Annotated in this window: 46 protein-coding genes, 1 tRNA gene, 1 other RNA gene and 1 pseudogene (2 of these 49 cut by a window edge); 31 read left to right on the top strand and 18 right to left on the bottom strand. The window is 56.1% G+C overall.

The features are described from left to right. A protein-coding gene (locus CQ018_RS15675; protein ID WP_219844071.1) for an NAD(P)-dependent alcohol dehydrogenase crosses the window boundary here: on the bottom strand, positions 1-689 show its 5' portion. 352 nt of this gene lie to the left of the window's left edge; 689 of the gene's 1,041 nt are visible here — the first part of the coding sequence; the start codon lies at positions 687-689; the stop codon falls past the left edge of the window. Positions 690-863: 174 nt separating this feature from the next. On the opposite strand from CQ018_RS15675, the gene CQ018_RS15670 reads away from it, so the two are divergent. From CQ018_RS15670 to CQ018_RS15660, 3 genes are read left to right on the top strand one after another with little or no spacing between them, the layout of a single operon-like run. Next, entirely contained in the window at positions 864-1,808 is a 945-nt protein-coding gene (locus CQ018_RS15670) for a sugar-binding transcriptional regulator (protein ID WP_181149924.1), read from the top strand. Continuing rightward, entirely contained in the window at positions 1,805-3,193 is a 1,389-nt protein-coding gene (gene xylB, locus CQ018_RS15665) for a xylulokinase (RefSeq protein WP_105550947.1), read from the top strand. The genes CQ018_RS15670 and xylB overlap by 4 nt, the downstream gene beginning before the upstream one ends. A 19-nt stretch (positions 3,194-3,212) precedes the next feature. Beyond that, positions 3,213-3,905 carry an HAD-IA family hydrolase gene (locus CQ018_RS15660; RefSeq protein ID WP_105550946.1) on the top strand — a complete coding sequence of 231 codons (693 nt, stop codon included), beginning with the start codon at positions 3,213-3,215 and terminating at the stop codon, positions 3,903-3,905. A gap of 223 nt (positions 3,906-4,128) precedes the next feature. On the opposite strand, the gene CQ018_RS15655 is transcribed toward CQ018_RS15660, so the two are convergent. After that, the gene (locus CQ018_RS15655; protein WP_258142651.1) at positions 4,129-5,625 is read right to left on the bottom strand and encodes a helix-turn-helix transcriptional regulator; all 1,497 of its coding nucleotides are present in this window, start codon (positions 5,623-5,625) and stop codon (positions 4,129-4,131) included. A 230-nt stretch (positions 5,626-5,855) separates the two neighbouring features. Between CQ018_RS15655 and CQ018_RS15650 the strand changes: the two genes are divergently transcribed. The 7 genes from CQ018_RS15650 to CQ018_RS15625 all read left to right on the top strand — a co-directional run bounded on the left by CQ018_RS15650 (position 5,856) and on the right by CQ018_RS15625 (position 13,222). Beyond that, entirely contained in the window at positions 5,856-7,139 is a 1,284-nt protein-coding gene (locus CQ018_RS15650) for a CynX/NimT family MFS transporter (protein ID WP_258142650.1), read from the top strand. A gap of 52 nt (positions 7,140-7,191) precedes the next feature. Further along, a complete protein-coding gene (locus CQ018_RS20605; RefSeq protein WP_258142649.1) occupies positions 7,192-7,356 on the top strand; it encodes a PH domain-containing protein in 165 nt (54 codons plus the stop codon). Beyond that, positions 7,347-7,565 (top strand): PH domain-containing protein, encoded by a 219-nt coding sequence (locus tag CQ018_RS20600; protein WP_258142648.1) that lies wholly within the window; start codon positions 7,347-7,349, stop codon positions 7,563-7,565. The genes CQ018_RS20605 and CQ018_RS20600 overlap by 10 nt, the downstream gene beginning before the upstream one ends. 197 nt (positions 7,566-7,762) lie before the next feature. Then, positions 7,763-8,371 carry a thymidylate kinase gene (locus CQ018_RS15640; RefSeq protein WP_105550975.1) on the top strand — a complete coding sequence of 203 codons (609 nt, stop codon included), beginning with the start codon at positions 7,763-7,765 and terminating at the stop codon, positions 8,369-8,371. A gap of 308 nt (positions 8,372-8,679) precedes the next feature. Further along, positions 8,680-9,981, top strand: a complete 1,302-nt coding sequence (gene aceA, locus CQ018_RS15635) for an isocitrate lyase (RefSeq protein WP_105550944.1) — start codon at positions 8,680-8,682, stop codon at positions 9,979-9,981. A gap of 133 nt (positions 9,982-10,114) precedes the next feature. Further along, entirely contained in the window at positions 10,115-11,752 is a 1,638-nt protein-coding gene (gene aceB / locus CQ018_RS15630) for a malate synthase A (protein WP_105550943.1), read from the top strand. A 258-nt stretch (positions 11,753-12,010) separates the two neighbouring features. Further along, on the top strand, positions 12,011-13,222 hold the full coding sequence (locus tag CQ018_RS15625; protein WP_258142647.1) for an MFS transporter: 1,212 nt from the start codon (positions 12,011-12,013) through the stop codon (positions 13,220-13,222). On the opposite strand, the gene CQ018_RS15620 is transcribed toward CQ018_RS15625, so the two are convergent. Beyond that, positions 13,219-13,887 (bottom strand): YoaK family protein, encoded by a 669-nt coding sequence (locus CQ018_RS15620; protein WP_105550942.1) that lies wholly within the window; start codon positions 13,885-13,887, stop codon positions 13,219-13,221. The two genes, CQ018_RS15625 and CQ018_RS15620, sit on opposite strands and share 4 nt — an antisense overlap. Before the next feature lie 358 nt (positions 13,888-14,245). Here CQ018_RS15620 and CQ018_RS15615 point away from each other — a divergent pair, with 358 nt between their 5' ends. Then, positions 14,246-15,610 (top strand): amino acid permease, encoded by a 1,365-nt coding sequence (locus CQ018_RS15615; RefSeq protein WP_374954213.1) that lies wholly within the window; start codon positions 14,246-14,248, stop codon positions 15,608-15,610. Positions 15,611-15,802: 192 nt separating this feature from the next. After that, on the top strand, positions 15,803-16,525 hold the full coding sequence (locus CQ018_RS15610; protein WP_105550973.1) for a DsbA family protein: 723 nt from the start codon (positions 15,803-15,805) through the stop codon (positions 16,523-16,525). Here CQ018_RS15610 and CQ018_RS15605 read toward each other — a convergent pair. Next, positions 16,522-17,253, bottom strand: a complete 732-nt coding sequence (locus CQ018_RS15605) for a LytR C-terminal domain-containing protein (RefSeq protein WP_105550940.1) — start codon at positions 17,251-17,253, stop codon at positions 16,522-16,524. The genes CQ018_RS15610 and CQ018_RS15605 overlap by 4 nt on opposite strands. Before the next feature lie 6 nt (positions 17,254-17,259). After that, positions 17,260-17,559, bottom strand: coding sequence for a type II toxin-antitoxin system VapB family antitoxin (locus CQ018_RS15600; protein WP_105550939.1), 300 nt, complete (start codon positions 17,557-17,559; stop codon positions 17,260-17,262). A 180-nt stretch (positions 17,560-17,739) separates the two neighbouring features. On the opposite strand from CQ018_RS15600, the gene CQ018_RS15595 reads away from it, so the two are divergent. The 3 genes from CQ018_RS15595 (at position 17,740) to CQ018_RS15585 (ending at position 21,306) form a co-directional block, all read left to right on the top strand. Next, complete coding sequence (locus CQ018_RS15595; protein WP_105550938.1) at positions 17,740-18,762, top strand: isopenicillin N synthase family oxygenase; 1,023 nt, start codon at positions 17,740-17,742, stop codon at positions 18,760-18,762. Between the two features lie 134 nt (positions 18,763-18,896). Next, positions 18,897-20,615, top strand: a complete 1,719-nt coding sequence (locus CQ018_RS15590) for a cell wall metabolism sensor histidine kinase WalK (protein ID WP_105550937.1) — start codon at positions 18,897-18,899, stop codon at positions 20,613-20,615. A gap of 172 nt (positions 20,616-20,787) precedes the next feature. Beyond that, a complete protein-coding gene (locus CQ018_RS15585; protein WP_146111929.1) occupies positions 20,788-21,306 on the top strand; it encodes an Hpt domain-containing protein in 519 nt (172 codons plus the stop codon). 22 nt (positions 21,307-21,328) lie between these two features. Here CQ018_RS15585 and CQ018_RS15580 read toward each other — a convergent pair whose 3' ends face one another. After that, positions 21,329-22,093: a response regulator transcription factor gene (locus CQ018_RS15580; RefSeq protein WP_181149922.1), complete on the bottom strand. Its 765-nt coding sequence runs from the start codon at positions 22,091-22,093 to the stop codon at positions 21,329-21,331. Positions 22,094-22,369: 276 nt separating this feature from the next. After that, positions 22,370-22,454 (bottom strand) — tRNA-Ser (locus CQ018_RS15575). 188 nt (positions 22,455-22,642) lie between these two features. Between CQ018_RS15575 and CQ018_RS15570 the strand changes: the two genes are divergently transcribed. From CQ018_RS15570 to recR, 5 genes and pseudogenes are all read left to right on the top strand, one after another. Beyond that, complete coding sequence (locus CQ018_RS15570) at positions 22,643-24,211, top strand: HNH endonuclease signature motif containing protein (protein WP_105550935.1); 1,569 nt, start codon at positions 22,643-22,645, stop codon at positions 24,209-24,211. Between the two features lie 49 nt (positions 24,212-24,260). Next, positions 24,261-24,357: signal recognition particle sRNA small type (gene ffs, locus CQ018_RS15565), an RNA gene on the top strand. 49 nt (positions 24,358-24,406) lie between these two features. Further along, positions 24,407-25,327 carry a tRNA glutamyl-Q(34) synthetase GluQRS gene (gene gluQRS, locus CQ018_RS15560; RefSeq protein WP_105550934.1) on the top strand — a complete coding sequence of 307 codons (921 nt, stop codon included), beginning with the start codon at positions 24,407-24,409 and terminating at the stop codon, positions 25,325-25,327. 10 nt (positions 25,328-25,337) lie between these two features. Beyond that, complete coding sequence (locus CQ018_RS15555) at positions 25,338-28,922, top strand: DNA polymerase III subunit gamma and tau (protein WP_105550971.1); 3,585 nt, start codon at positions 25,338-25,340, stop codon at positions 28,920-28,922. Positions 28,923-29,021: 99 nt separating this feature from the next. Beyond that, positions 29,022-29,609 (top strand): annotated as a pseudogene (gene recR, locus CQ018_RS15550) (recombination mediator RecR); the annotation flags it as partial. Positions 29,610-29,801: 192 nt separating this feature from the next. Here the strand turns inward: recR and CQ018_RS15545 are convergent. Next, positions 29,802-30,896, bottom strand: coding sequence for an ABC transporter permease (locus tag CQ018_RS15545; RefSeq protein ID WP_105550932.1), 1,095 nt, complete (start codon positions 30,894-30,896; stop codon positions 29,802-29,804). Further along, entirely contained in the window at positions 30,893-31,873 is a 981-nt protein-coding gene (locus CQ018_RS15540) for an ABC transporter ATP-binding protein (RefSeq protein ID WP_105550931.1), read from the bottom strand. The genes CQ018_RS15545 and CQ018_RS15540 overlap by 4 nt, the downstream gene beginning before the upstream one ends. Before the next feature lie 319 nt (positions 31,874-32,192). Here CQ018_RS15540 and CQ018_RS15535 point away from each other — a divergent pair, with 319 nt between their 5' ends. From CQ018_RS15535 to CQ018_RS15525, 3 genes are all read left to right on the top strand, one after another. Next, the gene (locus tag CQ018_RS15535) at positions 32,193-33,479 is read left to right on the top strand and encodes an aspartate kinase (protein ID WP_105550930.1); all 1,287 of its coding nucleotides are present in this window, start codon (positions 32,193-32,195) and stop codon (positions 33,477-33,479) included. A gap of 103 nt (positions 33,480-33,582) precedes the next feature. Further along, positions 33,583-34,488 carry a 3-methyladenine DNA glycosylase gene (locus tag CQ018_RS15530; RefSeq protein WP_105550929.1) on the top strand — a complete coding sequence of 302 codons (906 nt, stop codon included), beginning with the start codon at positions 33,583-33,585 and terminating at the stop codon, positions 34,486-34,488. 67 nt (positions 34,489-34,555) lie between these two features. Then, positions 34,556-35,014: a hypothetical protein gene (locus CQ018_RS15525; protein ID WP_105550928.1), complete on the top strand. Its 459-nt coding sequence runs from the start codon at positions 34,556-34,558 to the stop codon at positions 35,012-35,014. Between the two features lie 27 nt (positions 35,015-35,041). On the opposite strand, the gene CQ018_RS15520 is transcribed toward CQ018_RS15525, so the two are convergent. Then, complete coding sequence (locus tag CQ018_RS15520) at positions 35,042-35,707, bottom strand: response regulator (RefSeq protein WP_105550970.1); 666 nt, start codon at positions 35,705-35,707, stop codon at positions 35,042-35,044. A gap of 5 nt (positions 35,708-35,712) precedes the next feature. Beyond that, a complete protein-coding gene (locus CQ018_RS15515) occupies positions 35,713-37,407 on the bottom strand; it encodes a sensor histidine kinase (RefSeq protein WP_105550927.1) in 1,695 nt (564 codons plus the stop codon). A 196-nt stretch (positions 37,408-37,603) separates the two neighbouring features. Between CQ018_RS15515 and CQ018_RS15510 the strand changes: the two genes are divergently transcribed. Then, positions 37,604-39,031 carry a CitMHS family transporter gene (locus CQ018_RS15510; RefSeq protein ID WP_105550926.1) on the top strand — a complete coding sequence of 476 codons (1,428 nt, stop codon included), beginning with the start codon at positions 37,604-37,606 and terminating at the stop codon, positions 39,029-39,031. Between the two features lie 114 nt (positions 39,032-39,145). On the opposite strand, the gene CQ018_RS15505 is transcribed toward CQ018_RS15510, so the two are convergent. Next, on the bottom strand, positions 39,146-40,816 hold the full coding sequence (locus CQ018_RS15505) for an amidohydrolase (RefSeq protein ID WP_105550925.1): 1,671 nt from the start codon (positions 40,814-40,816) through the stop codon (positions 39,146-39,148). Between the two features lie 318 nt (positions 40,817-41,134). Between CQ018_RS15505 and CQ018_RS15500 the strand changes: the two genes are divergently transcribed. Then, the gene (locus CQ018_RS15500; protein WP_105550924.1) at positions 41,135-42,706 is read left to right on the top strand and encodes a Na+/H+ antiporter; all 1,572 of its coding nucleotides are present in this window, start codon (positions 41,135-41,137) and stop codon (positions 42,704-42,706) included. Between the two features lie 38 nt (positions 42,707-42,744). Here the strand turns inward: CQ018_RS15500 and CQ018_RS15495 are convergent, their stop codons facing one another. Continuing rightward, a complete protein-coding gene (locus CQ018_RS15495) occupies positions 42,745-43,686 on the bottom strand; it encodes an NADP-dependent oxidoreductase (RefSeq protein WP_105550923.1) in 942 nt (313 codons plus the stop codon). Between the two features lie 233 nt (positions 43,687-43,919). Between CQ018_RS15495 and ald the strand changes: the two genes are divergently transcribed. Next, complete coding sequence (gene ald, locus CQ018_RS15490; protein WP_105550922.1) at positions 43,920-45,038, top strand: alanine dehydrogenase; 1,119 nt, start codon at positions 43,920-43,922, stop codon at positions 45,036-45,038. Between the two features lie 1,265 nt (positions 45,039-46,303). Next, on the top strand, positions 46,304-48,970 hold the full coding sequence (locus tag CQ018_RS15485; RefSeq protein ID WP_105550921.1) for a M14 family zinc carboxypeptidase: 2,667 nt from the start codon (positions 46,304-46,306) through the stop codon (positions 48,968-48,970). Between the two features lie 84 nt (positions 48,971-49,054). Here CQ018_RS15485 and CQ018_RS15480 read toward each other — a convergent pair whose 3' ends face one another. After that, positions 49,055-49,456, bottom strand: a complete 402-nt coding sequence (locus CQ018_RS15480) for a YchJ family protein (RefSeq protein ID WP_105550920.1) — start codon at positions 49,454-49,456, stop codon at positions 49,055-49,057. Positions 49,457-49,657: 201 nt separating this feature from the next. Here CQ018_RS15480 and purS point away from each other — a divergent pair, with 201 nt between their 5' ends. The 3 genes from purS to purL are packed head-to-tail and all read left to right on the top strand — an operon-like array spanning position 49,658 to position 52,976. Next, the gene (gene purS / locus CQ018_RS15475) at positions 49,658-49,909 is read left to right on the top strand and encodes a phosphoribosylformylglycinamidine synthase subunit PurS (RefSeq protein WP_105550919.1); all 252 of its coding nucleotides are present in this window, start codon (positions 49,658-49,660) and stop codon (positions 49,907-49,909) included. Further along, a complete protein-coding gene (gene purQ, locus CQ018_RS15470; protein WP_105550918.1) occupies positions 49,909-50,664 on the top strand; it encodes a phosphoribosylformylglycinamidine synthase subunit PurQ in 756 nt (251 codons plus the stop codon). Before purS ends, purQ begins: the two co-directional genes overlap by 1 nt. Positions 50,665-50,690: 26 nt before the next feature. Further along, positions 50,691-52,976, top strand: coding sequence for a phosphoribosylformylglycinamidine synthase subunit PurL (purL, locus tag CQ018_RS15465; protein ID WP_105550969.1), 2,286 nt, complete (start codon positions 50,691-50,693; stop codon positions 52,974-52,976). Positions 52,977-53,051: 75 nt separating this feature from the next. Here purL and CQ018_RS15460 read toward each other — a convergent pair whose 3' ends face one another. The 3 genes from CQ018_RS15460 to CQ018_RS20740 form a co-directional block, all read right to left on the bottom strand. Further along, positions 53,052-54,227 carry an ATP-binding protein gene (locus CQ018_RS15460; protein ID WP_105550917.1) on the bottom strand — a complete coding sequence of 392 codons (1,176 nt, stop codon included), beginning with the start codon at positions 54,225-54,227 and terminating at the stop codon, positions 53,052-53,054. Between the two features lie 353 nt (positions 54,228-54,580). After that, entirely contained in the window at positions 54,581-54,736 is a 156-nt protein-coding gene (locus CQ018_RS20745) for a VOC family protein (RefSeq protein WP_374954212.1), read from the bottom strand. 59 nt (positions 54,737-54,795) lie between these two features. Further along, positions 54,796-54,972, bottom strand: coding sequence for a hypothetical protein (locus CQ018_RS20740; protein WP_308729214.1), 177 nt, complete (start codon positions 54,970-54,972; stop codon positions 54,796-54,798). A gap of 191 nt (positions 54,973-55,163) precedes the next feature. Here CQ018_RS20740 and CQ018_RS15450 point away from each other — a divergent pair, with 191 nt between their 5' ends. Continuing rightward, entirely contained in the window at positions 55,164-57,056 is a 1,893-nt protein-coding gene (locus tag CQ018_RS15450) for an FAD-binding monooxygenase (protein WP_105550916.1), read from the top strand. 60 nt (positions 57,057-57,116) lie between these two features. On the opposite strand, the gene CQ018_RS15445 is transcribed toward CQ018_RS15450, so the two are convergent. Beyond that, on the bottom strand, positions 57,117-57,671 hold the 3' portion of the coding sequence (locus CQ018_RS15445; RefSeq protein WP_258142646.1) for an HD domain-containing phosphohydrolase. Its footprint extends 1,107 nt past the window's final position; the window shows 555 of its 1,662 coding nt (coding positions 1,108-1,662); the start codon falls outside the window, past its right edge; it ends in the stop codon at positions 57,117-57,119.

The raw sequence follows: 57,671 nt of genomic DNA, 5'->3' as shown, positions 1-57,671 counted from the left end.
TGAGCATCATCCGCAATCGCGTCCAAGGCACTGTCGGCACCAAACTTCACTGCTTGGGCCCGACGATCGGCGTCAATGTCGCTGACGATAATTTCAGTTGCACCGAATGCTCGCGCAACTTGGACGGCAATGATGCCAATGGGGCCGGCACCCGTAATGAGTACACGTGAGCCCGCGGTGATCCCTGCCTTGCGTGCCGCGGCTATGCCCACCGAGAGCGGCTCCATGAGGGCTGCCGCATCATCGCTGATGCTCTCCGGAACTTCGAATGCGAAATGCGACTGAATGGTTACATATTCGGCGAAGGCTCCATCAATGGGCGGAGTTGCGTAGAACTCCATATGTGGGCAGAGGTTGTAGGCACCTGCCAGGCTTTGCTTGCTGGTCGGCGAGGGTCGCTGAGGTTCGATGGAAACGCGTTCACCGATACGTGCCGGGTCGACACTGGCGCCGACGGCAACGATGGTGCCCCCGGCTTCATGGCCCAGCACCATGGGGGATTCAACAATGAAATCGCCAATGCGGCCTTCGTGGAAGTAATGAACATCGGAACCGCAAATTCCTACCGAACCGACCTGCACGAGGACCTCATCGTGGGCCGGAACCGGTACCGGGCGACTCTCTACGACTACCTCGCCAGCGCGGCGTAAGACGCTTGCACGCATCTGTGTTGGCAATGGTTCGCGCATGTTTGTGCTTCCTTTGTGTGGTTACTTCAACGGCGCCTCGCCCGCGACAGTGCGGCATTGGACCGTGACGACAGCAACAGTATGTCGCACTTTTGCGCAGATGTGCAACTGCGGTGCTCATGTGAGCGGGATACGATAGGCTGGGAATCAGAAACCCCACTAGGAGACCCCACCTTGACACCTATCGGCCCCGATGAGCTCGTTCGGCTAGCTCATATTGCTCGTGAGCATTACATCCTCGGGAAAACCCGTGTTGAAATCGCCGAAGAGCTCGGACTGAGCAGATTCAAGGTGGGCCGCTTACTCGATGATGCGGTGAAGTCCGGGATCGTCACCTTTGAGATCTCGGTTCCCGGCCCCATCGATGTTGAAAGATCACTTGAACTGCAAAAACGCTTTGGGCTCAAACGTGCTGTAGTGGTTCGCACTCCCACCGACTCCCCCGAAGCGGTTCAGGAAGAGCTCGGAAGGGTCGGGGCCCAATTGCTTTCAGAGATTTCAACCCCAGAGCATGTTCTTGGGATGACGGCTGGCCGCACCTTGGGGCAGTTGGCCCGCTCTTTGGAAAGTCTTGCGGTTTCCGAAGTCGTGCAACTGGCAGGCGTCGCTGGCCCCATGCAAGCCACAGGCGTTGAAGTCATTCGACGCGTGGGAGAGGCCGCAAAATCTCGAGGCTGGACGCTTTATGCTCCACTCGTGGCTTCCGACCCGGAAGCTGCTGCGGCAATTCGCCGGCAGCACGATGTCCAGCAGACCATGAGCCAGTTCGACAGGGTAAATTTAGCCCTAGTGGCCATCGGAAGCTGGTCCCCGGCCGACTCGCAATTCCACGATAATCCTGCGCTGAGCGCAGCTGATCACGCAATGTTGCTCGAACGCGGCGTGCAAGCCGATATCGGTTCAATCCTTATCGATCGAGACGGCCAGCTGGTCGATGCCATTCAGGAACGTTGCATCGCCATCGATGCCACTGGTTTACGAGCCATTCGCGAGGTTATCGGTGTCGCCGGCGGTGCCTTGAAATCCGACGCTGTCCGCGCCGCACTTGCCTCGGGACTTATCGATTCATTGGTCACAGACTTTTCTCTCGCCAGCCGACTATTGGAGAACCACGCATGAGCCGCACCGTCGTCGCCGGGATAGATTCCTCGACTCAAAGCACCAAAGTGGTGCGAGTAGATGCCGAAACCGGTGAAATCCTCAGCAAGACCTCGGCGCCGCACCCGGACGGAACCAGCATCCGCCCGGAACGCTGGTGGGAGGCCTTGGAATCTCAGGGAACACTCGATGATGTTGCTGCTCTCTCCGTCAGTGCTCAACAGCATGGAATGGTGGCCCTCGACGCTTCCGGAGCGCCGGTCCACGACGCCCTCTTGTGGAACGACACTCGCTCTGCACCGCAGGCCAAGGCCCTGCGTGAACGCTTGGGCTCCGAATACTGGGCCAAAGAAATCGGCATTGTTCCAGTTCCATCTTTTACCGTCACCAAACTGGCATGGCTTGCAGAAAATCACCCGGAACTGGCCGATCGTGTCCACCAAGTCCTCTTGCCACACGACTGGTTGACGTGGCAACTTGCCGGGCGCCCTGCGATCGCAACCACAGATCGAAGCGACGCTTCGGGCACCGGATATTATTCAGTTCCGGAGGGCCGCTACCGCGAAGACATCCTGGAACTCGCCTTCGGCCGAACTCCCCAGTTGCCCAAGGTTCTAGGGCCTTCCGAGGTTGCCGGGACCACTCCTTCGGGCGCGTTGATCGCCGCCGGCTGCGGAGATAATGCGGGAGCCGCCTTAGGACTCGGACTGGTTCCCGGCGAAGTAGTTGTCAGCATCGGCACCAGCGGAACAGTATTTGCCCCTTCCGCCGCCCGTATCCAGGACCCCAGCGGCGCAGTTGCGGGCTTCGCGGATGCAACTGGGAACAATCTTCCGCTCTTGGCTACGATCAACGCGGCCCGCACATTATCGGCCAGCGCCACCATGCTCAATGTTGATCTCAACGAATTTGACCGCCTGGCCTCGGCCGGAGCACCGGATGCTGACGGCCTGACTCTAATCCCTTACTTTGACGGGGAACGCACACCTGATTTACCACACGCTACGGGCACCATGACCGGGCTGACTCGGGCGAACTTCACACCGGAAAACATGGCCAGGGCCTCGGTCCTCGGCTTGCTATGCACACTTTCCGATGCGCTAGATAGGCTGCGTGCCCAAGGGGTTAGCGCCCAACGTATCGTACTTATCGGCGGAGGATCGCTCTCCCGCTCGGTGCGCCGAGCCGCAGCCGATATCTTCGGGGTTGAAGTGGTCGTTCCGGTTTCGGCCGAATACGTTGCCCTCGGTGCTGCCCGGCAAGCAGCCTGGGCGCTCAGTGGTGAAAGTGAGCCTCCCACGTGGTCGCGTACTACCGATGAAATATTTGAGCCGCAGGGTTCCACCTGGGCCGCCGAGGTACGCGGCAGGTTTACCGCCGCACGCATCGCTACCTATGGCATCTGACATTTCCGAAAGGAATACCATGACTCACCACACCGCTTCCCCCCACGGAATCGAAAGCTTGGCAGGTCTCGAATTTGAGGCTATTCTCTTTGACCTGGACGGCACCCTCATTGATTCCACGATCGCCACCGAACGTGCATGGACTCATTGGGGAACCCTCATGGGCCTTTCCAATTACACACACACATTGCACGGACTCACCGCTCAAAGCCTTGTCAATACGCTTATAGATGAGCCTCGGCACGCCGAAGCACTGGAACTGATCACCCGTTTAGAAATTGAGGACACCGAAGGAATCCATCTCAAAGATGGGGTGGGAGCACTCTTGGCCTCGCTACCTGCCGAACGTTGGACCATTGTTACTTCATGCACGAGTGCCTTAGCCTCGGCTCGGATGGGCGCAGCATCACTGGCACGCCCCCTCCACATGGTTACCGCGGATCAGGTAGCGACGGGTAAACCTTCACCCGAAGGATTCTTACTATCCGCGCAACGACTGGGCGTAGATATTTCTCGCTGTTTGGTAGTAGAGGACGCACCTGCTGGTTTGAGCGCTGGGAACGCTGCGGGTGCCTACACGCTGGCCGTCACAGGAACGTACGGTGCCGATGCTCTCGAAGCCAACGCGATCGTGAACTCGCTGGCACAAATCGAGTTCAGCACCGTTCCCAACGGGTCCCTACGGCTCACAATCGCCGCAGACCGCAGGTAGTTTTCACGGAAATTTGTGCTAAGGATCGCCTAGCACCTGCCAGCCTCATGTGTGCCGGGACCCGAACGGCGAAGCGCTCAATGACGACCATGAGAACCGCTCACACACGCTACAGCGAGGGCGTCCGTGCGTGGCGGCCGCCAATAATATTGGCCAAAATAATGACATCCGCCGCAGAGCGCGGGTGCTCACTGAGCCTCGAACGTGGCCGACGCCCCCGTGCCTAACCTTGTGCATGGTGGGATAGGAATGAATACACTTCGGTCTCATCCACGCCAGGGAAGGCGCCCTGCGGCATAGCTGCCAACAGGTGGGTTTGTGCCCTGGCGCTTGGCCAGGCAAATCCCGACCATTCTTGGCGTAACGCTAGGGGTGGCCGGCGGCAACACGAGTCGTCCGGGCAGGTGGACTTTGATCGTTCCGTGGTGTCCCGGCCGCGGAACCACTTCACGTGAACATAGGGAACACCAATACTCAGCGAAAACTTTCCAGTATTTGACCGTTCGGTACGTGCTGTGCACCAGAAGGTCCCGGCGGTGGTGTCGGTGTATTGGTTATAGGCACTGAACTGATCGGGAACGTCAAAGACCTCACGACTGGTCCAATATTTGCAGACCGCTTGTCCTTCGATGGCACCCATGTGGTCCATGGGGAAATTTACGCCATCGTTTTCATAGGCCTTGTGGATGATTCCAGACTCATGGACCTTTTGGAAGTGCACGGTAATGCCCAAATGCTCCGTGGCCAGGTTGGTGAAACGGTGAGCAGCTGTTTCATAGGAGACTGCAAAGGCATCACGGATATCTTCGACGGCTAACTCGCGGGCACTTTTTGCCTTTTGTAGGAAGTCGACCGTCGCCTTTTCCGGCATCATCAAGGATGCAGCAAAATAGTTGGTTGCTACTCGTTGGCGTAAAAACTCTGCATAATCACTGGGCGTCGAGTGCCCAAGCACATGGTGACCGAAGGCCTGGAGCAAGACCGAACGAGTTGAGTGTTCCGAACGCTGCGACTGGGTGAGATAAATACGCATGTTTTTCAGGTCGGTCACCGAACGAGTTGAATGCGGAAGATCCGAAACGCTGTGCAGTGAGAACCCTAGATGCCCAGCAATATCGGCAACCTGATGGTGTGAGAGGGGCCCGGTGGAGTGGCCAATGGCCTTGAGTACTTTGGCAGCTTCCTTTTCAATCTCCGGAAAATAGTTATTCCGTTCACGCATCTCATCACGCAGCTCAACATTCGCCCTGCGTGCTTCTTCCGGAGTCGCGGATTGTTCGTTGAGTCTGCGTTCAAGTTCTCCTTGCAAACCGACCAAGGATTCAAGCACATCCATGGGGAGCCTTGAAGAGATGCGAACCTTGGGCAAACCCAAGGATTGGTATAGCGGACCACGCTGGGCACGTTCGAGTTCAATTTCCAATGCCGCACGTTTTGTGGGGGGTTCTGCCCCTAATAGTTCATCCAGGCCCACACCGAAGACCGCGGCCAGGGACTTGAGCATGCTCAGTTTGGGTTCACGCTTGCCGTTCTCCATCAGGGAGAGCTGGCTGGGTGCCGTGCCAACGGCCTCCGACAAGTCGTCCAGGGTCATGGCCTTGGCCTTGCGGAGATGGCGAAGACGCCTGCCTAGCGAAATGACGTCCAATTCTTCGGCGTCTTGCGCAGAGAGGGTACTTTTTTCGGGTGCTGCGATCCGATTCCATGTGGGAGTGCTCACAGCCTTAGAGTATGCGAAGATCTCCCCTTCTTTCCAGAACTTTCACCAATATGTCAGTCTTTGACGCATAACGGAGGAAAGAAACGCAAAATAGTGCATTTCAGATGGTGGGCGGCGCACTAGCTCAACCTCGATCACGCGCAACCGGTCGTAGCACCGCGTAGTACTACCTTCTACAGCGCCAATGCACGACTCCCTTTCGGTAGGCTGGCGGCGGAACCGTATACGTATTGCCACGTCATTTATCGATTCTCATTCTTTCAAAGGAGCTTGTCTCGGATCCCCGCCCAGCCCCGCGCACCTCCCTTTTCTGGGTTATCGCAGGAATCGTGGTTGTTGCGTTCAGTCTGCGAGCGCCGATTATTGCTCCGACCGCGGTGATCGCTAATATTCAGGCCGACACGGGACTTTCGAGTTCTGGTGCGGGTCTACTGACCGGGCTGCCCATCTTGCTCTTTGCCTTGGCTACACCACTAGCTACCCGAGCCATCCGCAGGTTTGGTCCGGAAACAACAATTATTTTGTGTCTGACCGGGGTCATGGTTGGAACCGTGGTGCGTTCCTTGGGCTCTACCTCGTTGCTCTTGGGCGGAACGGCGTTGATTGGTGCGGCCATGACCTTGGGGAACATTGCTATCCCCGTGCTGATTCGCCGGGATGTGCATTGGAATAAGATCCCCACAGTTACCGGAGCCTACTCGGCAATCATGAACATCGGCTCCATGGTGACCTTGCTGGGCACCGCACCGTTGGCCGCTCTTATGGGGTGGCGTTGGGCCATCGCTTCATGGGCTGTTATTGCCGCTCTGGGCCTTGGATACTGGTTGGCCCGGATGCGCCGGGAGCGAGCAGTTCAGGCCGCATTGCCCAGCCCAGTAGCGGTGTCTGAGAAGTCCCCTTCACCCACGATTATCGTCAGGGGTGCTTCCTCAGCAAAGACTGGTGATCTGCGTCTTTACCGTCGGGTTGTTGCCCTCTTGATAGCCGCATTCTGTGGTCAGTCAGCGGCGTACTACGCGACAACCGCATGGTTGCCACTGTTGCTCTCTGAATCACGTGGCTTACCCCAGACCTCATCCGGCGCTACCGCCTCACTATTCCAGATTGCCGCAGTCATCGGTGCGTTCGGTGTTCCGCTACTCGCCCATAGGACTAAGTTGTGGGTAGCCACTGCCGTCGTGGCCGCATGCTGGGTTTCGCTTCCGATCGGTTTACTCTTGGCTCCCGATGCTTTCATGGTGTGGTCAATTTTGGGTGGCATTGCTCAGGGCGGTGGATTCACCGCGATTTTCTCGATCATTCCGAGGGTTGCAACAAGTGATTCCCTCATGGCCTCGGCTTCTGCCAAGGTCCAGGCCGGTGGCTATTTGGCAGCTACATTCGCCCCGTCGTTTGCCGGTTGGCTCAACAGCAGCACTGGTTCTTGGAATGCCCCGCTGTTACTCATTCTTGGACTGACACTAACTTTTAGTGTTTGTGCGTCGATTGCCGCGAGGATCACCGAGCGGCATTAGCGCCTGGAGCAACCGTGCGAAACTGTCCTGCACAATCGACATTGTCGCTCGTATGATCGATTTTAATAACGCTTGTGTTTTCAAACTCAGCCCGTGCAACATTCAAGACATCGCCGGCGAAATCACGCAGCTTTTGATTCAGGGCGAAGAACTCCTTGCCGCCTTCAAGGCGCACGCGACTATGTGGTTTTCACTAACAAACGGCTCATGGCGGTAAACGTTCACGGAATCACCGGGAAGAAGCGAGACTACACTTCGTTGCCATATTCCAAGGTTCAGGCGTTCTCCGTGGAAACCGCTGGAACTTTCGACCTAGATGCCGAGTTAGATCTATGGTTCAGCGGTTTGGGCAAGGTACGTCTTGAGTTCAAGGGGCAGGTGGATGTGCGCGCGCTTTCCCAGCTGGTTGCCGCCTACATCTTGTGAGGGTACTGTATCGCCCCTCATTCATGGCAAACACCCAGCTTCAGCGCGGTACCGATGTAGTCACCTCATTCGTTGAATCTCACGAAGAGAATACTCAACTACCGCTGCCTCGGAGCCATATGTCAGAAACGCTAATCCCAGCGCCCCTTCTCACCGTTGAGCCTTATGGGGAAACTGGAGTATGCGACCAAAGCATCATGCAACGGCCCGCATACCCGCGCACCATTGCGTTGCTGGGGATCGACGGTGCCGGGAAATCTACCGTGGCACAAATGTTTGCCACCGATCTTCGAACTACGGGTATGTCGGCCCAAATCATGCGTAACCCGAGTGGACGGCGCTGGGCTTCCCGGATGACAGCGCGCTTTGGTGCCCAGCTAAGTCCGCTTTGGGCTAATCGTCTTGAATGGGCGGTGCGCTGTGCCAACGTTCTCTATGCCCATGGGCGTGCCACCCGGTTCCCCGGTATAACGGTGATGGACAGGCATATTCCCTGTCAGTTGGTGTTGCAGGCCCTACGGGGTTTTCCGACCGGGCGCATCTTGCCTTGGTTATTTGCTCGGCTTCCGCGCCCGGAGGTCATCGTTTTGATTGATGTCCCTGCGGAGCTTGCCTACCAGCGCATCATGGCCCGCGGGGAAGACCACGAAGCCATGGATTATCTACTGGCCGCTCGATCCGCCTATTTGGGGCTTGCCCGCCGCCGCGGCTGGCACGTTGTCGACGGCTCGGGATCCCCGCGCAACGTAGCCGATGCGGTTGCACGTGCGGCATTGCCGCTCGGTTCTACAAGGCTGTTCGGCTAACGGCTCGCTCGCGCGGAATCCGTCCATCTATAGATCGCTTGTTCTTGTGGCTTCGGAAATATTCAACTGACTTTCAACCGATTCCGCACCGTCTGAAGAAGTTTTCGGTTTTCTCATGCTTTTGTTGTGGCACGGAGCACTTCTTATGGTTTTGGAAAGAAACGCAAATCTTTCCACTAAGACTCTCTTGGCAGCGCTTGCGAAGTGCGGAAATGTAGTTCTTACGCAGAAAGAACGCCGGAACAACCTACCGGGATCAGAGCAAACGATCCTGGACCGGCAACCGGCAATCAAGCAAGGAGAAGGCAATGACCGAGCAGAACTCGACCGAGAACCGTATCGCAGCAATCGAACAGGATTGGGCAACCAACCCCCGCTGGAATGGTATTACTCGTGATTACTCGGCAGCCGACGTTGTGAAGCTTCAGGGCTCGGTGCAGGAAGAGCACACGCTGGCTCGCCGCGGCTCCGAAAAGCTTTGGAAGCAACTCACCGAGGAAGCACCGACCGGTGGCTACACCAACGCATTGGGCGCACTGACCGGCAACCAGGCAGTACAGCAGGTCAAGGCCGGCCTGCGGGCCATCTACCTTTCGGGTTGGCAGGTCGCAGCAGACGCCAACCTCTCCGGACACACCTACCCGGACCAGTCCCTCTACCCGGCCAACTCGGTTCCACAGGTTGTCCGCCGCATCAACAACGCACTGCTCCGCGCAGACCAGATCGAGCACGCAGAAGGCATCAAGTCCGTTGAAGATTGGCTCGTGCCAATCGTCGCCGACGCAGAAGCCGGCTTCGGTGGCCCACTAAACGCCTACGAACTGATGAAGTCAATGATTTCCTCCGGCGCTGCGGGTGTTCACTGGGAAGACCAGCTCGCCTCGGAAAAGAAGTGTGGTCACCTCGGTGGCAAGGTTCTGATCCCGACCCAGCAGCACGTTCGCACCCTGAACGCAGCTCGTCTGGCCTCAGATGTCGCAGGTACCCCTTCGGTAGTCATCGCCCGCACCGACGCCGAGGCAGCGACCCTGATCACCTCGGACGTTGATGATCGCGACAAGGAATTCGTCACCGGCGAGCGCACCGCGGAAGGCTTCTACAAGGTTCGCAACGGCATCGAGCCATGCATCGCCCGCGCTAAGGCTTACGCACCGTACTCGGATCTCATCTGGATGGAAACCGGCACCCCGGATCTGGAACTTGCCCGCAAGTTCGCCGAGGCAGTCAAGAAGGACTTCCCGGACCAGATGCTTTCCTACAACTGCTCCCCTTCCTTCAACTGGAAGAAGCACCTGGACGATGCAACCATCGCCAAGTTCCAGCGCGAACTCGGCGCCATGGGCTTCACCTTCCAGTTCATCACCCTCGCTGGCTTCCACTCGTTGAACCATTCGATGTTCGATCTGGCTCACGGTTACGCTCGCGATGGTATGAGCGCCTACGTTGAACTTCAGGAAGCAGAATTCGCTTCCGAGGCACGCGGCTACACCGCAACCAAGCACCAGCGCGAAGTCGGCACCGGCTACTTCGACGACATTGCAACAGTTCTTAACCCGAACGCATCAACCCTGGCACTGGTGGGATCCACCGAAGCCGGCCAGTTCCACTAAACACCGCAGCGGTTTACCACCGCGGTATCCCGTGGGGTCGGCAATGATGCCGGCCCCACGGGGTTTCACCCATCTCTACAATTTTTTGGCACACCGCCACCCACAAAATTTTGATTTTCGAAGGAGTCCAGCCATGAACGATCCCATCACCCTGAACGGTATTACTTTGGTCGCTGCGCCGGTTCGCCGGCAGGAGGAGGTCCTTACCCCTCAGGCGCTGGACTTCCTGGCTCAGCTCCACAAGGCATTCGACTCACGTCGCGCCGAATTAATGCAGACACGCCAGCTGAACCGAGCCCGGATTGCCAATGGTGCCGATCCGAAGTTCCGCCCCGAGACCAAGCACATCCGTGAAGATGCTTCCTGGCAGGTAGCTCCCATCGCTCCCGGCCTGGAGGACCGCCGCGTGGAAATCACCGGCCCCACCGACCGCAAGATGACAATCAACGCACTGAATTCCGGTGCCAAGGTTTGGCTTGCCGATCTTGAAGACTCCTCCACACCCAACTGGTCAAACGTCATCAACGGCCAGCTGAACCTGCGCGCAGTACTTGATCGCAACATCGATTTCACCTCCCCGGAGGGCAAGGAATACAAGCTGACCGGTGGAAAGCTCACCGACATGCCAACCATCGTTGTCCGTCCCCGCGGTTGGCACCTGCCAGAAAAGAACCTGTTGGTTGCCGGCAAGCCGATCTCCGGCGCCTTGGTTGACTTTGGTTTGTACTTCTACCACAACGCCCAGCGTCTGATCTCACAGGGCCGTGGACCGTACTTCTACCTGCCGAAGATCGAAAACCACCTCGAGGCACGTCTCTGGAACGATGTCTTCATCCTGGCTCAGGACCTGGTTGGTATCCCGCAGGGCACCATCCGTGCCACAGTGCTCATCGAGACCATCACCGCGGCCTTTGAGATGGAAGAAATCCTCTACGAACTGCGCGAACACTCGGCAGGCCTGAACGCAGGTCGCTGGGATTACATCTTCTCCATCATCAAGAACTTCCGCTCACGTGGCCCACGCTTTGTACTCCCGGACCGCGCAATGGTCACCATGACCGCTCCGTTCATGCGCTCCTACACCGAGCAACTGGTCCGTGCCTGCCACCGCCGCGGTGCCTTGGCCATTGGCGGTATGGCTGCCTTCATCCCCAACCGCAAGGATGAGGCAATCAATACCGTGGCCTTCGAGAAGGTTCGTGCCGATAAAACCCGCGAAGCCAACGACGGCTTCGATGGTTCATGGGTTGCCCACCCGGATTTGGTTCCTGTTGCCCGTGAAGTCTTCGATTCGGTTCTAGGAGATAAGCCGAATCAGCGAGATCGCACTCGTGATGACGTGACCCCGGACGATAAGGGACTGTTGAATATTGCCGCTACCGAAGGCAAGATCACTGAGGAAGGCATCCGCAATAACATCGAGGTTGGCATCCGTTACATGGAAGCTTGGTTGCGTGGAAATGGTGCAGTTGCCATTCACAACCTCATGGAAGATGCGGCAACGGCCGAAATCTCCCGTTCACAGATCTGGCAGTGGATCCAGCAGGCAGCAATCACCGATGAGGGTGAACTGATCTCACGAAGCTGGGTTGAAGATTTGACCGAGGAAGAATTCGATAAGCTCTCACGTTTTGAGGGGGATCGCTTTGAAGACGCACGCGAAATCTTCGAAGCCTGCGCCCTGCGTGAGGACTTCCCAACTTTCCTCACCGTCCAGGCCTACAACCGTTACCTACATGAAGCCAAGGCACCGGAAAAGGTAAACGCCTAGCAACACACTTGGTGGGGGGGAAGCAAAGAGGTTTCCCCCCCACCAACACAAATTTCATAAACTTCGAAGATCCCCACTCGGCAGAGCTGTTTGAAAGGGGATCTTCGTTTTTGTGTCTCATCATGACACTTTGCCCACCATGGCACGTGCGTTCACCCACATAGGGACCGACTCCGCGCGTCTCGGGCCTAGGGTAGGTCAATAATGAATTGAAGGACTTAGCTCCCAGCACGCATCAAAAACCACAGAAGGAACTCGTTGAGCAGCCAGCATCATCAACCCACGAAACTTTTCACCCGGGATTTTGTGCTCGCTTCAATCGCCAACCTGTTCATTTCCATGGTGTTCTACCTGCTGATGACTTCTATGGCGCTCTATGCGGTTGAGCGCTTCCACGCCTCGGATAGTGCAGCGGGTCTTGCCTCGAGTGCATTCATTATTGGCTCGGTGTGTGCGAGGCTCTTCGCCGGAAAATTACTGGCCTTGTGCGGGCGCAAACCACTCTTACTTGCTTCACTGGTAGTCTTTGTTATTGCCTCGGTGCTATACATCCCCAGCAATTCACTGTGGCTGTTGCTGATCGTGCGCTTTGTTCACGGAATGGCCTTCGGCACCGGCAACACAGCGCTTGCAACAGCGGTCCAGAGCCTGATTCCACCGGCTAGGCGCAGCGAAGGAACCGGCTACTTTGGGCTCTCAACAACGCTGTCCACAGCAGCTGGCCCATTTTTAGCGGTGTTGATGGCCGCGGATGGAAACTACAATGCAGTTTTCCTCTTCTGCTCAATTTCCTCGGCGGTTGCCCTGCTGTTCTGTCTCATGCTGCGTCTGCCAGAACCACCCAAGAAAGCCTCAAAGGAACATCCCGGGGCTCGTCGGGGCGGATTCATACGCTCAATTATTAGCCCCGCCGCATTACCAATCTCCTTGGTGCTCTTGGTGTGCGGAACCGCCTACTCGGGAATTATTTCTTTCCTTGCCCCGTATTTGATTTCGGCTTCCATGACCGAGGCAGCCAGCTGGTTCTTCTTAGTTTATGCGGTCATGGTGTTGGTATCACGGCTTTTTGCTGGCCGTATCCAAGATCGCAAGGGAGACAATTCGATCATGTACCCGCTACTGGTGGTCTTTGCCCTGGGAATGGCTTCGCTTGCCCTGCAACCAGGGAACTTGAGCATAGTAGCGGCCGCAATCCTTACCGGATTGGGCTTTGGCGCCCTGATGCCCTGTGCCCAAGCAATAGCCGTATCTGCGGTATCCCCCGCCGAGATGGGCGTGGCAACCTCAACATTTTTCCTTATGCTTGATCTAGGTGTCGGATTTGGTCCGGTAGTTTTGGGGCTAACCATTCCGCACCTAGGCTATACGGGAATGTTTGGAATTCTTGCGGCGTTCTCGGCCGCCGGAATCGGCCTCTACTACGCGGTCCATGGACGTCATGCTCGGGGTCCACAAAGCGTGAGAGCTTAGTTTTTAACCCGGAATATTCGTCGCGGGCTATCCCGATAAATTGCGATCAGCGTCCATAGAACCATGGCAATCGCCGCAATCCACAAGCTCATGAGTCCTAGGTTCACGTAGGTCAGCGCACCAATGAATGAGCCCAAGGTAATCATTGACCACAAGGCAGCATAGGGCAACCACGCCCAGCGGGCTCCCCCGGTTATTGCCGTAGCAAGATGCTGTCCAATTTTCACTAAGGCACCTGTCATATACGTCAAGCCCACGCTCACCTCCCCACGTCGCGTGTAGGTAGCGTTGACTGCTCCCATTGACATTGCCATAAATACTGCAACCCACGTCCCGACTCCGTTACCCAGAGTGAAGAATGCTGCGGCAAGCAACAGGATAGAAGAGGTCGAGAGCACCGCGGCACGGCGTTGCACCGAAGCCACCTGACTTGCCAGTGTTGCGGCAGCAACTCCCGTGACAAAACTTGCGACTAACCCCATGGCTAGTGCCCACCCAGCAAAGTTTCCTTGCGCAAAGTCGGCGCTAGAACGCGTCGAGTTACCGCTCATGAACGAGACAAAATAGCCACCAAAATGGACGAACGCTATTCCATCGACAAAACCCGCAATCCCTGTCAGCCCACTGGCAAAAGCAATCTCTCGCCACCCCAAAGATCGGGCCATAGATAAATCTCCCTCTTTCCTTGGCTTAGGATCGAAAACAGCCCAACTAATTAGGCGATTTCTCGCGGTTTGCTCCAACATTCCGGACAGTTCCCCACCGATCTAGTCTAGTGGCCGCGGAAAATGCCATTCAATAAGCACCATTCACATCCTCACTTCGGGGAAACAGGCCTTGTAGGTGTTTGCCTAAACGCGAACCAATTGCCGAGCCGCTAAAAGTGATACACGCCACCAGATCATGCCCTAAGTCAGATGCACACTTACCATGGAAGAAGCCCCCTTCAACTAAAGGTTTATTTTCGTGCCACAATTCGCTCAGGCGCTTGCCCGTGGACTCAACGTCCGACACGTCCGTTTCATGGCCCTTGGCTCGGCCATTGGAACCGGCTTGTTCTACGGTTCCGCCTCGGCGATCCAGGCAGCCGGTCCCGCAGTACTTCTCGCCTATATGATCGGTGGCGCCGCCGTTTTCATGGTGATGCGCGCCTTGGGCGAGATGGCGGTCCGGCACCCAGTGTCCGGTTCATTTGGCCAGTACGCCTCAAAATACCTTGGGCCCTTCGCCGGTTTCATTACCGGCTGGACCTTTGCCTTCGAGATGGCGATTGTTGCAATAGCCGACGTGACCGCCTTTGGCATCTACATGGGGTTCTGGTTCCCCGATGTACCGCGCTGGATTTGGATCTTGGCGATCATCTTTATCATTGCTGCACTGAACACCATGAAGGTCAAGGTATTTGGTGAGACAGAGTTCTGGCTTTCACTGATCAAGGTCTCAGCAATTATTGCCATGATCGCCGGCGGTATTTTGATTGTCGTCTTTGGCTTTGGTCTTCCAGCCGAAGCAAACCCGGGGATCGGCACCATGCTGGCCGCCGGAGGGTTCTTCCCCAACGGATTCTGGGGCCTACTCGCGTCCTTCTCAATTGTCATGTTTGCCTTTGGTGGCATTGAGACCATAGGCATTACCGCTGGCGAAGCCGAAAACCCCAAGCAGGTAGTACCTGCAGCGATCAACACCGTTCCGGTCCGCATCCTGCTCTTCTACGTGTGCACCCTCGGCATTTTGATGATGATCTACCCGTGGAACCAGATTGGCACCGAGGGCAGCCCCTTCGTGCAAATCTTCGACAACTTGGGGATTCCGGCAGCCGCCCACATCCTCAACGCCGTGGTGATCACAGCCGCAATTTCGGCTATCAACTCGGATATCTTCGGCGCCGGGCGGATGATGTTTGGTCTGGCACAGCAGGGTCACGCACCTTCCTCGTTTGCAAAAATTTCTCGCAATGGCGTCCCCTGGATGACGGTAGTCACCATGGCTTCGGTGCTGCTCATCGGCGTTGTGCTGAACTACGTCATGCCAGAATCCCTCTTCTTGATCATTGCCTCCATCGCTACATTCGCGACGGTTTGGGTGTGGGTGATGATTCTGCTTTCGCACATCGCCATGAAACGACAAATTGCTCGCAAAGCGCTGGCGCCTTCCGAATTCCCCTCCCCATGGTGGCCCGCGGCTTCCTACGCGGCCCTAGCCTTCATGGGCTTCGTGATCGTGCTCTTGGGGATTATGCCCGGCACACGGATCGCACTACTCGTGGGAGTCGTGTGGATTGGGCTGCTATTTATCGCCTACAAACTGTGGGTACGGGGCAAGGGTCACGAACGTGCAGAGCTTGTTGACGAGACGGGCGTCGAATACGTTCCGGAGAATGTTTCATAAACACGCGCACCTCTCATGGGAATCATCACAGCTAATCAGCTGTCATGACACCTATTTTCACCTAAACTACTGCCTGATAAGTATGTATGCCCTAACCGGAATTTTTTCTTCGAGTGACTCTTGGCCCACTCGAACCGGATTTAAAGCACCACGTGCGGGAATAGCAGCGGGAGCACCTTGGTTGACGCAATCATGACTGAGACTCGACTAAGCGTTGATATTTATTCCGACATCGCCTGCCCTTGGTGCTTCATTGGGAAGCGCCGATTCGAAAAGGCGGTACAGGCGTTGCCTTTTGGTGAAAAAATCGATGTGAAATGGCATGCTTTCCAGCTCGACCCCTCGCTACCCGAACACTATGATGGCAGCGAACTAGATTACCTCGTCAAGGCCAAGGGAATGCCCGAAGATCAGGTTGCGGGAATGTTGCAGCATGTCACTGCACAGGCCGAAGCTGAGGGATTGAGCTATGACTTTGAGGCGCTACGCCCTGCGAACTCATTCACTGCACTACGCCTATTGGCTCTAGCCAAGGAGCGCGGACTCGGTGGCGAAATGAAGGAAGCCCTACTCTCGGCTCATTTCGAAAAGGGTCTGGACACCGGCGATAAGAAAACTTTGCAAGCCATCGCGCAGCAGGTAGGACTCGAGGCCACGGAGGCTGCCGAGGTGCTGGGTGGCGATAAGTACGCTGATGAAGTTCACAACGACGGTGTTCGCGCCCGCGAGATGGGCGTCACCGGTGTTCCATTCTTCATTTTCGAGAACAAGTACGGGGTATCTGGTGCCCAACCTACCGAGGTCTTTGAACAGGCTCTCTCCCAGGTGTGGAAAGAAATCGGCGGTGAGTCCTTGCGGATGATGGCAACTCCATCTACAGATGGTGAAGCATGTGGCCCTGAAGGCTGCAACTAGTCGGTAGTTTTAGGCTTCTTAGAAGCATCAGCCGGTTCCGGCTTTTCCGGTTCCGGCTTTTCCGGAGCCGGCTTTTCCGGAGCCGGCTTTTCCGGAGCCGGCTTTTCCGTTGGCACGCATTCAAGCTTTCCGGGCTTCTTATTGACCTTCTTTTCTTCAATAAGGTCCTTGTACTCGGTACCGATCACTAGGTCTACCGAGGTCCCTAAACGTTTGGGATCAAATACGTAAGTCAGGCCCTTGACCTGTCGCTGAAGAGTCATAGCCTGGGCGTAGCCGTCTGTCCCCGAGGTTACAACACCAACGATATTGGTTTTGGATAAGTTCACATTCCCAACTTCCCCCACGGCAAAGCCGCGCTTCTTGAGTTTGGTCGATGTTGCCCCGGCAAGTCCAGCGATTTTGGTTCCGTTCATGACGTTGACCTTCATCTTGGCCGGCTCCATGTATTTGAGTTCGCCTACCGGACAAGACGCATCAACTGCCACGGGTTTTTCGACTACGGGTTTGGGCTCAAGTGCATCGATAACTATGGCGCGTGTATTGATGAGGTAGGCACCTACTAGGGCAATCGCCAAGATCAATACAGTAAGAACCAAAATGGCGCCGTGACGGATCTTCCGGTTCCTTTTAAACTTTTCATCTATGGAAAATTCTGGGCTCGCCAGCTCGTCTTCAGTGATGATCTGGTGTCCATGCCATTCATTCGGATTCGAGTCGCGTGCCATCGCCGATTAGTCCTCCAAGACCAAGACACGTGCGTGAAGAATCGAACGCTGGTGCAAGGCGGTACGTACCGCGCGGTGGAGCCCATCCTCAAGATAGCGAGTCCCGCGCCACTGAACCACATGGGGGAAGAGATCTCCAAAGAACGTTGAATCTTCGGCCAGTAATGCGGCAAGATCCAACATGCTTTTGGTCGTCACCAATTCATCGAGGCGCACCTGCATGGGTGGAACTGCCGACCAGTCCCGAGGAGTGATGTAGCCATGGTCAGGGTACGGGCGTGAATCGCCTACAGATTTGAAGATCACTGCACCAGCTTAGGAAACTTCCGAGCTCAAATCGCCTGATTGGCCAATTATGTAGCCGAGTCGCGCATTTTTCCTGCGATTCACAGCATATTTCAAGGTGGACGACTCAAGAATTCATACTTCTGCATATGAGGTCATCAAAGATGTCACATTCGAGGTTCCCGGGTGCAACCTAGAGTCATGAACACAACTCTTACCTCGGTTCCGGTCCTCGATATGTCTTTAGCACGCAACGCTGCTGGAAAATTCGATGACAACTTTATTTCGGCATTGCGCGATGCCGCCCATAATGTTGGCTTCTTTCAAATCACTGGTTTCGGCTCCCGCCCTGGCCAAACCGGCGAGCTACTCAAAACAATTTCTGAGTTTTTTGCCCGCCCAGTTACGGAAAAGCTTGAACTTGATAACCGTACATCGGCTCAGTTTCGGGGATATACTCGGCTCGGTGCAGAAATAACTCGTGGCCGTGTAGATTCACGTGAACAAATAGACTTTGGCCCTGATCGGGAGCCGCTCAACGAAATTCCTCAAAACGCCCCCTATCTGAATCTACAGGGCCATAATCAGTGGCCCGCGACTGTCCCCATGCTTCAGACCCTTGCCATGGATTGGGCAGAACTCATGCAACGGGTCGGGGCCGAGCTTCTTGCAGCTTTGAGCATCGGCTTGGGACTGCCCGAAGATTACTTCGCTCATGCTTTCTCTCCCGATCCGGCTTGGATGGGCAAATTGGTTCACTACGTAGGCGGTGGGCTTGTGCCAGAGGCTGGAAATCAAGGAGTGGGCACCCATGCGGACTACGGTTTCATTACCCTCCTGCTACAAGACTCAGTAGGAGGTCTAGAAGTTCAACCATACGGTCAGCAGGAATGGCTCGCCGTGGAACCCATTGACGGGGCGCTAGTCGTGAATCTTGGTGAAATGCTCGAGGTAGCAACAAATGGTTACCTCATGGCCACCATCCACCGAGTTACAGCACCTCCTGCCGGAGTAGACCGCTACTCGGTTCCATTCTTCTACTCTCCGCGCCTTGACTCCGTTATTGATCAAGTTCCGCTACCGAAAGAACTCGCGGATGCGGCACGTGGCATTTCCGATGACCCAGAAAACCCGATGCTCGCTTCTTATGGTGCAAACGTGCTCAAAGGCTGGTTAAGAGCTCACCCGCAGACAGCAAAAATCCACTACCCCGATCTCGTGTAAGGAAAATTCAGTAGCGAAGTAGGTACGGACGACAAGCATCCATAGAAATATCGGTTGCCTTGGAAAGGCTGTCCTGAAGGTGTTTTACCAAGCCAAATACGAGATCATGGGGGCCAGTCATTATGCTTTAGAACATGAGTACCTCTCCTTCTCACAAGCTTCAACGCCATCTGGTGGTTAGCCAGTTTGACCGAGTCTGGCACTTGGTCACCGGAGGTACTTCATTTTCCGACCTCCCGGTCAGGCGGAAGGTTGTTCTTTCCCAACTACCGATGTTTTTAGCGGTGCTTTTCACCTGTGTCATTGCGCAATTCTCGAATAGGGATGAGATCTTTGGTGACTATTTATTCATCATTGGTCTCGTACTTGTAGCAGCTAGCACCGTTGCCTCAGGGGTCGTCCCCTGGGATAAGTTTCGCTACGAATTCACCTACTTAGTCATCCCGAGCTTCGGGTTTATTGCTGCTTCATTTATCTCAATAGGCGCCTCACAGTGGCTTACCGGTTTGACACTGCTGGCCGGATTCCCAATTTTTTGGTTTGCGTGGTCCGGCGCCTGCCCCCGCATTACCCTGGCTTTGTCCTTTCTCGTCCCATTTGCCACAGCAATATTGCAGCTCGTCCACCATGGAATTCCTTTCACCGTCGTCACGGTCATTAGGCCCATCTTGGTGCCAGTCTTGCTCTTAGCTCTTGCTACAACCACGGTGATCGCCGAATACAACACCACGCTCAAAGATTCCCAACTACGCAGCACCTTGGCCGATAGTAAACGTCAAGCAGACCTGCTCAACGCGATTCTCAACGCCGCAAATGTTGGCCTTGTAGTGGTGGATCGTGATGGCAACGATGTGCTCATGAACGAGATCCAGCGAGTACAGCATCTTCATGCGATACCTCAGAATATCGAAGACCCCACCGAAGCACAGTTGCTGGTTCGCAGGGTATTGCCAAATTATGAGCCCGATACTTCGACAATGGCTCCCTCCGACCGACCAGTGCTGAGGGCCATTAACCGTCATGAATTCAGCGACGAGTTGATCGCGCTGGGGCCTCTAGAAGATCCTAGATACCATTCGACGTCGGCACGTGGGCTCTTCGACGAATCTGGTGCTCATGATGGTGCCGTGGTTGTGTTTAAGGACGTGTCTGAGATGGTTGAGGCTTCTAAAACGAAAGATCGATTCCTGGCCAACGTCAGCCACGAACTTCGCACTCCGCTAACCTCGATCATGGGGTATTTGGAGATACTTGAAGACGATCCACATTTTAATACCAAAACAAGAAATTCTTTGGGTGTGATATCCCGAAACACCGACAGGCTTTTGAACATGGTCAACGATTTGTTGGCGGCAGCTGCCGGGAAACATAAGCTGGCTTCGGCCCCGCTAGATCTAGGGGCACTTATTGCTACGCGCCTAGAATCACTCATCCCGCGTGCTGCCACAGCAGGAATCGAACTGTCTCACGGTCCCCTCAATCATGAGCAGGTTCATGGTGATTCCTTGCGCTTAGGCCAGGTCATCGACAATTTAGTAACCAACGCTATCAAGTACTCAAATGCTGGGGATTCTGTGCGCATTGAGATGGAAAGTGATAGCGCTCAGATTCGATTCACAGTAATTGACACCGGACACGGAATTTCTGTCGATGCTCAAAAGGAGATCTTCACCCGGTTCTTTAGAAGTGAAGAAGCACGTCGTTCCGGTTTACCCGGAGTAGGCCTTGGGTTGGCCATCACCAAGGAACTAGTGGAAAGCCATGGCGGAAACATAGCTTTGAGTAGCGAACTGAGCCAAGGCACACGGGTAATCGTGAGTATTCCACGTCACTTCCCGGGCCAGCCTGTCTAAAAGCAATGTTTCTAAAACGCAGAAACGGGTCAAAGATCCCCAAGATCTTTGACCCGCCTGAGCCGCTAGTCGGTAGCCGCTAGTGCCCCCAAGGCATTAGCGACTTCCCACGGCCATCCTGCAAAGGAATGCCTATCTTCCCCATCCACGTGATCTGTACTGTATCCGTAGCGTGATATTGACTATTCCGTGCCAATATCAATTTCACCGCAAGGTCTCGGACAACTTTTCCACAATGATGACGCAGGTTCATTTAGCAACTTCTTGCGCAATCCTTGAGCCTATGGGGTACCTGATCATGAGCTTTAGCCCGGAGAATGTCAGCATGGCAATGTCAACCGGTGCGCTGGATTCCATGGTGTGCCCCGGGACTCTAGATAAATTGGCAGAGGATCTGGGCGACGAGTACACATCTCGATTTGTCATGCAGTTTTGCGCTATGCTGCCAACACGGCTCAGCCGCCTAGAAGAAGCAATGCGGGGAATCAATAGCGTTGCGGGCCAAGACGCAGCATTGTCCCTGAAATCTGGTGCATTTATGGCAGGTGCTACTGCTTTGGCCGAACTTGCTGAAGCCCTATTTCGAGCTTTTAGAGACGGGTTGTTTGATCATTTGTCGGAGCTCATAAACCGGGCCCGCGAGATCGGTTTGCGTTCTATTCAGATTCTTTCGAACCGCTTCAACGAATAGTTGAACCACGTCCAAAACAACGCTATCTCTTGGCTGCCGACCGGTACCCAACGCCGCGTACAGTTTCAATCCAGCGCGGCTCAGCTGCCGAGTCACCAAGTTTGCGACGCAGGTTCCCCAAATGCACTTCCACCGATCGTTCATCGGAAGCCGAGACAAACGTTCCAGAATGGCTTTCTTCATCACGCAGGCGACGAACCAAATCACTTTTGGTGCGAATATGTCCCGCAGAGTCCAATAGAGTCTCAAGCAAGATAAATTCCGTAGGCGTTACGCTCTTAGGCTTCCCCTCCACCTCAACGGTGTAGGTTGCGGAGTTCAGCGTCAACCCGTTGAGCGCTTGACTAGTTTCTTGGATTTCTACGGTTTTCGCTTCTTCAGCATTGACGCGGTCTTGCGTAAGGGTCTGAGCGCGTACTCCGCGTCGGCGCATAATCGCATCAACCCGAGCCCTGAGTTCTCGTGGGCGGAAAGGTTTGGTGACATATTCATCGGCACCCGCCTCAAGACCCAGCACCGTATCAATTTCATCGGTACGAGCAGTAAGCATCACGATGTGGGCGTCGGACACCGCACGAATGCGACGTGCGGTTTCAAAACCATCAATATCCGGTAGTCCCAGATCTAGGGTCACCAAATCTGGATTGTGCTGCGCGACAAGCGCTACACCATTGATGCCAGATTCGGTGGAGAACACATCAAAGCCCGATTGTTGCAGGACCACTTCAAGTAATCCTCGAATATCCTCATCGTCTTCGACAATGACTGCCATTCGCTTTTCGCTCATCGGGCGTACCCTTTCCCCAGTCCGAAATACCGTCTCTTGACGGTTCAAGTACTTCGCCAGTCTATTGACTTCGGAACTAAAGTTCAGGGAATAGCACCTGTAATGGGTTGCAAGTCTCATATATTGGACAAACTAAAGCGCAATTCGGATATTGGGGGAGCATTATCACTCCGCTCTGCGCTCACCCCTCTATACGCCCAAACCCGTGACGTCGAAACAAGGCGCAGTTCTTAAAACAGTAAGACCCCTGATTACTCAGGGGTCTTACTGTATCCGCGGAGGATGGGGGATTTGAACCCCCGAGGGCGTGAACCCAACACGCGTTCCAGGCGTGCGCCATAGGCCGCTAGGCGAATCCTCCAGCTTGCTTCTAAAAGCAGGTTCTAGCATAGCGGACATTTCCGGAGACGACGAATCGAGAATTATGCGCCCACTAGCTAGGAGCAATTTTCGTAAATTCTTGGCACTATCCACCACACGATACGAACCCTTTCCAACGTCCTAAGTTCTCCACAACCCCGCCCTTTCCGCCCCATCTATTTGTCCGTCATGCTGGAATCAATTATGGGAAAACTTGCCGCTCACCAGACAAATACGGGGCCAGAGCGCCCAGACATACCGCCAGCGGGAGCTCGATATTGCCCCGATGCAGATGGTAACTGGATCGCTGGCATCGAACGCCTGCTCTCCACTGACCCTCTACGCATTGCGGTTACCAAGCTCACATCATTAGGTACACCAAAAACACCTGCCGCGGGACTGAACCAACTACGTTCCATCAGTGAGATTCGTGCAATGCTCGACGGGCTTGAGTCAATGGTCCTTGCAGATACAAGTGAGATGGTCCAACGAGGTCTGCCGACTCCCCTCTCGGAGGAAAACCCAACACTCTTTGATTACAAGCAAGAAGTTGAGACCCATGGATACCCGATCTCACGATTAGATCAAGATCTCAACCGTTCCTCATTTGTTGCCGAGGCAGCTATGGTGAGCAGGTCCTCGGAACGAGCGACCTTCAATAAACTCGCAACAGCCGAAGGGCTACGTTATGTTCACGAGGATTCACTCTTTGAATTGTGTCGCGGGACAATTACCGGGCGCACAGCCGGAGCACTAGTGAAACAAACCCGAGACATCCCCCTGGCGACCGCCAAGCAAATCGAGGCATCGCTGCTTCCCACGGCACTGACAGCCTCGGATGCTTCAATGGCGCTACGCATTAAGCGCCAACGCGAAAAGCTACACCCCGAGCCTGCCGCCCACCGCAGAGCTCGTGCCGAGGGCGGCCGTTCCTTGATGTGGTGGCCGGAGGCAGACGGGATGGCGATTCTTCAAGCCTATTTACCTGCCGAAGATGTACTGGCCATCTATAACACCGTAAACACTCATGCGGATCGCCTTTTGGCAGCCGAGGAAGAGCGCGGAGTAGGCCAACTACGAGCCGATGTCTTTCGTGACAGCCTCATTGACGGTTGGCCGGCAACTAAAAACAAACACTCGGCACTCTTCGTGGGGTTAACCATCCCAGCTCTCGAATTACTGACCAATCCGGAGCGAGGCATCGCCAGTCTTGAAGGTTATGGCCCTATTCCACTTGGTGCCGCGCTAAAACTTGCAGCCAAAGCTCCCGCACTCAAAGCGATTCTTACCGATCCATGGACCGGGGCAATCCTTGATTTGGGCCGCAAACGCTACAAGCCTTCGAAGGCTTTGCGGGACTTTTTGCGGGTACGCGATGAACATTGCAGGTTTCCGGGTTGTCGGCGAGCGCCAATGGTTTCGGAAATTGATCACATCGAGGCGTGGGCCAAGGGCGGTACGACGAGCGAGCAAAACGTCGAGTATCTATGCAAACGGCACCAGGTCTACAAACACGTTCTGGGGTGGGAAGCCGTATATCTGGGCAATGGGTGTATTCAGTGGCGGACCCCGCACGGAGTAACCCAGCTGGAGTTACCCGATGGTCTCGTGTATCCCCATGCGCTGAATCCAGTCCCTGAGCCCGCACAAGAAATGCTTCCAATGAACCATCTAGACGCGCAAACCCGACGTTTACTAGGCTGGGATGAGCACGAGGTGATTCCCGGTTTTCCAGAAAATGAATCAGACCATCTCTAACCTCCTCCCACCGATTTACGGCCGCGGGCATTGATCGGGTAGACTATTTGACGGCCCCTCATGTGGTGTCATCCTGTTGAACTCCCCCAGGACCGGAAGGTAGCAAGGGTAGATGGGCTCTGGCAGGTGCATGAGGGGCCTTTACTGTCTTCCCTTAGAGGTCAAGGCGTAAACGATGTAAGTAAAGGAGTTCTCATGGGTGCCGGACGTTTTGCCCCTAGCCCCTCCGGCGAACTTCATCTAGGCAACCTACGCACAGCGATACTTGCATGGCTTTTTGCCCGTTCCACTAACCGTGCTTTCCTGATGCGTGTTGAAGATCTTGACCGGGCCAGAGCCGGTGCCGAAGAACTCCAACTAGCCGATCTGCGCGCCATTGGGTTGGATTGGGATGCTCCGAGTGTCCGCCAATCGGATCGAGCAGAAATTTATGCTTCGGTCATCACGCAACTGCGTGAACACCGTCTACTTTTTGAATGCTTCTGTACGCGCAAGGATATTTCCGAGGCCTCAAGTGCACCGCATGCAGCACCCGGGACCTACCCGGGAACCTGTCGTAACCTCACCCCAACCCAGCTGGCCGCCAAGCGTGAGGTACGCCCGGCCGCATTGCGTCTTCGCAGTGAGGCTACCGAGTACACCATCACCGATGTCTTGCACGGAAAGTTTACTGGTGTTGTTGATGACTTTGTGGTGCTGCGAAATGATGGGGTTCCGGCATATAACCTTGCCGTAGTGGTTGACGATGGACTCCAAGGTATCGATCAGGTGGTGCGCGGCGATGACCTGTTATCTTCGGCTCCCAGACAGGCTTATCTTGCCAACTTACTCGGCTATCAAATACCTGTTTATGCTCATGTCCCCCTGGCGTTAAATACCGAAGGTAAGCGTTTGGCTAAACGCGATGGCTCGGTGACCCTTTCCCAGCTTGCGGTGCACGGGATTGATGCACAGCAAGCCCGGTCCATGATGCTCGCCTCTCTGGGATTGCCAACTAATTCTTTACAAGCCGCGCTGGCGGCCTTTGATCCAGCACTTCTACCCACACAACCGTGGGTGTTGACAACCGATCCGGCAAGCGAGCGTGGGATGCGCATCGCACCGGAAAACCGATAGGGTGGCCATCGTGAGTACAGCTCTTTACCGTCGCTACCGTCCCGACAATTTCGCGGACGTGATCGGACAGGAACATGTCACCACACCGCTGATGACTGCCCTGGAAAAGAACCGGGTCAATCATGCCTACCTCTTCTCGGGTCCGCGCGGTTGTGGAAAGACAACGTCCGCCCGAATCCTTGCCCGCTGCCTAAACTGCGCGCAGGGTCCAACGCCGACCCCGTGTGGCACCTGCCCCAGCTGTGTTGAGCTGGCCAGCGGCGGCCCGGGTTCCCTTGACGTGATCGAAATTGATGCTGCCTCCCACGGTGGCGTTGATGACGCACGTGATCTGCGCGAACGAGCAACCTTTGCCCCGGTGCGTGACCGCTACAAGATCTTCATCATTGATGAGGCCCACATGGTCACCTCGGCGGGCTTCAACGCCCTGCTAAAGATCGTTGAAGAGCCACCAGAGCATATTAAGTTCATCTTCGCCACGACCGAGCCCGACAAGGTCATTGGCACGATCCGTTCGCGTACCCACCATTATCCGTTCCGTTTGGTGCCGCCCGAGCCGCTTATCAAGTACCTCGAATACTTGTGCACCGCCGAAGGTGTAGCGGTAGCTCCGGGTGTGCTGTCGCTGGTGATTCGTGCCGGTGGCGGCTCCGTTCGTGATTCCTTGTCAGTGCTTGACCAGTTGATTGCCGGCGCCGGACCTAACGGTCTTGATTACGAGCTCGCGGTATCCCTGCTGGGCTACACCCACGCTTCGCTGCTTGACGACGTTGTCGATGCACTTGGCGCTGGCGATGCGGCAACGGTCTTTGGTGCGGTTGACCGCGTGGTGCAGACGGGTCATGACCCACGCCGCTTTGTTGAAGATCTGCTCGAATGCTTCCGCGATCTGATCATTGTGCGCGCTGTTCCCGATGACGCTGCCCAGATTATTCGTGGGTTGCCCGAGGATCAGCTGCAGCGCATGCAAGAACAAGCAGCAGGACTTGGTCAGGCAGAGCTGAGCCGTTGGGCCGATATCACCAATACCGGCTTGACGGAGATGTCCGGGGCCACCTCCCCGCGCCTGCATCTTGAACTATTGTGTGCTCGTTTGCTGCTTCCGGCATCCGATACCACCGAGCGTGGCATCAATGCTCGCTTGGATAAGATTGAACGCCGCTTGGCCGGATCCACGGACAGCTTTATCTCCACCGGCGCGGCCGACGGTGATTCTTCGGCACCACGCTCCGATGCCTCCGCCGAGGCGCAGGGCCAAGGGGCCGCTGCCGCGCGCGAGGCGCAGGGCCAAGGGGCCGCTGCCGCGCGCGAGGCGTTACGTGCCGCCCGAGAACAAAAGCAGGGTGGTGCACCGGGAGCATCAGAGCCGGCAGTCATGCCGATAACCGAACCAGAGGCGGAGGCACCACAAGCACCTGTGGCCGCCGAACCAACCCCGGAGCCGGTTCACGAAACACCGGTACCGGTAGAAGTACCGGATGCTGTCGAGGTTGTGACACCGAGTTCTACGGCAGCACCCGTGGCTCCAGCACCAAGTGCCGATACTGAGCATTCTGCCGATTGGGGCGGCAGCTGGGGTCCGGTTCCAGATACCCCTGCTAACCCAGTGACCGAACCGGTGAATCCTGCCCAGGGCACCCCGGTACATCCACCGGCGGATGTACCCCCGTTTAGTATCTTGCCCGACCGCACTCCAGAACCGGCAGAGCAAGCTGCTGCACCGGCACCGGCACCGGCACCGGCACCGATTCAGCAAAACGCTGCAATGGCCGAGTTCACCAAGCGTGCCATGGAGGACCAGGCACTTCGCGAACGCGAAGCCCAGGAACATGCCTTCCAAGAAGCCGAAGCCCGTAAAAAGGTTGAGGCCGAACAGCATGCTGCACGAGAACATGCTGCCCGCCAAGAAGCAGCAGCAGCCCAACGTGCCGAGCAACAAGCCGCCGCAGTACAGCAGGCTCAGCAGCAGCAATCCTCGCCGCAACAAGCTGCGCAACCTGCAGGTGAACCACAAACCCAGCAGGCAGGCCAATTCCAGGGTCAACCTCAGCAACAGCGTTTTGCGCCGCAACACCCGGGGCAGCAGCAGCCCGGACACTTCCAGCAACAGCCACCAGCAATGCAGCAGGCGCCCCAGCAGGAACGCCCCGCACCGCACCAAGGCGCACCCACGCAGCAGGCTCAAGCGGTCAGTAGCGGTCCAGGCTCGGTGGCAACATTCCAGCAGGCATGGCCGGCGATCCTTGAGGAGATCAAGGGCGTTACCCGCCGCCTCTGGATGACTTTGGAACCGCATGCTTCGGTCACCGGATTTGATGGCCGCACTTTGACCATTAGCGTGGCAAACCCCGGGGCCTTGAACTCATTTGCCTCACGTCAAGAAAATATTATGATTCTTGGCCAAAGCATTCAAAAGGTCGTTGGCGTCCAGGTGGAACTGGCAGTAGTCGCGGGAGGAACCGCACCCGCGGGTGGTTCGGGCCCAAAAGTTGATCGCCGGCCCGAGCCGGCGGTGACCTCGAGTCCAGCTGAACCTGCACCACAGCAACACACCGCCGTTCCTTCCACTGGTGCGCCCCAACAACCTGCCCCCACCCGGTGGGGTTCAACATCATCGGTAACTAGCCCACCAATTTCCAGCGCACCAGCCCCGGCCGCCCAGCCCTGGGGTACTGGGCAGACGCAGCAGAACCAGCAGCCCGAGCGCGGGGCTTCGATTGAGGCGCCTGCTCTTAGGGCTCCGGAGGCAATACCTGAAGCGCCAACGCCACCGGTACTGCATGACTATGCTCCTGCCCAAAGCGCGGTAGAAGCTACAAACATTGTGGTTCCACCAACGGCACCGGTATCTGAACCAGGCCCCTACTCAAATGAGGATCCCGGGTTCGGCCCGGAACCCAGCTACGATTCCGATCCGTGGGAAGACACCGGCGGAGACTGGGACCCGGACTCCGTACCGGTACCCGATTGGGAGCCCGAGGGTGGCGGATCGGCACAGGTGGCAGAACCTGCGTGGGGCACCGAGTCCGCGGCGCCACTGCCCATCTCGACGGAACTCCCCCCGATCCCACCGCCGGCAACGCCCAAGGGGTACGTTGCCCCGGCTCCTTCGCTCGGCGCTGCCGACCGTCCGGTAGCTCCCCCGCCGGGAGCACCCGCGGCCACCTGGGGCATGCCCGTAACGGTGCCCGAGCCTGAAGCCGTTCCAATTCCAGTTGCAGCTCCTACCAGTGGTGGGCCGCTGAGCCGGTACCAACGGTTGATGAACCGTGCTGCTGGCATTGCGGATGCACCTATGCACTCCCCTGCACAACAAATGCCCACTGATCCGGCGGCAGGCGCCTGGGGTGACCCGGCGGATGCACCGGATTTTGCCCGGCCTCGGAGCACAGAAACCCCGGCAAATCCAGCCGTTGTTCAGCCCACACCGGTAGAATCTGATGATACGGAATTTGTGCCAAGTGATGATGACATCGAGGTCGAGGATTCTTCATTGATTGGAGTCCCTGCCATTGAGCGTATCCTCAAGGGCCGGATCATCGAGGAACGTGATCCTCAGGGCAATGTGATCGAACGGCCCAATAGGGCTCGTTAAATGGGTCACCACGAACACATGGCTAAAATGTCGTGCCGGGACGGTAGTCTCACCTACGGCGGGTCAGCAAAACAGCAAGATTAGGCAGTGTGAAGGTAAGTGTACGAAGGCGCAGTTCAAGAACTCATAGATGAATTGGGAAGGCTTCCGGGTATTGGTCCGAAGTCTGCCCAACGCATTGCCTTCCACATCCTAGAATCGGATCCGGAAGACATGAAACGTCTTTCCGAATCGATCCGAGTTGTCAAGGAACGCGTGAAGTTCTGTAGCATCTGCTTTAACGTTTCCGAATCCGAAACCTGCGGAATTTGTCGCGATGAACGTCGTAACGATTCGGTCATCTGTGTTGTCGAAGAATCCAAAGACGTCATGGCCATCGAACGTACCCGTGCCTTTGCCGGGCGCTATCACGTGCTCGGCGGCGCCATCAATCCCATTAATGGGATTGGGCCTGACCAATTACACATTCGTGAGTTGATCGCCCGTTTGGGCGATGAGCGAATAACCGAAATTATCTTGGCCACGGATCCGAACCTTGAAGGTGAGGCAACAGCAACATTCCTCACCCGTACCTTGCGTCCGCTAGGGATTGAAATTACCCGTTTGGCTTCCGGTCTTCCCGTGGGTGGAGATCTTGAATACGCGGATGAGGTGACTCTGGCACGTGCTATTGAGGGCCGCCGCAGTACGGCTATCACGGCGCCAGCTGCTCCCCTAGTTCGTTCGACTCCAGCACCACCACCGCCAGTCACGCCCATTAGGCCATCCGAAATTGCGCCTCAGCCTTCGGCTGACGACCCCGGCACGGCAACGGCTGAGCACCCGGTGTTGTCTTAGTAAGTTCTTGGATCCCCGAGTCGCACTCGGGGATCTCTCAAATTAAGCGATCCGTGTTCCGGTGGCCAAGCGGCCTGCCGGGGTACGCAGCTTGGCCCGCCCAGCAACCAGAAGTCCCGCGGCTAGCAGACCTTGCAGCCCGATTCCCAGCGGCCACAACGGTGATGATTTTTCCGGCAACGTGTCTAGGTTCTTGATCCCGTTTAGACACGGAATAGTATTTGCAATTCCGGCTTGAGAGCTACGCACCATCTCACTAATCCCACCCATGGGACCGATAAGATCCGCATCTTGCCCGGGTTTAAGCACCGGCCGCGGGGCTGCATCGGCAACGACAACAAATGGGTTGGCCGCCAACAGCCACGTATTGCGATCGGTTGCGTAAGCAGGCTGTGTATAAAGTGTGGTGCCACAGGTGTAGTCGTTGGGGTCCCAGATGGCGTCATCCCCATTCATATTTTCCTCTGACCATTCTTGGTTTGAGGCCTTGACATCAACCCTGACTAATTCCATGCTCAGCCCAAAGGCAATCAAGGTACCTAACCCCAGCATCGCCACCAGTAGATATGAAATCAGTACAGCAAAAAGTGTCCGGTTTGCAAGCGCGGATACGCCCACGCCAATACCGCAGACAATTGCCAGTTCAAGAACCAGCATGCCCAAGAGCCCAGGTACCGCAGGGAAATAAATATCCCCATATGTCATGGCCCACAACAGCAAGGGGATCGTGACGATCAGGAAACCCAGCGAGGTAACCCACGCCGCAAGCCATTTGCCGAGCAATAGCTGTCCAGGGGTAATTAACGTATTTTGTAGAATCGCCAGCGTTCCATTGGCTCGGTCTCCGGTAATCGAATTGGAGCTTAGCGCCGGGGCTATCAATAACCCAAAGAACAAGACAAAGGCAACTACCAGCTCAAACATCAGCTGACCGGTGCCCCGGCCCTGCGCACCTACGTTCAAGGCTGTCAAACCCACCACTAAGGCGATCACCGTGAACCACATCGCCAAGAACATGTACCAGCCGCGGCTACGTACACGCTGCAAAATCTCTAACTTAAAAATAGTTCGAATACCGGAAAGGTACCCAAGCTCCGCACGTGGTTGCACCTGACGCTCTCTTACCGGGGCACTCATGGTGTTCCTTCCTCGAGGCTCAAGTAGGTTTCTTCTAGTAGGCCAGCGGACGGCGCAAAGGTTGTAACCGCAATATTGCCCAGGACCAGCTCTTTAAGTAGGGCCGCTGCTTCGGTTTCCGAAGCGAGTTTGACCTTGGCACTTCCGCGCGGGGAGTCAAAGTCTTGCGCATAAGTTGCTGCAATGTTCTTGGCTTCTAGAAACTCTCGTAAGCGTGTTACGTCAAGCACCGAGATGGTGTAGCCACGAATCTGGGTACCCGCTTCGGCAAGTGTCTGACTTCGTACGGTTTTTCCCTTGGAAATAAATACGGCTGCATCAGCCATTTCATCGAGTTCGGCAAGCACATGGGAGCTAATCACCACGGTCTTTCCACTATCGGCAAGCTGCCGCACCAGAACACGTAATTGAACCCGTGCTCCCGGGTCTAAGCCGCTGGCAGGCTCATCAAGTAACAGGATTGCCGGATTGTTGACCAACGCCCTCGCCAGGGAAAGCCGTTGGGCTTGCCCCCGCGAAAACACACGTGCCGGAGTGTCTGCTAGTTCTTCCAAACTCACAAGCTCCAGGAGCTCTTGGGCGCGGGTGGCAGCATCGCTCTTGGCTATCCCATAGAGCGCCGCCACGGTCGTGAGTATTTCTCGCCCGGTCAACGATTCCCACATGCCTAGGGTGTCTGGCATCCATCCCAACACCGCTCGTGCGGCCCTTGGATTGCTCACCGGATCAATCCCTTGGACCGAGATTGTTCCGTGGTTCGGTTTAAGCAGGGAGGCAAGCATGAGCAGCAACGTCGTCTTGCCCGAACCGTTGGGACCGATCAATGCGGTGACCTTCCCCGGTTCGGCACGAAAATCAATATTTTCGACTGCAACAACATGTCCAAAGGACCGCGCCAAAGAGTTCGCGCTAATTCCAGTGTTTTGAGCTGTTTGCGCCACGGTAGTCGAACCCGGGCTTGAGACCGTTGATTCCATTGATTTTCCCCCGCTTGAAAACGCTATTAATGCAAGATTAGTGAGCTTCACGGTACGCACTTCTCCCAGTCAAGTCACGCATTGAGGCATTTCGTTATGGAACAGCGCTGTGCCTCAGCATTTGAAGCAGCAACTACGCAATAAGTGACCCAAGCGACATCCAACCGAGCAAAGTTACCAGCGCACGGAGTGAATATGACCATGTGTGTTCATCAAATGCCCTTCAGATGCACCACAATGGCTAAAATGATTGTTGTACCGCTGTCCGTGGTGCAAACCCAGATTTGAGAATCCCCCACCCCATGGAGTGTGCTGACGCATGAGCCTGATTGTCCAAAAGTTCGGCGGATCTTCCGTTTCGGATGCCGAAGGCATCAAACGCGTTGCTCGTCGGATTATTGACACCAAGTCCGCCGGCCACGACGTTGTCGTGGTGGTTTCCGCCATGGGTGACACCACCGATGAATTACTCGACCTTGCAGGTCAGCTCAACTCCGAGGCACCCGCGCGCGAAATGGATATGCTCCTTTCTGCCGGTGAACGCATCTCCATGGCGCTGCTTGCCATGGCTATTGACGGTTTGGGTGCCAAGGCCGCATCCTTTACCGGCTCTCAGGCAGGTATGTTGACCGATGCTGTGCACGGCAAGGCTCGCGTGATCGAGGTTTCCCCGCAGCGTGTCCGCCGCGCCATCGATCGTGGTTACGTTGCGATTGTCGCCGGGTTCCAAGGCATGAGCAAAGAATCAAACGACATCACCACCATGGGTCGTGGTGGTTCGGACACCACGGCCGTGGCACTCGCCGCAGCACTTGGCGCAGATGTTTGCGAAATCTACACAGACGTTGATGGCATCTACACCGCGGACCCTCGCGTGGTTCCGGCAGCCCGCAAGATCGATTCCATTTCCAGTGAAGAAATGCTGGAAATGGCGGCATCCGGTGCCAAAATCCTGCACCTGCGTTGCGTTGAGTATGCGCGCCGTTTCGGAGTGCCGCTGCATGTGCGCTCCTCTTTCAGCACCAATGAGGGAACCTGGGTTTTGCCCAGCCCCGATGACCAAATCAAGATTCAAGAGGGAGAACCCTTGGAACAGCCAATCATCTCCGGCGTTGCTCACGACCGATCCGAAGCCAAGGTCACCATTGTTGGCGTTCCCGATATTCCGGGTAAGGCAGCCCAGATTTTCCATGTCATTGCCGGCGCCCACGCCAATATCGACATGATCGTGCAGAACATCTCCACCTCCGGGTCGGGCCGCACCGATATTTCGTTCACTCTTCCCATGGTTGATGGAAAGCACGTTCAGGAAGCCTTGCGCGCTGCTCAGGAAGACATTGGCTTCGAGGACATCTCCTACAACGAGAACGTCGGCAAGCTCTCGCTCATCGGTGCCGGAATGCGCTCAAACCCGGGCGTCTCCTACACCTTCTTTGAGGCCCTCCACCAAGCAGGGGTCAACGTGGATATGATCTCCACCTCTGAAATTCGCATCTCCATCGTCACCGATGCCAATAAGCTCGACACCGCGGTGCGAGCAATCCACGCGGCATTCGATCTTGACGCCGAGGATGAGGCAACAGTTTACGGTGGCACCGGGCGCTAACCCCCCCCGAGGTTATCTTGGCGAGGGTGTGGGAACTTCAATACGAAGTGCCCACACCCTCACGCATTTAATGCTTTCCCTTGCTTGTTGCGATAATGGGAAGATGTTTCCCTCCACCCTGGTCTGGCTCACCGAAGAACAATGGTTACCCATGGCACAGGCCCATGCACAACGTTCCAAACGTTTTGGGGAGCCCTTTACCGAGCGCCGCATGAAACGTGAAAAACATCCGATCGAAGATTTTCTTTTCACTTATTACACGCAAAAACCCGGTCAGCTTTATCGTTGGCATCCAGGGCCAGATGTAGTTCTGTCCGGAGAAATGGCGCAGGAACGCAAGGACTGGAAGTTCTATCGTGAGGTAGAAAACCACGTGACCGGCGAGCGCGGCTACACAGTAGATCTTGAGGTTTTTGCTCAGCAACGGACCGATGCAATCCGATTTGCACGCATAATTCTTGCCGGAACCGTGCAGCGGCCCGGAAATTTTGCGTGTTTTGGTCTGCACGAGTGGGCCATGGTCTATAAGTCCGAGCAAAACGGGATCCGACACGAGTACCTGCCGCTACGTCTGGGTGCCTCTGGCACCGATGCGGTGGTTGAAGAACATAAGATCCGTTGTACACATTTTGATGCGTTTAGGTTTTACACACCCCAGGCCGTGCCGCTTAACGATCTACAGCCAACTCGGGAAACCCAACGTGACATGGAACAGCCGGGGTGTTTGCACGCAAATATGGATCTGTATAAGTGGGCTTACAAGCTATCCCCGATGGTGCCCAGTGAGCTGGTCATGGACTGTTTTGAGCTTGCCTGGGATATTCGCACTATGGATATGCAAGCTTCCCCTTATGATCTTTCCGACTGGGGCCATCAACCCATTCGCATTGAAACACCCGAGGGCAAGGCCGATTACGTGCGCCAGCAGAAAGGGTTTTCCGAGCGTTCTCAAGAACTACGTGGCAGATTATTAGATCTTGCCCAAGTTCTCCCGCTACCCCAGACTTAGGTACACCAGCAAAGATGTTGCACCGTCCGAGGTGCCGCGTCCTTGCTCCAACCGAGGTGAGGATTTCATGCAGCAGGCTAAGCTATCGCTTCTCGCGCTAATCTTTGGCGCTTCGGTGCTGTTGTTCTCCGGGTGTGCCGATGATGGGGTGACCTCCGGCCCTATTCCCGATCCGACTCCACTTGATGAGACGAAAATTGAGCTCTCAATTTCTATCCGGGCAAACGGGAAAGTTCAAAGCGCTCATTACACACTGAATTGTTCGGGTTCTGCTGTGGCGAAGACCAGTGATCATCCGCTGCCCAGTGAAGCCTGCGAGCTACTGGCCAAGTCCCCACAAATTCTTGACCCGGCACCTAGCAACCAAATGTGTACCGAACAATACGGTGGCCCGGCAACGGCTTTGGTGACCGGAACCCGTGATGGCAAGGCTGTAAATCGTGAATTTGATCTGAAGAATGGGTGTGGCATTTCCGATTGGGGCAACGCGCTACCGCTCTTAGTACAACAGCCAAGCGGAAACTGAGTTTGTCGGCAATTTGGCCTCCTATGCTTATTCTTGGATGAGATACCGGTGTTCGGGTCGACCCCTACTGCCGTAGGTAAGTTCGAGTCGAAGCGACCCGGCTTGTACCTGATTGGCTAGATATCTTTGTGCTGTGGCTCGGGATATACCCACGGCCGTTGCAACGTCCATGACAGTTGCCGGAGCGTCGAGGACCGCAACGGCGGCCAAGACCGCTTGCTCAGTCGGGGTTGCGCTCAGGGAAACACTTTCTTCGCCAGCCAAGAGTGTGCGCTGTGCCCTGTCAATGATGGATTGATCAATGATTGTTGCCGCTTCAAGTTGCCGTCTATAGCGTGCATAGGAACGAAGCTTTCCGGTCAGCACCTTAGGATCGAAGGGTTTGATCAGGTAGCCCAGCGCTCCTCGGCGAATGGCTGTGCGCACTGCATCAACCTCCGTGGCCGCCGAGAGCACAAACGCATCGATATCGAGTGCAGCAAGTAGGTCAAGTCCCGAGCCTTGGGGTAAATACACATCGAGTAAGAGCAAATCGGGCTTTTGTTCGGCGACAACACGTGGCACCATTCGGGCATCATGCACCGGGGGCAGTGCCATAAAGCCGGGCACTTCATCGACGTAGCTTGCGTGTAATGCGGCAACCCTAAAATCGTCATCGACGACCAGCACACGTAGGTCGGTATGTTGTGTCATGAAAATCATGGCCTTTCAGTTGGTACAGAATCGGTGCTGAGCACTCCGGGAAGGCGTGCGGCGAAAACCGCGCCGGTTTCTTCTTCGTCACTAGCATGCTGGTTACCGCCCGGATCCGCGATCCAAACATCTCCCCCGCGCAGCCTGGCCAAGCGACGGATCAGCGGCAGCCCCACCCCATGTCCATGATCTTGGGTGAGATCGCTGGTCGCAGTACTGACGCCCTCGGCAAAGACATCAAGATTTACGGGTACCCCGGTGCCGGAGTCTGCTACCGCAACGTGAAGTGTGTTCCCCTCCCCCAGCAGGTCAACTTCCACCCAACGGGGTGCTTGGCCCTCTACCGCGGCGCCCAGCGCGTTATCGATGAGGTTTCCCAATACGGCAGTTGCGTCCTGAGCGTCATTGAGTTTTCCGTGCAGTGCGCTTTCCTCACCAACCCGCAGCACCACACCGCGTTCATAGGCACTGACGCCCTTGGCTCCGAGGAATGCACGCAAGTAGGTGTCATCAATTGCCTCGAGGTTTTGTACAGGTTCGCGCACCGGCCCGGATTCAATGACTTCTCCAAGGTATTCTTTGGCTTCTTCGGTGTCTCCATTGCGTAGTAAACCCGAGATGGTGTGCAAACGATTGGCGAATTCATGGCGTTGGGCGCGTAGCGCGCTTGCCATGGTTTCTACCGCATCAAGCCGGGTTCCCAGCGTTTCAATGGTTGTCACATCGCGCAATAGGACCACCTGACCAAGGTCCAGATTTTCACGCTTGACCCGATGCACGGTAGCTACCAGCGCGGAGCCTTCTGTCTCGAGACGAAGCGTGACCGCCTCCCCGGATTCAATGGCTTTAACCAGTGGTGCTGGGAGTCCTGCCTCATTAAAGGGAAGCCCAACAATATCCGTTCGTTCGTATCTATGCGGCAGTCCTAGGAGCAACCGTGCCGCCTTATTCCGGACACTGATCCGCCCATCGGAACCAATGCCAATAACCCCGTCCTCAACCCCATAGAGCACCGCGTCTTGGTCCCTGAGCAGTTGGGCCATCTCGGCTGGTTCCAATCCGAGTGTTTGGGTTTTGAGTCGGCGCACCAAAAAGGCTGTTGCCAGGGCGCTTATCCCCAATGTTCCACCGCCAAAGAGCAATACCACGAACACCGCGTCCCAGAGCCGTGCGGAAAGTTGTTCCACGCCAACACCCACACTGATTTCTCCCACAACATTGTGCGCATCCGGGGCCATGACCGGAACCTTGGCACGGACCGATTCACCCAGAGTCCCGTGCTCCCTTGAAACGCTTTCGCTTCCGGAGAGTGCGGTGGGCTCGGTCGATACTTTTTGACCCAGCAGGCTTGGGGTGGGGTGCGCGAGTCTGATGCCACGATCTTCTGTGACAACCACGAATAGCGCGCCGGTATTCTTCCTAATTGCCTCGGCGCGCTGTTGGATGGAGCCATGCTTCAGCGCGGTGACATCCAGCTTTTCTTGTGCCGCAAAAGTAGCAACCTCGCTACGTAGCTCCGGGTCCGAGGCAAGGGTGCGGGCAATGGTGAGCGCCTGATTCTCGGCTTGCTCGGTGACCCGTTCGACGGTAACCCATAGTGCTGCACCGGCGACGAGGAAGATCATCACTCCGACCACTACGAATTGCAACCCCATGATGCGAGCGGCAAAACTGCGGCCAACTTTTCTTGCTGTGGGCATGGATCTAAGTCTAAACCCGTCAGTGAGCTTTATGAGCAAAAAGGTTTTTAGGGGAAGAAGTACTCTTTGTGCGCACAACCACATCCGCGTGATGTGGCACACGTAGCGTAGTGATGCACCGCCCATCCGAGGTCGTTTTGAGGGAAGGACGGTTCACACCAAACCCCCACTTCCCTACTGAACCAAGGAGATTCCAATGCTTGTTGCACTCGGATTCTTGATGATTGCCACCTTCATGGCTCTCATTATGACCAAGCGGATGACCCCGCTGTTGGCATTGATTATTGTGCCAACGGTCTTCGGACTCTTCGCCGGCGCCGGACTAGGTATCGGCGATATGGTGATGGACTCGGTCAAATCGATGTCCGGCACAGCAGCCATGCTGATGTTTGCCATCATGTACTTCGGCATCATGATTGATGTTGGGCTCTTCGACAAGCTTGTTGATGGCATCCTGAAGATTGTTGGAAACGACCCGGCCAAGGTGGTCATGGGCACCGCCCTACTGACCGGTTTGATCTCCCTCGACGGTGACGGCTCAACAACATTCATTGTGGTAACGGCCGCATTACTGCCGATCTACCTGCGCATTGGCATGAGTCCGGTGGCGCTTACCTGTGTTGCGGGTCTGACCAACGGCACCATGAACATCGTTCCGTGGGGTGGCCCCACCGCCCGCGCAGCAGCTGCATTGCATGTTGATGCCTCGGCAATCTTTGTTCCAATGATCCCGGCGCTTGTCGCGGGCCTCATTGCCGTTGTCCTCTTCGCTTGGGCCATGGGTCTTTCCGAGCGTAAACGTCTACAACTCGAAGATCCTCTGCGCTGGGGTACCGGTTCGGTGTTGAACCCATCCGGTGGGTCAGTCAAGGGTTCCAAGACCCCAAAAACACCAGCCGGCAGTGGTCTGGGAACCGCAGTACTTGAACGTGTTGCGACTCGTGGCAACGGAACCGAAACCGCAACGATGGACGGCACCGTGCTAGACCCGATGCGTGAAACGCTTCGCCCCAAGATGTACTGGTTCAACCTGGCCATGACCATTGCCATTATGGCGCTGCTCATTATCGACATTGTTCCCATGGCCTACCTGTTCATGTTGGGCACAGCTATCGCCTTGGTAGTGAACTTCCCGAAAATCAGCGACCAGGCGAAAATGATCGCTTCGCATGCATCTTCGGTCATTGCCGTGGTCTCCATGGTGCTTGCCGCAGCGGTGCTGACCGGCGTACTCTCGGGTACCGGCATGGTTGAGGCCATGAGCGCCTGGTTAGTTGACGTAATCCCTTCCTCAATGGGTCCACTACTTGCCGTACTGACCGGCCTGATCTCGATTCCGGCGACGTTCTTCATGAGCAATGACGCGTTCTACTTCGGTATCCTTCCGGTACTCACCGAGGCAGGCGCTCACTATGGAATTGATGCAGTGGATATGGCGCGGGCTTCCATCACCGGTCAGCCGGTTCATATGCAGTCCCCGCTGGTTCCCGCAATCCTCCTGCTCGTTTCGCTAGCCAAGGTTGATCTAGGCGATCACCATAAAAAAGTGCTGTGGCGTGCAGTTGTTGTTTCGTTGGTCATGCTTGCAGCTGGCGTCCTGACAGGTGCCATCGCGATCGGCTAAATAGAAGCAAAATATTCCTCCTCGCTACAACGTCCGTCCGATTCCGACAAGGAATCGGGCGGCCGTTGGCGTGGAGAACGTTTCGCCGCTCACAGCTACCGAGGAACGCCGGCGTCAGCCCCGCACCTGGCCTGCGTGCTGTGCTTCATGGTGGCAGCCGCCAAGCATGGTGCCAATGACCCGAATCGTGCCCACATCCTGTGCCGCCACCGTATAGGGGTCTTGTTCTAGGATGGCCAGATCTGCGTGCTTTCCGGCCTCTATCGACCCGATCTTCCCATCCATTTTCAACATGTAGGCGGCACCCAAGGTGACCGCGTGCAGTGCTTCTTCGACGGTGAGACGCTCATATTCACCAAGAATCCGTCCCGTTGGTGTCAGCCGGGTCATCGCGTGTTTCATGCTCTTCAGGGGGCTCAATTCGGTGACTGGGGTATCGCAGTGCAGGGAGATCGGGACACCCGCGCTCAGGGCGGAACGTGTAGCATTCATGCGTGAAGCTCGATCCCAGCCCAAGATCTTGTCAGCGTGCTGATCCCCCCAATACCAAAGATGGTTGGAGAAGATATTTGCGCAGGCTCCCAGTGCTGCAGCCCGGCGGTACTGCGCCTGGGTGGTCAGCTGGGAATGCGTCATGGTGTGCCGGTGATCCGGGCGCGGATATTTCGTGAGTACCGATTCGAGCGTATCCAAGAACAGTTCGCTGGCCTCGTCACCGTTGCAATGCACATGAATGAGCAAGCCATGACGATGGAAGGCACTGAACGCTGCCTCGAATTCCTCGGGCGTGGTGTTCCACATGCCATTGGGCTGATCTCCTAGATAGCCGGGAGCCAGCAATCGTGCGGTAAATCCTTGGATGGATCCGTCCAGCATGAGTTTGACGTTTCCAAAGTGCAGTTTCTCGTGTCCCAGAGCCTTCACCGTGGCAAGCGTTTGGGCGGTCGCTTCCGGTAACGATCCGGTACCTAGGCCCATCCCGAATTGAAAGACGTTGAGCCGGACGGGAAAATCCTCGTCGACGGTATCCACGTAGGTAGCCCGTCCTTCCTTGCTCAGAAGTCCCATGGTGCCGAGGTCAGTGATGGTGGTGACGCCCTGGTTCACCGCGTCCCGCGCAAAATTTCTCAGGCTCGTAGGCGAAAGCGCCAGCAACCCCTCGCCGAAGAGTTCTTGAACCAGTCCCATGGCAGCGAGCTCACGCAGTTCGCCATTGAGCGTACCGTCGGCGTATTTTCCCACGCCCTCGGTGGTAGTGGAAGCATCGATTCCAGCCTTGGCGAGCGCAACGGAATTGACGACAGTTACGTGCCCATTGGCGTGGTTGACCTGAATGGGTCGGGTGCTCGAGACGGTGTCGAGTTCGTTTAGCAGAATACTGGTCGCTTGGAAGTAGATATTGTCCATTCCCCAGGCCCGCAACGGGTTCAGCGGGTCCACCATGGCGGCCTCAGCCTCGCGCAGCCGATCTAGAATCGCCTCGGTGCTCGTGCAACCGGGCCACAGGTTTCCGTCGGGGTCGGTCCGGTCAAAATAGCCAACGTAGATTTGTCCTTCCCACATCCCGCCGGATCCTGCATGAGCGTGCGCCTCAACAAATCCGGGAACGATCACTAGCTCCGCATAGCGTTCGTCGATGACAGCGTTCGGATAAGCGCTAAGCTCCGCGATGCTTCCCACCGCGCGGATCAGCCCGTCGCGCACGGCTACTGCGGTGGCCGTGGGGCGGGATGGATCCATGGTGCGCACGATTTTGGCCGGGTAGATGATTGTTTCGCTCGTCATTGGCTCTCCTGCATCGATCGTCAAAAGTTTTGGGGCTATCGTCCCAGCGGTTGGGTATGCCTTTTCTTGCCTTACCTGAACGGTAGCGCAACGGACCTGTTTGATGTGTAGACGTACTAGATTCCGCTTCGTTCCTGGCTTTTGGCCACACAAACACCATTGTTGGGGCACTGCGCCAGTCCTAGCCACCGACGAGGCATTTGGCGGAGTCGGCAGTGGCTCGGGAGAATTCTCAATAACCAGCTTCAGGACAACACCGCGTTAACGTCAGCGACACATGGGTATGAAAAACTCGTTCCAGAGGAAAGGTACTAAGCCATGGAATTCTTGTTGCTTCTAGTCGGGCTGCTGTTCGGAACCGTACTCGTGGTGGGGCTGGGCGAACGTATTCGACTCCCCTACCCAATTTTGATGTTGCTATTCTCCGCGGGTGCGGCATTCTTGCCATTTATCCCCGAAATTCATATCAACCCCGAGCTCATCCTTCCGCTGTTCCTCCCTCCATTGCTTTACGCAGCTGCTCAACGTAGTTCCTGGTCAATTTTCCGGCTGCGTTGGCGCTCGCTGGTGCTACTTGCCGTCCTGTTGGTTGTCGCAACGACGGCAGTGGTAGCTGGCGTCGCCTGGTACATAGCCCCGGCTATCTCGTTGCCTGCGGCCATTGCCTTGGGTGCGATCGTTGCCCCACCGGACCCGGTGGCCGTTGAGGCCATCGCCAGCAAGGTGAAAATGCGCCGCAGGTTGGTCACCGTGCTGCAAACCGAGGGTCTGTTCAATGACGCAATGGCAATTGTCATCTTCCAGGCAGCGGTTTCTGCAGCACTCAGTGGCGGTGAGGTCGGCTGGGAGGTTGTTCCTAAATTTGTCATTGGTGCTGCCGGCGCTGTGCTTCTAGGCCTTGGAATGGCATGGCTGGTGGGGGCGCTCAACCGCTTTGTACCTAATCTCGTCGCGCGTTCGGCAGCCACGTTGGTGGCACCCTACGCCGTATATCTACTGGCCGAAGAGATTCATTTCTCCGGTGTTGTTGCGGTTGTTGTCACGGCCCTTGAATTGGGCCGTCGGGCACGCCCTCAGGACTCCGAGGAACGCCTCACCCGCACCGCATTCTGGGATGTGGTTGAGCTGCTGACCACGGGTGTCGCCTTTGGGTTGGTGGGAATCGAAATGCGTTACATCATCGAGGATGAAGGCAGGAATTTACTGACGTTTATCCCGGGTATTGCTGCCGTATGTATTGCGGTTATCCTCGTACGTTTCTTGTGGATGATGACAATGTTCAAGATGGGCGGCACCGAGCACAAGAACAAGACACCTGGTTCCCTCAAAGAAGTTTTGGTACTCACGTGGTGTGGCATGCGAGGGTTGGCAACCCTTGCGTTGGCCTTGGCTTTGCCTTCTACTATGAGCAATGGGGAGCCGATGCCGGGGCGCAACTTTATTGTTGCCACGGCCTGTGCAGTTTTGATTGTCACGCTGGTGCTTCCGGGCTTGACGCTTCCCGCCTTGATGCGTGCGCTGAAGTTGCCAAACGATCACGCAACAGAGGAAAAGGCCGAACGTTCCTTGGCCCAAAGGGCCGAGCGAGCCGCCCTAGAAACCATGAAACGCTCCACGGTTGCCGCGGCGCTTCCGCAGAAGCGCCGGGATGCATTGGCCAGGCGTATGTCCTCGCTCCACACAATCTTGGAAGCCGATTTTGAAGAAGACCCAGAGAAAATGTTGCGGCTCAAACAGGTGCTGAGAATCATGGATGAGGTGCAACGCGAGGCGTTGGACGCAGCCCGGGAAGAAATGCTCAAGGCCCGCAACGAACACGGAAACGACCCCGAACTAGTAGATCGAGTGCTGCGCCGACTAGATCTGCGTACGGTGACGCTGGATCACTAACGCTAGTGAGCCGACCGCCACAGGTCGGCTCACTAGCGTTAGTCAGTAAATTCGGTCAGCACGATCTTTCCTCCGGCATGCCCGCTCATGCTCTGTGTGAAAGCGGCAGCAGCCTGTTGCATTGGATATGTGGAGACCACATGAACACCAAGTTTGCCCTGCTCAACTAAGGCGTCGAGGCGTTGAAGTTCTTTCCCGTCGGGTCGCACCCAAATGTAGCGCCCGCCGTGGGCTCCCACGGTGCCATCGGCAATTGACGCATGACTTCCAGATTCCTTGAGTACGGCAAGCGTTGGCTCAAGTGCCTCGCCGTGGAAGTCGGCAACAGCATCAACTCCACCGGGTACCCGTGCGCGCACAGCCTCAACAAGGCCGTCACCATAAACCAGCGGTTCGGCCCCCAGCGAGTTAAGCAGCTCGTGGTTCTTTACAGACGCAGTTGCCAACACGCGCACTCCTGCCGCCTTGGCGATCTGGATCGCGGCCTGTCCCACACCGCCAGCCCCATTGTGAATGAGCAGGGTTTGCCCGGGAGCTAGCTCCAATGAGTCAAGCGCACGCAGCGCTGTCCCTCCGGTCAGTGGCAACGCTGCGGCTTCTTCGAAGGACAACTGATGAGGTTTGTGCGCCACCACATGGGCCGGAAGCGTCATATATTCGGCAAAGGAACCAACGCCAACGCTGTCACGTCGACCATAGGCGTGCACCTCATCGCCGATCTTGAATTCTGGGGTGTCAAAGCCGACAGCATCCACGATCCCGGCAACGTCCCACCCTGGAATTGCGGGGAAGGCGATGTCCATGATCGGGTCTAGGTATCCGGCCATCACCTTCCAATCCACCGGATTCACCCCGGCGGCCTTGACCTTGATCCGCACGCTGCCGGGGCCAACCTTGGGCAGTGGAAGATCCATGCGCTTCAGCTTCTCTACGCCTCCGTAGCTGGAGTAAGCCATTGCCTTCATGGTGTATTCACTCATCGTGTTTCCCGCTTTCACCGCGTAGTTCAAGTACTGCCTCCCACTTACAACAGCCAGCGAGATGAAAATATTCATGGCTCGGCCCTGTGCGCTTACAGCCACTGACTGAGCTGACAAGAGGCTTCGACATATACCCGTGATCCCGGGCTTTTTGTTCATCCGCAATCTAGACTCAAGCTCAACCGTGCCCCGTAAGAACGGGGTACCTACATAATCCCGAGGAGTTAGTTTCGATGATCATTGCCGTGCCCAAGGAGACCAAGAATAACGAACTACGTGTTGCCATCACCCCAGCGGGTGTAGCGGAGTTCGTGGCGCACGGCCACCAAGTCACGATCGAATCAGGCGCGGGTCTTGGCTCAGGCATCGAAGATGCCCACTATATGGAAGCCGGAGCGCAGATAGCCGCAGATGCCGCTGCCACGTGGGCTGCCGGGGACATGATCCTCAAGGTCAAGGAACCAGGTAGCGAAGAATACGGACTACTACGAGAAAACCAGATCCTCTTCGCCTATTTGCATCTTGCCGCGGCTCCCGAATGCACCGAAGCGATCCTCAATGCGGGCACTACCACCATTGCTTATGAGACGGTTCGCCGCGGGTCCGCGCTGCCACTCTTGGCTCCCATGAGCGAGGTTGCTGGTCGACTTGCAGCACAGATTGGTGCCTTTACCCTGCAGGAACCGGCAGGCGGCTCTGGCATCCTCATGGGTGGTGTTCCAGGTACTCGCCCGGCCAAGGTTGTCGTGATCGGCGGCGGTGTTGCAGGCGAAAACGCCGCAGCGGCCTCGGCCGGCCTCGGAGCGGATGTCACAATTTTTGATGTAAATCTGGCTCGTTTGAAGGAAATCGACACCGATTACCGTGGCAGGGTCAAAACTCTTGCTTCATCCAAGCATGCAATTGCTCGAGAGGTTGCCGAGGCAGATTTGGTGATTGGTTCGGTATTGATTCCCGGTGCCGCGGCACCAAAACTTGTCACTCTCGACATGGTAGAAAAGATGCGTCCGGGATCGGTACTTGTGGATATTGCCATCGATCAGGGCGGTTGCTTTGAAGGCTCACATCCCACCACTCACGCGGATCCTACCTACAAGGTTCATAACGCTCTGTACTACTGCGTGACAAACATGCCAGGGGCCGTGCCACAGACCTCAACCGCGGCATTGACCAATGCAACATTGCCCTACGCGCTACGTATAGCCAATAAAGGTTGGAAGCAGGCACTGAGCGAGGATTCTGGCTTCGCCAATGGCCTCATGACTCACGGTGGCGAAATTATTTCCACCCCGGTTGCCGATGCGCTGGGGCGCGAGCACCGCTCAATCGACGATGTACTCTCCGGGAACTAACACAAGAGTTACTTAAGCAACTCTCGCAACTAACACTAACTACCGACACAATACACACCACTGACGTTGTGTAAGTAGTTAGTGATAGTGACGGTCAGCGGTGCGAACCAAGTTCGCTATCCAACAGCATCCAGGTAGCACCAATGGTGCATCGTCTCACCAGAAGTCCTTGTCTTCAATACTGGGGCCTTCTCCTTGAACATTCCGTTTGCTTCAGAGCTCATAGGACTCCTAGCGGTCAAGGGGTGATCAAATAAGTGGCTCTCAAAACGATAATATTCAGGGAATCTCGCATCCATCGGACCCTTGACTCATTTTTGTTCGCCGACGCTCAAGCATCTTATTCACAAAATCAGCCAAGTTGCCCAAATAAAACATGATTTTCCCTGTGCAACCAATATCTGGGTCAAAGAGATGGATAGATGCGCGTCAACTGCGTCTCGAACTACTCACGACAGTTGCGCGCTGTTCCTCTTCGTAGTACGGAAGCATCCGCGTATAGCTCATCTATTAGTGGGCCCATGCTGAACTTATTTGAAGCATTCATCCATCCAATCGGCCTCACATAGTTCTATTTTCGATGAAGAAGCCTTCAACTTTGATGAAAATGCTTAGACATCTATGGATGTTCACGGTCTAAGTTTTTCGCCGTGGCAAGTCTCAATCTCGGCCTGATCAGCTATTTTTCCTGCTTCCCTTGGAACTTATGAGTTCCGCTCTGGACGCAAGAATGCCAACAATTCGTCCAAACCGTCATGCAAAAACTAATCAACTCCGTGTTTTTGAACACTCCCACGCTAATTTCGAAGCATGCGTATTTAGCTTAGAATTGCGTGCTAAACATAGCCAACGTTCCACCCCAACATAGCTGGGACATCATTACACATTCATATTCGAGTTGGGTATCAACAGGTCAGATTGAACATTTCAGAGCTATAGAGATAATCCGTCGAAGCTTCCGGTCTATCCCTAACTTACAAATCTCCCCTGCATCCACACATTTCTACCCACAAAATAAATGATTTGGATAACTCATGTGCAAAATTCTCCATTAGACATTAAGCTGCGCATGCCTGTATCCACTGGACGATTTGCTATTGAAAACCCTCGAAGCGATTACTATGTTGGTCTCAATCCCACAAGGATAAGATCCTACGCATCATGCGAAATCCCCACGCATTGCTTCACGGCTCGACTCTGCAGGCTCGCGCCGCTTTACCCGGACAAGTATGTCCGGGTAGGACTTGAGATCTAGTGAGGAAATCATGAAAGTTCGAAAGAGTTTCTTGGGTGCTGCCTCGTTTCTTGCAGTTGCTGGCTTGTTAGCAAGCCCTGCGATCGGAGGAGTCGCCCCTTGGGCAAACTTGAGCATTACGGCCCAGAACCCCAGCAAGGCACCAGACGTCCCCGCACCCTCTGCTTACTTTGGGTTTGAAATCGGTGACGAAGGAAAGCTGGCAGCCTTCAGTAAGATCAAGGAATATTTTCAGCTCATTGCATCGAAATCAACCGAAGTCGAATATGAAGTCGCGGGCAAGACCACCGACGGAGACGACTACCCGATCTTGCGCATGAGCAGTACTGAAAACCTTGAACGGCTCGATGAAATCCTGGCCATTAATGATCGTTTGGCCGACCCGAAAGCACTGGAATCAGACGCTAAGAAGGCTGGTATCAGCGTAGACGACTATGCCAGGGAACTGGCAAAGACAACGGTGCCCGTCTACTACGTCGAAGCAAGTATCCACGCCACCGAGGTTGGAACCACACAAGCGATGGTAAATATCGTTCATCGTCTTGCCACTGAGGATTCCGATGAAACAAAAAAGATCTTGTCGAACATGGTCGTGCTAGTCGTCCCGTCGGCAAACCCTGATGGCCAGAAAATGGTAGTTGACTACTTCAACGAGACGGCAGGAACTGGCTACAACCGAACGTACCCGGATCTGTACCACCGCTACGCTGGTCACGACAACAACCGTGACTGGTTCATGTTCACCCAAGATGAATCTCGGACTCGCGTTTCGCTTGAACAGAAGTACCGGCCAGTTGTTCAGCATTACATGCACCAAGCCGGCACGACAAGCCCACGTATTTGGGTTCCGACTTGGGACGAACCACTATCTTCAGCGGTTAATCCAATTTCTGTCACTGGAAGCAATGCAATTGGTATGGAAGCCCAAAAGGATCTGACTGCCAAGGGACTCAAAGGCACCCAGCATGATGACGCCTACGGAATCATGTGGAACGCAGATGTCGCCGGATACGGAACATTCCAAGGTGCATCGGTATGGCTAAGCGAAGTAGCTTCAAACCCTGACCTCGCGTACACCTACAGTTCCGATCGTCTTGACGACAGTCCACGGACTATGCGTAACCCGATGCCTTACGATTCAACGACGTGGACCTTTAAGCAAAACGTCACCTACCATCAGAATGCCGCGTTCAGCGGTATGAATTCGGTTGCCGAAGATGCTCAAGATTATCTCTTCAACAATCTGTATCAGGTGACTCAGGATGCATACGACTGGGACGCCGATGCCTACGCATATGTCATCCCTGCCAAGCAACGGGATCAGTACGCCGTATATGACATGCTAAAGGTTTTCGAGTTCGGCAAGGTTGAAATCGATCGGGCCACAAAGAGCTTCAAAGCCGACGGTAAAAAGTACGAGAAGGGTTCGTACATCATCAAGACCCAGCAACCAATCGGCCGTTGGGTCGACCAGTTGCTGCGGATTGATAAGTACCCCGACAGTGCACGAAAGTGCACCAATGGCTGCCCACTCATCATGCCCTACAGCGAAACCACAGATAACCTCGGGCTATTCTTCGGCGTTGAAGTAAAGGCGATTGACGGAGAGTTCAAGGCCAATACAGAACGTGTTCACGCCGTCGCACAAGAACGCTTCCGCATGCCCAAGGCTCCCCAGAAGGGAGGCGCATACGTAGTAGCTCCTGACTCATACGGGCTCGGAAAAATCATCGATGCGCTACAAGATGCAGGGGTAACAACCTTCCGTGCGAAGTCTGGCGTCAAGGTCCTAGGCACGACTCTTTCCGAAGGCGCTCTATTGATCCCAGCAGACAAGAAGTCTCGCCAAGTGCTCGAATCAGCACTAACGCAAACAACGCTACCTGTTTATGCGCTTGAAAAGATGCCGAAAACAGCGGCCATCAAGCTCAAGAAAAACACCCGCGTGGGCCTAATCAAGGGAGCGAACAATATGCCAGGTGGGTGGATGACTTGGATGATGGATCAGTTCGGAACCAATTACAAAGTTGTCGAGGCCAAGGACTATGCGAATCTAGCCAAGAAGTTCGACACCATCATCTTGGCTCCCGGTATTTCAGCTGACCGCATCACAAAGGGTCTCGATGCAACCAAGTATCCAGAAGAATTCGCTTGGGCGGCTGGCGTGCCTGACGGCCTGACCAAACTCAAGGAATTCACTAACAAGGGTGGCAACTTGGTGGCTCTTGGTTCCGCTTCGGTAACCGCTATTGATGCACTGGGTTTACCAGCACAGAACATCACCCCTACTGACCGCAAAACCTTCAATGCTCCAGGGGCTCTACTTGCCCAAAAGTACGACGTGTCTAAACCTGCCACGTGGGGCATGCCGAAGAGTTGGCCAACATGGTACAACAATGATGCGGTGTTCACTTTGAAAGACAAAAAGGCCAGCGCATCAACCTACCCCACGAAGGGCGATCTCCTCGTCAGCGGGTACGCCTCCGGAACCGAAGCAATCGCAGGTGGCACGAATATCGCGTCATTCGCTTACGGCATGGGAAATGTAACGGTCGCAGGTGGTCATATCACGTTCCGTACTTGGCCGCGGGCCAGCTGGACCGTCGTGACAAATGCCATCTACAACGGAGCCGGCTCCGAGGTTTCCAAATCGGAGCTCGCTCGTATCAATAAGTAGGGCTCGCCATATCCGGCTAGACCCGAGTAAATGAGTGGGGGGTGGGATTTTTCCCACTCCCCACTCACACGTCCAACGCGTTCGCTATTCAACAGCATCCAGGTAGTACCAGCGGCCGTCCTCACGCACAAAGTTGCTGACCTCATGCTGGGATTCGCGCTGACCCAAAATCCTGTAGTGCGCCTCAAATTCGACGATTCCACTCTGGTCAAAGGGGCCACCGGATTCGGTGCGAATGATCTCAAGATTGCGCCACACAATTGCCTCATCCAACTCGAGCTCCGTCGGACGAGTAGTGGGGTGCCAGGTAGCCAACAAATAGTCGGGAAGCATCATGGCAAAGGCGCTAAAACGTGAACGCATCAGTTCAACAGCTGTGCCCGGCCACACCGGAGCTTCTAATTCTCGGTAGCCTACGTGAAATCGACCACAGCAGGAACCGTAGATTTCCCCGGAATTGCATAGGCATCGTGCATCTTTATCCATTTAACTAGCTTATGCGCACCGTGTTGTGCGAATACTCCCCGGTAAAGGTGGCCTTGGTCCCTTTATTGAAGCAAACCAAAATCAATGGATTGTTTGCTTGCCGGTAGACTTAGAAGGCAAGCTCGCGGAACGCCCCCACCATTGGCGTGAGACGGCACGTCCGCAGGCGATTAACCACCCCTCGCGCACAGGAGAACCCGGATGCCCCGGATCGTTGTTGATGTTATGCCCAAGCCCGAAATCCTTGACCCGCAGGGCAAGGCCATCGTTGGCGCACTTCCCCGCCTCGGCTTTACCGCTTTCAGCCTGGTCCGTCAGGGCAAGCGCTTTGAACTGACCGTCGAGGGCGAGGTTACCGAGGAAATCCTGGCTCAGGCCCGCACCGCGGCCGAGACTCTGCTCTCCAACCCGGTCATCGAAGACGTTGTCAACGTCGAGGTTGTCGCAGACTAATGAGTGCAACCGAACTTCCATTGATCGGCGACTATTCGACGCCGAGCACCGCCCTTTCGGGCGCACGCATTGGCGTTGTCACCTTCCCCGGCACCCTCGATGACCGCGACGCAACTCGCGCCATCCGCGTAGCCGGCGCCGAGGCAGTATCCCTGTGGCACGCCGACGCTGACCTGCAGAACGTCGACGCAGTCATCATCCCCGGTGGCTTCTCCTACGGTGACTACCTGCGCGCAGGTGCCATCGCACGCTTCGCACCGATGATGGACAAGATCATCGATGCAGCGAACTCCGATGCCAAGCTGCCCGTTCTGGGTATTTGCAATGGCTTCCAGATCCTGACCGAATCGCACTTGTTGCCGGGTTCCATGGTGAAGAACGATCACCTGAAGTTCCTCTGCCGCGACCAGGTCCTGCGCGTGGAAAACAACACCACCGCCTGGACCAACCAGTACGCACAGGGTGAGGAAATCACCATCGTACTGAAAAACCAGGACGGCCAGTACGTGGCCGACGAAAAGACCCTCGACGCCCTTGAGGCCGAGGGCCGCGTGGCCTTTAGTTACGTTGGCTGGAACCCTAATGGTTCGCGCCGCAATATCGCTGGTATCACCAATGAAGCGGGCAACGTGGTGGGCCTTATGCCGCACCCGGAGCACGCAGTTGAGGCCGGATTCGGCCCCGACCACACCGGAACCGACGGACTTGGTTTCTTCACCTCCGTCCTGACCCACCTTGTTGGAGGCCAGAAGTGAGCGCCGCAGAAGTAAAGAAGTTCAACATGGACACCGTGGAAAACGCCGCGGCAACTCCAGAGACCGAACTTCCTTGGGCCGAGCTCGGCCTGAAGCAGAACGAATTTGAAGAGGTCGTCAAGGTTCTGGGCCGCCGCCCCACCGCTGCCGAACTCGCGATGTACTCGGTCATGTGGTCCGAGCACTGCTCCTACAAGTCCTCGAAGAACCACCTGCGCCAGTTTGGCGACAAGGTCACCGAGGAAATGAAGAAGGACATGCTCGTTGGCATCGGCGAAAACGCCGGCGTGACCAACCTGGGCGACGGCTGGGCCGTGACCTTCAAGATCGAATCGCACAACTCCCCGACGATGATCGAGCCGTACCAGGGTGCGGCCACCGGCATCGGCGGCATCGTGCGTGACATCATCTCCATGGGCGCACGCCCGGTAGCCGTGATGGATCCATTGCGCTTCGGTGCCATCGATCACCCGGATACCGCACGCATCATGCACGGTGCGGTTGCCGGCATCGGTGGCTACGGCAACTCGCTGGGTCTGCCGAACATCGGCGGCGAAATGGTCTTCGACTCCGTGTACCAGGGCAACCCACTGGTTAACGCACTGGCAGTTGGCGTCATGCGCCACGAGGACATCCGCTTGGCAAACGCCTCGGGCCTTGGCAACAAGGTTGTGCTCTTCGGTGCACGCACCGGTGGCGACGGCATTGGCGGCGCTTCGATCCTTTCTTCGGAATCCTTCGACGATTCCAAGCCATCGAAGCGTCCGGCAGTTCAGGTCGGCGACCCGTTCGCCGAGAAGATCCTCATCGAGTGCTGCCTGGAACTGTTCAAGGGTTCCCTCGTTGAGGGTATCCAGGACCTCGGTGCCGCTGGCATCTCCTGCGCCACCTCGGAGCTTGCCTCCAATGGTGACGGTGGCATGGACATCGAGCTGACGTCCGTTCTGCTGCGCGATCCGACCCTGACCCCGGGCGAAATCCTGATGTCCGAGTCGCAGGAACGCATGATGGCCGTGGTTTCCCCGGATAACGTGGCAGCCTTCGAGGCAGTCATGGACAAGTGGGCCGTTGAATACTCGTGGCTCGGCGAGGTGACCGACACCAACCGCCTGGTTATCAAGTGGGATGGCGAGGTCATCGTCGATGTTGACCCGCGCACCGTGGCACACGACGGCCCGGTCTACGACCGCCCGTACGCTCGCCCGGAGTGGCAGGATGCCCTGCAGGCAGATACCTTCAAGGCATCAGCCGCTGGTGCGAATTTGCCGTCCACCGGTGAAGAGCTCAAGGCCACTTTGGTTGAGCTGATGGCTTCTCCGAACCTGTGCTCCAAGAACTGGATCACTAACCAGTACGACCGCTATGTTGGCGGCAACACCGCACTTGCAACCCCGGATGATGCCGGTGTGATCCGTGTGGATGAGGCAACCGGTCTGGGCGTTGCTCTGGCTACCGATGCCAACGGCCGCTACACCTACCTAGATCCGTACCACGGCGCGCAGCTGGCTCTCTCCGAGGCCTACCGCAACGTTGCTACCTCCGGTGCCATCCCGATGGCAGTTTCTGACTGCCTGAACTTCGGTTCCCCGGAAGACCCGGATGTCATGTGGCAGCTGGCAGAGGCCATTCGTGGTCTCTCGGATGCTTGCATGGTGCTCGGCGTTCCGGTGACCGGCGGTAACGTGTCGCTGTACAACCAGACCGGCACCACCCCGATCCACCCGACCCCGGTTGTGGCAATGCTCGGCAAGCTTGACGATGTTGCACGTCGCACCCCGTCGGGCTGGCGCGCGGATGCAGATGGCCAGGCCATCTACCTGTTGGGCACCACCTTCGACGAGCTCGATGGTTCGGAATTCGCTAACCTCCGTGGTCACCTTGGCGGTCTGCCGCCAAAGGTCGATCTGGAAGCAGAGAAGACCCTGGGTGCGATCCTGATCAACGCCTCACGCGATGGCATGATCGACTCGGCACACGACCTCTCCGAGGGTGGCCTGGGTGCCGCACTGGGCGAGATGGCTCTGCGCTATGGCGTTGGCGCCCGCGTTGCACTTGATGATCTGTGCGCACGTGACGGCGTAGACGCCTTCACCGCACTGTTCTCCGAGTCGCAGGCTCGCGCCATCGTTGCTGTTCCGCGTTCGGAAGAAGTTCGCTTCAACGACATGGCTACCGCGCGCAACTTCCCGGTACTTCGCCTAGGTGTTGTCGACGCATCGGCTACCTCGCTTGAGGTTCAGGGCCAGTTCGATCTGGACCTGGCCGAGCTGCGCGAAGCTCACGAAGCAACGCTGCCGAAGTACTTCGGCTAAGCGTTAGTACTCCGTAATAGAGCGGGGCGGCGGAAGGATTTTTCCTTCCGCCGCCCCGCTCTCGTTAAAGCGTGATCATCTCTCGATGTTTTGTCTGCGGATGAAGTCGGCCATGCCTGGAACCGTAAACGCTATTTCACCATGCTCGGGGGAATAAACGAGGCCCTTGGCAATAAGCTGGGCCCGATATGTGCCTATACTGGCTGCGCTGCTCTTCAGTCGCGTTGCAATCTCTCCCGTCATCGACGGGCCTTCCCCATCTTCCGCCATGGCGAGCATGTATTCACGTTCTTTTGGGGTGGCACGGTCCCAACGAGATGGAAAGAATCCCGCGTCCAGTCTCATTAAACCAGCGTTAACTGCAGTTACTGCATCATCTTTTTGGAATGGATATGCAGTCGCTACGTTCCACATTGCGCTACCGAATTCCTGGACGAAGTAGGGGTACCCGCCAGAAGCTTTGACGAGTTTGTCCAGTGCCTCCTGAGAATAGGTAGGCCCAACCGTTCGAGCAGGGATAGTAAAGGATTCCTCGGTTTCTTCCTTCGTGAGCTTTCCGATGACGCGATAGTCAAAAAGGCGCTCTGCATAACTTCTTGCGTCCGCCAGTCGTGCAGGAAGGTTGGGCAGACCCGCACCGACGACGAAGAAGGGCAGCTCGTCTTGGCTTGCATGATGCTGTGCGGTAACCAGCGCAATAAGCAATTCTTCGTCAAGGTCTTGCATCTCATCGATAAAAATGACAAACCCTTGCCTGATCGATCTCATGGCATGAGCTACATCTTCAATAACATCTCTTAAATCGATGTCCATAATGCCGGTTTGAGCACGGGACGGATCGATATCCACCTCAAGAGAAATTCCTGTAACGCCGAAGGTTGCCCCAAATGACGAAACGGTTTGAAGCATGTTTTTGAACTTAGGCTCCTTCGAGCGCTGGACGTACCGGCGAGAAGCTATCTGAAGTTCTCGTGCAAGAGTGTTTCGCACATCTTTTGCCGCTGATGCGCCCGTCTGAGCCTCAATCTTAATTGTCAGCCACCCATGCGCTCTTGCGATGCCTCGCAGTTTATTGAGCAGTACAGTTTTTCCGACTCCACGTAATCCACTGAGCATCATCGACCGACTATGGCGAGATAGCTTTGTCCTAGCAACCAAAAGATCAAATGCGTCAATTTCCGATTCCCTACCAGCCATGAATAGTGGAGGTACTCCGGATCCGGGATTATAGGGGTTCAGTGCGGGCTCCATAGACCAATTATGACAGAATATGCATCAATATAAGGAAAAGTCCCATACTCACTTATATCTCTTCATACAGGCCTCCGTTTGCCGCTCGAGCCTCCTCGCAATAGCTCCAGCACACGACCTGTCCGATGGCGGTCCCGTCACTGCGTTGCACTAGATAATCTGCGCGAAGCTCACGAGGGCACGCTGCCGAAGTATTTCGGCTAGGCGTTAGCACTCTGCAATACGGCGGGGCTGCTAAAAGGGTTTTCCTTTAGCAGTCCAGCTGTCGCTACAGCAAGATTTATGCAAGGTGCAAGCACCCCTCCTATTCCCCCTGATACGCGTAGAAGTTTTCATATCCCCCGGGCTGGCCGTCAGGCTCCGGTAAGTGGCACGAGCACCTCAACCCGATTTCCAAACGGATCTCGACAATGAAACCGTTCGTATCCCTCAAAGGTATGCCGTTCCTCCCAGGAAAATTCAAAGCCACCCGCTTGGATCCTCACGGCCAACTCTTCGAGCTCTTCCACAGATTCCAATACGAAGGCCGGGTGCGATTTCTTACTGGGCACAGACCCGGGGTCAACACCTAAATGGACTTCGGCAACAACAACGCCGCTGTCATAGGCGCGGAACCAACAGCCCCGCGGCCGGCCAGTGAAAGCGGCTTTTCAACTTCGCTAAGACCCAATATCTGGGCGTAAAACGTGCGAGCCCGATCTTCCATGCCTGCCGACATTGACAGCTGTACGTGATGCAATCTCATACTTTCCTCCGCTTTAGCTCCTGACTTCCCCCAGCAGTCTATTACCCGCCCACTTCTTCCACTTGTGAGCCAGCTCTCCGGTACAGTAGAGTTCTGTACCACAGGCAAAAGTTCAACTATGGAACATCGAGTTCTAATATAGAACACACTGAGGCCGCAAACACTCGCAACGTTGAAAAGAGGAAAGCCACGTGCAGTTCCACCACCACGGTTACGTATCCGGTGACCCGCGTATCAAACCAGCCGCCGGAGTCGGCATCAACCGCCCGGAGGAACTCCCCGAGGAAGTCGACGTACTGATCGTCGGTTCCGGCCCCGCCGGCATGCTCGCCGCAGCCCAGCTGGCCCAATTCCCGGACATCACCACGCGCATTGTTGAGCGCCGCGATGGACGCCTGGAAATCGGCCAGGCCGATGGCATTCAGGCCCGCAGCGTGGAAACCTTCCAGGCCTTCGGCTTCGCCGAACGCATCATTGCCGAGGCTTACCGCATCACCGAGATGGCCTTCTGGCGCCCGGATACCGAAAATCCCAAGAACATTGTGCGCGGCGGGCGTGCCGTCGATGACGAGCACGGCATCAGCGAATTCCCGCACCTGATCGTCAACCAGGCACGCGTGCTCGACTACTTTGCCGAGGTCGCACGCAACTCCCCGACTCGCCTGACTCCCGACTATGGCTGGGATTTCCAGACCCTCGAACTCACCGAGGAAGGCGACTACCCGGTCAAGGTCACCTTGGTGCGCAGCGCCGGCGAAGATGCCGGCACCGAAAAGATCGTGCACGCCAAATACGTGATCGGCTGCGACGGGGCCCGCTCCAAGGTCCGCACCGCCATTGGAGCCACCATGGCCGGCGACAAGGCAAACCACGCTTGGGGTGTCATGGACGTCGTTGCCTCCACAGATTTCCCGGACATCCGCCTCAAGTGCGCTATCCAGTCCCACGACGGCGGCTCGATCCTGCACATCCCACGCGAAGGTGGACACCTCTTCCGCATGTATGTAGACCTTGGCGAGGTCGCCGAGGATGACAACGGCGCGGTGCGCCAGACAAGCATCGAGCAGATCATTGCGCACGCCAACCAGATCCTTACGCCGTATACCTTGGATGTGCGTAACGTTGCCTGGCACAGCGTCTACGAGGTCGGACACCGCCTCACCGACCGCTTCGACGACGTATTGCTCGAAGACATCGGAACCCGCAACCCGCGCGTATTCATCACCGGCGATGCCTGCCACACGCACAGCGCCAAGGCCGGTCAGGGCATGAACGTTTCAATGCAGGACGGCTTCAATATCGCGTGGAAGCTGGCCCACGTACTCGAGGGCCGCAGCCCTGAGTCACTGCTTTCGACCTACTCGGCCGAACGCCAGGTAGTAGCCAAGAACCTCATCGATTTCGACAAGACCTGGTCCACCATGATGGCCAAGAAGCCCGAAGAGTTCGAGAACCCCTCGGACCTCGAGGACTTCTACGTGCGCACCGCCGAATTCCCGGCCGGGTTCATGACCGAATACACCCCCTCACTGATCACCGGCGAGGCAAGCCACCAGGAACTCGCATCCGGCTACACCGTGGGCAAGCGCTTCAAATCCGCTATGGCCTCACGGGTCTGCGATACCAACCCGATGCAGCTGGGCCACCATGCAACCGCCGATGGCCGCTGGCGCATCTATGTCTTCGCCGATGCGGCGGCGCCGGGCACCGGATCAAAGGTCGATGAACTAGGCAGCTGGCTAGAAACCGCCACCGATTCCCCGCTTGCGGCAATGCCCGAAGGTCTGGACGAGGACGCCTGGTTCGACGTGAAGGTCATCTACCAGCAGCCACACGAGAACATCGACATCAACGCGGTCCCATCGGTCTTCAAGCCACTGGTTGGCCCGTTCAAGCTCACCGACTACGAGAAGGTCTACGGAGTGGTTCCGGGAGCCGACATCTTCGAGACGCGCGGGATCTCCCGCGACGGCGCGATCGTGGTGGTCCGTCCAGACCAGTACGTGGCAAACGTGCTGCCGCTAGATGCCACCGCGGAACTCGGCGCATTCTTCGCCGGGATTCATACCGGTGCACGCGTCTAGCCAGCAATAACCTACATTCGGGGCCCGCAGCGCACATCGCTGCGGGCCCCGAATCTCCCGCTACACAATCTCCGCTGTGCGAGCTGCAGCGCTCGGGTTTACTGGGGTTCCGCGATCCCACAATCCATTTTCCAGGGCAAACAACGTGACAGACACCCGGTTTGTTGCCCCGCTCTTTAGATAAATATGTTCAATGTGGTTGCGGGCGGTCTTGGGGGAAATGACCAGGGCTGTGGCAATGCCATGGTGATCAATACCCCTGCATAGCAAGCGCAACACCTCAATTTCACGGGCCGTAAGCCCACCGGCCCCGGCCCCACGTAGCTTCCCGCTACCCTCGACCGCGGCGAGCACCGCTTCGATGGAACGAGCTTCAAGCCGACCCGCGGCACCTTCGGCACGCAGACGCGCACCCGCGGCACGAGCCTCGAGTGCCACCCGGTGCGGACGTGGCTCCAGGTAGGTTTGATAGGCATCAACCGCCGCGAACAGTCGCTGACATGGATCCAGAGCTGGTGCCGTGCGTCCCAGCGGATAGCCGGAGCCATCGAGCCGCTCACGATGGGCTCCCGCTACCTGGGCAACGCGTAGCATTCCCGGAAGCCGGCCAAGGAT

Source organism: Arthrobacter sp. MYb227 (assembly GCF_002975435.1).
GTDB lineage: Bacteria > Actinomycetota > Actinomycetes > Actinomycetales > Micrococcaceae > Paeniglutamicibacter.
This window is presented reverse-complemented; position numbering and strand designations above follow the sequence as displayed.

Bases quoted from the DNA above. Each gene is read 5' to 3' on its own strand.
- xylB (WP_105550947.1), top strand. From the start codon at position 1,805: ATGAGCCGCACCGTCGTCGCCGGGATAGATTCCTCGACTCAAAGCACC.
- CQ018_RS15660 (WP_105550946.1), top strand. From the start codon at position 3,213: ATGACTCACCACACCGCTTCCCCCCACGGAATCGAAAGCTTGGCAGGT.
- CQ018_RS20605 (WP_258142649.1), top strand. From the start codon at position 7,192: ATGATCGATTTTAATAACGCTTGTGTTTTCAAACTCAGCCCGTGCAAC.
- CQ018_RS20600 (WP_258142648.1), top strand. From the start codon at position 7,347: ATGGCGGTAAACGTTCACGGAATCACCGGGAAGAAGCGAGACTACACT.
- CQ018_RS15640 (WP_105550975.1), top strand. From the start codon at position 7,763: ATGCAACGGCCCGCATACCCGCGCACCATTGCGTTGCTGGGGATCGAC.
- aceA (WP_105550944.1), top strand. From the start codon at position 8,680: ATGACCGAGCAGAACTCGACCGAGAACCGTATCGCAGCAATCGAACAG.
- aceB (WP_105550943.1), top strand. From the start codon at position 10,115: ATGAACGATCCCATCACCCTGAACGGTATTACTTTGGTCGCTGCGCCG.
- CQ018_RS15620 (WP_105550942.1), bottom strand. From the start codon at position 13,887: ATGGCCCGATCTTTGGGGTGGCGAGAGATTGCTTTTGCCAGTGGGCTG.
- CQ018_RS15615 (WP_374954213.1), top strand. From the start codon at position 14,246: ATGGCCCTTGGCTCGGCCATTGGAACCGGCTTGTTCTACGGTTCCGCC.
- CQ018_RS15610 (WP_105550973.1), top strand. From the start codon at position 15,803: ATGACTGAGACTCGACTAAGCGTTGATATTTATTCCGACATCGCCTGC.
- CQ018_RS15605 (WP_105550940.1), bottom strand. From the start codon at position 17,253: ATGGCACGCGACTCGAATCCGAATGAATGGCATGGACACCAGATCATC.
- CQ018_RS15595 (WP_105550938.1), top strand. From the start codon at position 17,740: ATGAACACAACTCTTACCTCGGTTCCGGTCCTCGATATGTCTTTAGCA.
- CQ018_RS15590 (WP_105550937.1), top strand. From the start codon at position 18,897: ATGAGTACCTCTCCTTCTCACAAGCTTCAACGCCATCTGGTGGTTAGC.
- CQ018_RS15580 (WP_181149922.1), bottom strand. From the start codon at position 22,093: ATGAGCGAAAAGCGAATGGCAGTCATTGTCGAAGACGATGAGGATATT.
- CQ018_RS15570 (WP_105550935.1), top strand. From the start codon at position 22,643: ATGCTGGAATCAATTATGGGAAAACTTGCCGCTCACCAGACAAATACG.
- gluQRS (WP_105550934.1), top strand. From the start codon at position 24,407: ATGGGTGCCGGACGTTTTGCCCCTAGCCCCTCCGGCGAACTTCATCTA.
- CQ018_RS15545 (WP_105550932.1), bottom strand. From the start codon at position 30,896: ATGAGTGCCCCGGTAAGAGAGCGTCAGGTGCAACCACGTGCGGAGCTT.
- CQ018_RS15540 (WP_105550931.1), bottom strand. From the start codon at position 31,873: ATGGAATCAACGGTCTCAAGCCCGGGTTCGACTACCGTGGCGCAAACA.
- CQ018_RS15535 (WP_105550930.1), top strand. From the start codon at position 32,193: ATGAGCCTGATTGTCCAAAAGTTCGGCGGATCTTCCGTTTCGGATGCC.
- CQ018_RS15530 (WP_105550929.1), top strand. From the start codon at position 33,583: ATGTTTCCCTCCACCCTGGTCTGGCTCACCGAAGAACAATGGTTACCC.
- CQ018_RS15525 (WP_105550928.1), top strand. From the start codon at position 34,556: ATGCAGCAGGCTAAGCTATCGCTTCTCGCGCTAATCTTTGGCGCTTCG.
- CQ018_RS15520 (WP_105550970.1), bottom strand. From the start codon at position 35,707: ATGACACAACATACCGACCTACGTGTGCTGGTCGTCGATGACGATTTT.
- CQ018_RS15515 (WP_105550927.1), bottom strand. From the start codon at position 37,407: ATGCCCACAGCAAGAAAAGTTGGCCGCAGTTTTGCCGCTCGCATCATG.
- CQ018_RS15510 (WP_105550926.1), top strand. From the start codon at position 37,604: ATGCTTGTTGCACTCGGATTCTTGATGATTGCCACCTTCATGGCTCTC.
- CQ018_RS15505 (WP_105550925.1), bottom strand. From the start codon at position 40,816: ATGACGAGCGAAACAATCATCTACCCGGCCAAAATCGTGCGCACCATG.
- CQ018_RS15500 (WP_105550924.1), top strand. From the start codon at position 41,135: ATGGAATTCTTGTTGCTTCTAGTCGGGCTGCTGTTCGGAACCGTACTC.
- CQ018_RS15495 (WP_105550923.1), bottom strand. From the start codon at position 43,686: ATGAGTGAATACACCATGAAGGCAATGGCTTACTCCAGCTACGGAGGC.
- ald (WP_105550922.1), top strand. From the start codon at position 43,920: ATGATCATTGCCGTGCCCAAGGAGACCAAGAATAACGAACTACGTGTT.
- CQ018_RS15485 (WP_105550921.1), top strand. From the start codon at position 46,304: ATGAAAGTTCGAAAGAGTTTCTTGGGTGCTGCCTCGTTTCTTGCAGTT.
- CQ018_RS15480 (WP_105550920.1), bottom strand. From the start codon at position 49,456: ATGGATAAAGATGCACGATGCCTATGCAATTCCGGGGAAATCTACGGT.
- purS (WP_105550919.1), top strand. From the start codon at position 49,658: ATGCCCCGGATCGTTGTTGATGTTATGCCCAAGCCCGAAATCCTTGAC.
- purQ (WP_105550918.1), top strand. From the start codon at position 49,909: ATGAGTGCAACCGAACTTCCATTGATCGGCGACTATTCGACGCCGAGC.
- purL (WP_105550969.1), top strand. From the start codon at position 50,691: ATGGACACCGTGGAAAACGCCGCGGCAACTCCAGAGACCGAACTTCCT.
- CQ018_RS15460 (WP_105550917.1), bottom strand. From the start codon at position 54,227: ATGGAGCCCGCACTGAACCCCTATAATCCCGGATCCGGAGTACCTCCA.
- CQ018_RS20740 (WP_308729214.1), bottom strand. From the start codon at position 54,972: ATGAGATTGCATCACGTACAGCTGTCAATGTCGGCAGGCATGGAAGAT.